The organism is Kitasatospora sp. NRRL B-11411 (genome assembly GCF_000721345.1).
GTDB classification, from domain to species: domain Bacteria; phylum Actinomycetota; class Actinomycetes; order Streptomycetales; family Streptomycetaceae; genus Kitasatospora; species Kitasatospora cineracea.
On record NZ_JOGH01000044.1, the window covers coordinates 1 to 49,602 of the forward strand.

Annotated in this window: 48 protein-coding genes and 1 pseudogene; 32 read left to right on the forward strand and 17 right to left on the reverse strand. The window is 74.0% G+C overall.

The genetic code is table 11. The annotated features are described in order from the left end of the window. Window positions 1-144: 144 nt before the first annotated feature. Entirely contained in the window at window positions 145-822 is a 678-nt protein-coding gene (locus IH44_RS0120595) for a Wzz/FepE/Etk N-terminal domain-containing protein (protein ID WP_035955799.1), read from the forward strand. After that, complete coding sequence (locus IH44_RS0120600) at window positions 819-1,994, forward strand: GNAT family N-acetyltransferase (RefSeq protein WP_051817114.1); 1,176 nt, start codon at window positions 819-821, stop codon at window positions 1,992-1,994. The genes IH44_RS0120595 and IH44_RS0120600 overlap by 4 nt, the downstream gene beginning before the upstream one ends. On the opposite strand, the gene IH44_RS0120605 is transcribed toward IH44_RS0120600, so the two are convergent. Then, complete coding sequence (locus tag IH44_RS0120605) at window positions 1,971-3,053, reverse strand: glycoside hydrolase family 26 protein (protein WP_051817115.1); 1,083 nt, start codon at window positions 3,051-3,053, stop codon at window positions 1,971-1,973. The two genes, IH44_RS0120600 and IH44_RS0120605, sit on opposite strands and share 24 nt — an antisense overlap. Window positions 3,054-3,155: 102 nt before the next feature. Then, the gene (locus IH44_RS0120610; protein WP_030461119.1) at window positions 3,156-4,043 is read right to left on the reverse strand and encodes a neutral zinc metallopeptidase; all 888 of its coding nucleotides are present in this window, start codon (window positions 4,041-4,043) and stop codon (window positions 3,156-3,158) included. A 199-nt stretch (window positions 4,044-4,242) separates the two neighbouring features. Between IH44_RS0120610 and IH44_RS0120615 the strand changes: the two genes are divergently transcribed. The 10 genes from IH44_RS0120615 (at window position 4,243) to IH44_RS0120660 (ending at window position 12,331) form a co-directional block, all read left to right on the forward strand. After that, the gene (locus tag IH44_RS0120615; protein ID WP_030461120.1) at window positions 4,243-5,157 is read left to right on the forward strand and encodes a hypothetical protein; all 915 of its coding nucleotides are present in this window, start codon (window positions 4,243-4,245) and stop codon (window positions 5,155-5,157) included. A gap of 117 nt (window positions 5,158-5,274) precedes the next feature. After that, window positions 5,275-6,873 (forward strand): ABC-F family ATP-binding cassette domain-containing protein, encoded by a 1,599-nt coding sequence (locus IH44_RS0120620; protein ID WP_030461121.1) that lies wholly within the window; start codon window positions 5,275-5,277, stop codon window positions 6,871-6,873. 348 nt (window positions 6,874-7,221) lie between these two features. After that, entirely contained in the window at window positions 7,222-7,455 is a 234-nt protein-coding gene (locus IH44_RS0120625; protein ID WP_030461122.1) for a helix-turn-helix domain-containing protein, read from the forward strand. 241 nt (window positions 7,456-7,696) lie between these two features. Continuing rightward, window positions 7,697-8,497, forward strand: coding sequence for an enoyl-CoA hydratase/isomerase family protein (locus IH44_RS0120630; RefSeq protein ID WP_051817116.1), 801 nt, complete (start codon window positions 7,697-7,699; stop codon window positions 8,495-8,497). Between the two features lie 162 nt (window positions 8,498-8,659). Further along, entirely contained in the window at window positions 8,660-9,136 is a 477-nt protein-coding gene (locus IH44_RS0120635) for an Asp23/Gls24 family envelope stress response protein (protein ID WP_030461124.1), read from the forward strand. 46 nt (window positions 9,137-9,182) lie between these two features. Beyond that, a complete protein-coding gene (locus IH44_RS0120640; RefSeq protein WP_030461125.1) occupies window positions 9,183-9,374 on the forward strand; it encodes a hypothetical protein in 192 nt (63 codons plus the stop codon). After that, window positions 9,374-9,706 (forward strand): hypothetical protein, encoded by a 333-nt coding sequence (locus IH44_RS41230; RefSeq protein WP_035955803.1) that lies wholly within the window; start codon window positions 9,374-9,376, stop codon window positions 9,704-9,706. The genes IH44_RS0120640 and IH44_RS41230 overlap by 1 nt, the downstream gene beginning before the upstream one ends. Beyond that, window positions 9,703-10,359, forward strand: a complete 657-nt coding sequence (locus tag IH44_RS41235; protein ID WP_063759652.1) for a DUF6286 domain-containing protein — start codon at window positions 9,703-9,705, stop codon at window positions 10,357-10,359. The genes IH44_RS41230 and IH44_RS41235 overlap by 4 nt, the downstream gene beginning before the upstream one ends. Further along, window positions 10,356-10,991, forward strand: a complete 636-nt coding sequence (locus IH44_RS41240) for a hypothetical protein (protein WP_035955817.1) — start codon at window positions 10,356-10,358, stop codon at window positions 10,989-10,991. Before IH44_RS41235 ends, IH44_RS41240 begins: the two co-directional genes overlap by 4 nt. Before the next feature lie 116 nt (window positions 10,992-11,107). After that, the gene (locus IH44_RS0120660) at window positions 11,108-12,331 is read left to right on the forward strand and encodes an MFS transporter (protein ID WP_051817119.1); all 1,224 of its coding nucleotides are present in this window, start codon (window positions 11,108-11,110) and stop codon (window positions 12,329-12,331) included. A gap of 96 nt (window positions 12,332-12,427) precedes the next feature. On the opposite strand, the gene IH44_RS0120665 is transcribed toward IH44_RS0120660, so the two are convergent. The 3 genes and pseudogenes from IH44_RS0120665 to IH44_RS48215 all read right to left on the reverse strand — a co-directional run. Then, window positions 12,428-13,183 (reverse strand): SDR family oxidoreductase, encoded by a 756-nt coding sequence (locus tag IH44_RS0120665; RefSeq protein ID WP_030461129.1) that lies wholly within the window; start codon window positions 13,181-13,183, stop codon window positions 12,428-12,430. A gap of 42 nt (window positions 13,184-13,225) precedes the next feature. After that, window positions 13,226-14,257: a right-handed parallel beta-helix repeat-containing protein gene (locus IH44_RS48210; RefSeq protein WP_051817121.1), complete on the reverse strand. Its 1,032-nt coding sequence runs from the start codon at window positions 14,255-14,257 to the stop codon at window positions 13,226-13,228. A 48-nt stretch (window positions 14,258-14,305) separates the two neighbouring features. Continuing rightward, window positions 14,306-14,731 (reverse strand): annotated as a pseudogene (locus tag IH44_RS48215) (carbohydrate binding domain-containing protein); the annotation flags it as partial. A 168-nt stretch (window positions 14,732-14,899) separates the two neighbouring features. Between IH44_RS48215 and IH44_RS0120675 the strand changes: the two are divergent. Next, on the forward strand, window positions 14,900-17,194 hold the full coding sequence (locus IH44_RS0120675; RefSeq protein WP_035955805.1) for a SpoIIE family protein phosphatase: 2,295 nt from the start codon (window positions 14,900-14,902) through the stop codon (window positions 17,192-17,194). 162 nt (window positions 17,195-17,356) lie between these two features. On the opposite strand, the gene IH44_RS0120680 is transcribed toward IH44_RS0120675, so the two are convergent. After that, entirely contained in the window at window positions 17,357-18,154 is a 798-nt protein-coding gene (locus IH44_RS0120680; protein ID WP_030461132.1) for an SURF1 family protein, read from the reverse strand. Window positions 18,155-18,185: 31 nt separating this feature from the next. Next, window positions 18,186-19,175, reverse strand: coding sequence for a DEDDh family exonuclease (locus tag IH44_RS0120685; RefSeq protein ID WP_030461133.1), 990 nt, complete (start codon window positions 19,173-19,175; stop codon window positions 18,186-18,188). 124 nt (window positions 19,176-19,299) lie between these two features. Here IH44_RS0120685 and IH44_RS0120690 point away from each other — a divergent pair, with 124 nt between their 5' ends. The 4 genes from IH44_RS0120690 (at window position 19,300) to moaA (ending at window position 23,628) form a co-directional block, all read left to right on the forward strand. Continuing rightward, window positions 19,300-20,343, forward strand: a complete 1,044-nt coding sequence (locus tag IH44_RS0120690) for a zinc-dependent alcohol dehydrogenase family protein (RefSeq protein WP_030461134.1) — start codon at window positions 19,300-19,302, stop codon at window positions 20,341-20,343. Between the two features lie 212 nt (window positions 20,344-20,555). Continuing rightward, the gene (locus tag IH44_RS0120695; RefSeq protein ID WP_035955807.1) at window positions 20,556-20,933 is read left to right on the forward strand and encodes a DUF485 domain-containing protein; all 378 of its coding nucleotides are present in this window, start codon (window positions 20,556-20,558) and stop codon (window positions 20,931-20,933) included. Then, window positions 20,930-22,537, forward strand: coding sequence for a cation acetate symporter (locus IH44_RS0120700; RefSeq protein ID WP_030461136.1), 1,608 nt, complete (start codon window positions 20,930-20,932; stop codon window positions 22,535-22,537). Before IH44_RS0120695 ends, IH44_RS0120700 begins: the two co-directional genes overlap by 4 nt. A 101-nt stretch (window positions 22,538-22,638) precedes the next feature. Further along, complete coding sequence (moaA, locus tag IH44_RS0120705) at window positions 22,639-23,628, forward strand: GTP 3',8-cyclase MoaA (RefSeq protein WP_030461137.1); 990 nt, start codon at window positions 22,639-22,641, stop codon at window positions 23,626-23,628. Between the two features lie 30 nt (window positions 23,629-23,658). On the opposite strand, the gene IH44_RS0120710 is transcribed toward moaA, so the two are convergent. The 6 genes from IH44_RS0120710 to IH44_RS0120735 all read right to left on the reverse strand — a co-directional run bounded on the left by IH44_RS0120710 (window position 23,659) and on the right by IH44_RS0120735 (window position 29,386). After that, a complete protein-coding gene (locus IH44_RS0120710) occupies window positions 23,659-23,907 on the reverse strand; it encodes a hypothetical protein (RefSeq protein ID WP_030461138.1) in 249 nt (82 codons plus the stop codon). A 236-nt stretch (window positions 23,908-24,143) separates the two neighbouring features. Next, a complete protein-coding gene (locus IH44_RS0120715; RefSeq protein WP_030461139.1) occupies window positions 24,144-24,494 on the reverse strand; it encodes a DUF3099 domain-containing protein in 351 nt (116 codons plus the stop codon). A gap of 130 nt (window positions 24,495-24,624) precedes the next feature. Next, complete coding sequence (locus tag IH44_RS0120720) at window positions 24,625-25,173, reverse strand: RNA 2'-phosphotransferase (RefSeq protein WP_030461140.1); 549 nt, start codon at window positions 25,171-25,173, stop codon at window positions 24,625-24,627. 25 nt (window positions 25,174-25,198) lie between these two features. Further along, a complete protein-coding gene (locus IH44_RS0120725; RefSeq protein ID WP_030461141.1) occupies window positions 25,199-26,593 on the reverse strand; it encodes a metallopeptidase TldD-related protein in 1,395 nt (464 codons plus the stop codon). Continuing rightward, a complete protein-coding gene (locus tag IH44_RS0120730; RefSeq protein WP_030461142.1) occupies window positions 26,593-28,119 on the reverse strand; it encodes a TldD/PmbA family protein in 1,527 nt (508 codons plus the stop codon). Before IH44_RS0120730 ends, IH44_RS0120725 begins: the two co-directional genes overlap by 1 nt. Before the next feature lie 136 nt (window positions 28,120-28,255). Further along, window positions 28,256-29,386 (reverse strand): MBL fold metallo-hydrolase, encoded by a 1,131-nt coding sequence (locus IH44_RS0120735; protein ID WP_030461143.1) that lies wholly within the window; start codon window positions 29,384-29,386, stop codon window positions 28,256-28,258. Between the two features lie 254 nt (window positions 29,387-29,640). Here IH44_RS0120735 and fabG point away from each other — a divergent pair, with 254 nt between their 5' ends. Both fabG and fabI read left to right on the forward strand, forming a co-directional pair. After that, window positions 29,641-30,360, forward strand: a complete 720-nt coding sequence (gene fabG / locus IH44_RS0120740) for a 3-oxoacyl-[acyl-carrier-protein] reductase (RefSeq protein WP_030461144.1) — start codon at window positions 29,641-29,643, stop codon at window positions 30,358-30,360. A gap of 2 nt (window positions 30,361-30,362) precedes the next feature. Then, the gene (gene fabI, locus IH44_RS0120745; RefSeq protein ID WP_030461145.1) at window positions 30,363-31,130 is read left to right on the forward strand and encodes an enoyl-ACP reductase FabI; all 768 of its coding nucleotides are present in this window, start codon (window positions 30,363-30,365) and stop codon (window positions 31,128-31,130) included. Window positions 31,131-31,220: 90 nt separating this feature from the next. On the opposite strand, the gene IH44_RS0120750 is transcribed toward fabI, so the two are convergent. Next, window positions 31,221-31,895, reverse strand: a complete 675-nt coding sequence (locus tag IH44_RS0120750; protein WP_030461146.1) for a FadR/GntR family transcriptional regulator — start codon at window positions 31,893-31,895, stop codon at window positions 31,221-31,223. Window positions 31,896-31,972: 77 nt separating this feature from the next. Between IH44_RS0120750 and IH44_RS0120755 the strand changes: the two genes are divergently transcribed. The 3 genes from IH44_RS0120755 (at window position 31,973) to IH44_RS0120765 (ending at window position 34,045) form a co-directional block, all read left to right on the forward strand. After that, window positions 31,973-33,283, forward strand: a complete 1,311-nt coding sequence (locus IH44_RS0120755) for an MFS transporter (protein WP_030461147.1) — start codon at window positions 31,973-31,975, stop codon at window positions 33,281-33,283. Between the two features lie 10 nt (window positions 33,284-33,293). Further along, window positions 33,294-33,416 (forward strand): SGM_5486 family transporter-associated protein, encoded by a 123-nt coding sequence (locus tag IH44_RS49140; protein WP_255358097.1) that lies wholly within the window; start codon window positions 33,294-33,296, stop codon window positions 33,414-33,416. A 101-nt stretch (window positions 33,417-33,517) separates the two neighbouring features. Then, window positions 33,518-34,045 carry a histidine phosphatase family protein gene (locus IH44_RS0120765; RefSeq protein ID WP_030461148.1) on the forward strand — a complete coding sequence of 176 codons (528 nt, stop codon included), beginning with the start codon at window positions 33,518-33,520 and terminating at the stop codon, window positions 34,043-34,045. Window positions 34,046-34,056: 11 nt separating this feature from the next. Here IH44_RS0120765 and serB read toward each other — a convergent pair whose 3' ends face one another. Next, entirely contained in the window at window positions 34,057-35,319 is a 1,263-nt protein-coding gene (gene serB, locus IH44_RS0120770) for a phosphoserine phosphatase SerB (RefSeq protein WP_030461149.1), read from the reverse strand. 258 nt (window positions 35,320-35,577) lie between these two features. Between serB and IH44_RS0120775 the strand changes: the two genes are divergently transcribed. The 3 genes from IH44_RS0120775 (at window position 35,578) to IH44_RS0120785 (ending at window position 40,205) form a co-directional block, all read left to right on the forward strand. Then, window positions 35,578-38,298 carry an FHA domain-containing protein gene (locus tag IH44_RS0120775; protein WP_232795025.1) on the forward strand — a complete coding sequence of 907 codons (2,721 nt, stop codon included), beginning with the start codon at window positions 35,578-35,580 and terminating at the stop codon, window positions 38,296-38,298. Window positions 38,299-38,428: 130 nt separating this feature from the next. Continuing rightward, window positions 38,429-39,568, forward strand: coding sequence for a GAF domain-containing sensor histidine kinase (locus IH44_RS0120780; RefSeq protein WP_030461151.1), 1,140 nt, complete (start codon window positions 38,429-38,431; stop codon window positions 39,566-39,568). Next, window positions 39,561-40,205 carry a response regulator transcription factor gene (locus IH44_RS0120785; RefSeq protein ID WP_030461152.1) on the forward strand — a complete coding sequence of 215 codons (645 nt, stop codon included), beginning with the start codon at window positions 39,561-39,563 and terminating at the stop codon, window positions 40,203-40,205. The genes IH44_RS0120780 and IH44_RS0120785 overlap by 8 nt, the downstream gene beginning before the upstream one ends. A gap of 20 nt (window positions 40,206-40,225) precedes the next feature. Here the strand turns inward: IH44_RS0120785 and IH44_RS0120790 are convergent, their stop codons facing one another. Then, on the reverse strand, window positions 40,226-41,026 hold the full coding sequence (locus IH44_RS0120790; RefSeq protein WP_030461153.1) for a hypothetical protein: 801 nt from the start codon (window positions 41,024-41,026) through the stop codon (window positions 40,226-40,228). 132 nt (window positions 41,027-41,158) lie between these two features. Here IH44_RS0120790 and IH44_RS0120795 point away from each other — a divergent pair, with 132 nt between their 5' ends. From IH44_RS0120795 to IH44_RS0120820, 6 genes are all read left to right on the forward strand, one after another. Then, window positions 41,159-41,950, forward strand: a complete 792-nt coding sequence (locus IH44_RS0120795; RefSeq protein WP_030461154.1) for an ABC transporter ATP-binding protein — start codon at window positions 41,159-41,161, stop codon at window positions 41,948-41,950. 103 nt (window positions 41,951-42,053) lie between these two features. Then, window positions 42,054-42,488: an NfeD family protein gene (locus IH44_RS0120800; protein WP_030461155.1), complete on the forward strand. Its 435-nt coding sequence runs from the start codon at window positions 42,054-42,056 to the stop codon at window positions 42,486-42,488. Window positions 42,489-42,498: 10 nt separating this feature from the next. Further along, on the forward strand, window positions 42,499-43,524 hold the full coding sequence (locus IH44_RS0120805; protein ID WP_030461156.1) for an SPFH domain-containing protein: 1,026 nt from the start codon (window positions 42,499-42,501) through the stop codon (window positions 43,522-43,524). A 252-nt stretch (window positions 43,525-43,776) separates the two neighbouring features. After that, window positions 43,777-44,544: a sulfite exporter TauE/SafE family protein gene (locus IH44_RS0120810; protein ID WP_030461157.1), complete on the forward strand. Its 768-nt coding sequence runs from the start codon at window positions 43,777-43,779 to the stop codon at window positions 44,542-44,544. 137 nt (window positions 44,545-44,681) lie between these two features. Further along, window positions 44,682-44,978, forward strand: a complete 297-nt coding sequence (locus tag IH44_RS0120815) for a 4a-hydroxytetrahydrobiopterin dehydratase (protein ID WP_030461158.1) — start codon at window positions 44,682-44,684, stop codon at window positions 44,976-44,978. 122 nt (window positions 44,979-45,100) lie between these two features. Then, window positions 45,101-47,029 (forward strand): PQQ-binding-like beta-propeller repeat protein, encoded by a 1,929-nt coding sequence (locus IH44_RS0120820; protein WP_030461159.1) that lies wholly within the window; start codon window positions 45,101-45,103, stop codon window positions 47,027-47,029. Between the two features lie 91 nt (window positions 47,030-47,120). Here IH44_RS0120820 and IH44_RS0120825 read toward each other — a convergent pair whose 3' ends face one another. Further along, window positions 47,121-47,663: an HNH endonuclease gene (locus tag IH44_RS0120825; RefSeq protein ID WP_030461160.1), complete on the reverse strand. Its 543-nt coding sequence runs from the start codon at window positions 47,661-47,663 to the stop codon at window positions 47,121-47,123. A gap of 218 nt (window positions 47,664-47,881) precedes the next feature. Here IH44_RS0120825 and tyrS point away from each other — a divergent pair, with 218 nt between their 5' ends. Further along, a complete protein-coding gene (gene tyrS / locus IH44_RS0120830; protein WP_030461161.1) occupies window positions 47,882-49,147 on the forward strand; it encodes a tyrosine--tRNA ligase in 1,266 nt (421 codons plus the stop codon). Window positions 49,148-49,602 lie beyond the last annotated feature (455 nt).

Genomic DNA, 49,602 nt, shown 5'->3' on the forward strand with positions numbered 1-49,602 from the left:
GCCCGAGCCGGCCCCCCGCCCGCACCCCCCGCCGGACACCGGCCGGCCGCCGCCGGCGCCCCGACGCCTGACCCGCCGGCCCGGCCCGCTGCCGGGCCGCCGCGCACCGATCCGCCCGCCCCTCTCACCCTCCTGGAGCCACCGATGCCCGAACCACGCCGCCGCGCCCGCGCGCTGGCCCGCCGATGGTGGCCGCTGGCCCTCGCCGTCCCGCTCGGCGCGGCGGCCGGTGCCGGCTACGCCCTCGTCTCGCACCCCAGCTACTCGGCCAGCTCCTACGTGGTGGTGGTCCCGAACAACCCCGGCGAGAACTCCACCGCCGTCAACTTCGCCCAGGCGTACGGCCGGCTCACCGGCCAGCCGCAGGTGCTGATCGGAGCCGCCGCCGAGACCGGCCGGACGGTGACCGCGCTGGCCGGGCTGGTCCGCGGCACCACCTCCCCGGACGCCCCGATGATCGAGATCACCGGCACCGGCGCCCGCGGCGAGGAGGCGGTGAAGAACGCCGACGCGGTCGCCAGGTCGCTGATCGCGTTCGGCAACGCCAGCAGCAAGGAGACCGGCGTCCGCCTGGTCCCGCTGGCCCCCGCCGCCGAGCCCGACGCCCCCGCCTCCCCGTCCGCGAGCCTGGACACCGCGGTCGGCGCGGCCGCCGGCGTGCTGGTCGGCGCCCTGGTGCTGCTCACCCGCCGCAAGCCGTCCGCCACCACGGAAGCCCCGCGGACCCCGCAGGCCGCGGAGCCCGAGCCCGCGCTGCCCGCCCAGGCCGAGGCCGCCGAGCCCGCTCCCGGGAAGACCCGCGCCCCGGCGGCCGCCCGGTGAAGCTCCGCCAGCGGCGCGGCCCCCGGGTGCCCGCCCAGCCGGCCCGCTGCGCCGCCGACCGCGAGCAGTGGAGCGCCGAGGTGCTGCGCGCCGACGACGCCCTGGACCGGGTCGCCGACGACTGGGACGACCTGCACCGCCGCTGTGCCACCGCGACCGCCTTCCAGGCCGCGCCGTGGCTGCGCTCCTGGTGGCGCGGCTACGGCCGCCCCGGCGCGCTGGTGCTGGTGCTGGTCCGCCGCGACGGCCGGCTGGTCGGCGCCGCCGCGCTGCGCCGCCGCGGCCCGTTCGGCGGCCTGACCAACCTGGGCGCGGGCCTGGTCGACTTCACCGACGTGCTGCTCGACGACGACTGCGCCGACCGGGCCGCCGCCGAGCTGGCCGCCGCCCTGCCGCTGCACCGCCCCTGGCACAGCCTGGAGCTGCGCGAGGTGCACCCGTCGGCGGCCGTGCAGCGGGTGTACGCGCACTGGCGCGGCCGCCGGCACCGCTACGCGGACTCGCTCTGCCAGTACCTGCCGGCCGTCCCGATGGAGGAGCTGCTGAAGCGGCTGCCCGGCAAGACCGCCCAGCGCAGCCGGGTCAAGCTCCGCAGGATCGCCCAGTCCGGGGTGCTGGTGCACTCCGCGACGGCCGAGGAAGTCCCGTACACGGTGCGCGAGTTGCTGCGGCTGCACCTGCTGCAGTGGCAGGACCGCGGGGTCACCCCGGAGCACCGCACCGCGCGCTTCGCCGCGCACCTGACCGAGTCGACCACCGGCCTGGTGGCGACCGGCCGGGCGGTGATACACCGGTTCGAGCTGGACGGCGAGGTGGTGGCGGTGAACCTGGTGATCCTCTGCGCCCCGTTCGGCGGCCTGTACATGTACGGCGCGCACCCCCGGCTCCGGGAGAAGCTGGACATCGCCGGGCTGCTGTTCGGCGCCGCGCTGGACGCGGTCCGCGCCGCCGGGATCCCGCAGCTCAGCCTGCTGCGCGGCCAGGAGCCGTACAAGCAGCGCTGGCGCCCGGACCAGCTGTCCAACCAGCGCCTGGTGCTCGGCCCCGGCCGGCTGGCCCCCGCGGCGGCCGCCCGCGCGCTGCGGGTCCGGGCCCGGATCGCGGCCGTGCACCTGCTGCGGACCCGGATGCCGAAGCTGAAGGAGGCGCTAGCGCAGCGGCGACTGCGGTGAGGTCTTCACCGGCCCGACGGCCCCGGAGGAGCCCGACATCAGCTGCTTGTACACCGCGGCCGACTTCGGGTTGTCCTTGCAGGCCCAGAAGCCGTGCGGGCAGTAGTCGGTGACGGTCTGGTAGGCGGTGTCGTGGGTGCGCATCCACTCCACCATCCGCCGGACGAACTCCGGGTTGTCGCCGTTGCGGAACAGCCCCCACTCCGGGTAGGACACCGGCTTGCCGCGCTTGGCGGCGAACTCGACCTGGTCCTGCAGCCCGTACGGCTCGGAGACGTACTCGTCGAAGGTGCCGCCGGCCGGCTGGTCGTAGCTGTCCATCCCGATGATGTCGACCACGTCGTCGCCCGGGTAGCAGCGCGTCCAGGGGATGGCGTCCAGCCCGCGGGTGGGGGTGAAGTCGAAGGAGAAGCGCTGGCCGGGCACCGAGCGCATCACGCCGACGATCCGCCGCCAGTACGCCTTCCAGGCCGCCGGGTCGGGCTTGCAGCGCGAGGTGTAGGTGACGCCGTTCATCTCCCAGCCGAGGGTGATGACGGTGTCGCCGCCGCCGAACGCGACCAGCTTCCGGGCCAGGCGCAGGAAGTGCTGGTCGAACTCGCCCTGGTTGCCGCGGGCCAGCAGCCGGGCCACCTCGGCGTCCGGCACGTTGCCCTCGTTCGGGACGAGCATCGGCACGCCCAGCACCAGCCGCCGCCCGGGGTCGGACTGCCGCCACTGCGACCACAGGCCGAGCACCATCGGCTCGCCCTCGATGTCCTGCCAGCCGTTGCCCGCCAGGTAGGTGTGGCCGACCTGCAGGTTGGCGTTGTTCAGCCAGGAGGACATCCGGGCGATGTTCGGGATGTAGGTGTCCCAGGAGCCGACGAACGCGCCGAACGGCACCTCGTGCACCGCCCGCTGCACCACCGGCCGGGGCGCCGCGCCGCGCGGCTGGATGGCGTCGGAGGAGAGCGCGGCGTGGCGCTCGGTCTGGCTGAGCGGGGTGCCGGAGGGCACGCTCGCGGTGGTCACCAGCAGCAGCGCGGCAGCGGCCAGGGTCAGGCGGCCGAGACGCATGGGCTCTCCGTGGGTCCAGGGACAATTCCGGCCCCAGGAGCCTAGCCTGACGGACCGTCATAAATGCCCCATGTCACCCCAACGGGTCAGCCCGGGGGCCGGTCAGCCGAAGGTGTCGCACTTCGCCGGGTCGCCGGTGCGGTAGCCGGTGGTGAACCACTGCTTCCGCTGCGCCGAGGAGCCGTGCGTCCAGGTCTCCGGGTTGCTGCGCCCGGTGGCCCGCTGCTGGATCCGGTCGTCGCCCACCGACTCGGCGGCGTCCAGCGCCAGCGCGATGTCCTGGTCGGTCAGCGAGGTGATCAGCGGGCGCCCGGTGGAGGGCTGCGGGGTGGTGGTGGCGTGGTGCGTCCACACGCCCGCGTAGCAGTCGGCCTGCAGCTCCAGCTTGACCGAGGCGCTGTCCGCGCCCTGCCGGTCGTTGCCGACCTTGCCCATGGTGCCCAGCAGGTCCTGCACGTGGTGCCCGTACTCGTGCGCCACCACGTACGCCTCGGCGAACGGCCCGCCCTTGGCGCCCAGCTGCCGGGTCATGTCGTCGAAGAAGCCCAGGTCGAAGTAGGCCTTGCGGTCGCCGGGGCAGTAGAACGGCCCGACCGCGGAGGTCGCGGTGCCGCAGGCGGTGGCGACCCGGTCGGTGAACAGCACGGTGTCGGCCGGGCTGTAGCTGCGGCCGCGGGCCGCGAAGTCGGCCTGCCAGTACGCCTGGACGCTGTTGACCACGGCCAGGATCCGGCAGTCCTGCCGCCTGTTGGCGTCCGCGCCGGTCTTGCAGGCCGCGCTCAGCTGGGCGGGGCTGGTGGCCTTCCCGACCGGCGGCGCGGCCGGCTGGTCGGCGGCGCCGAACAGCCCCGGGTCGAGGCCGAACAGCAGCGCCACGACCAGCCCGAGGATGCCGATCGCCCCGCCGCCGACCGCCAGCCCGCCGCCGGGGATGCCGCGCCGGTCCTGCACCTGCGAGGCGTCGAGCTCCGCCTCGTCGTCGAACTGCATTCCGTCTCACCTCTGTAACAGTCGGTGGGGCCACCGCACGGGTACCCTAGCGGGCCGCGCCCGTCCGCCCGCCCGGCGGACCCGCAGGTCGGGCCGGGTCGCGTCGGGCCCGGATAAAGGTCTGGACCAGTGACACGCCCGGGTCGGCCGGGCGGTAAACCGGGGGCTCCCGTCAGTACCCGCCGGATAAACTCCGCCCGTGTCCTTCAACCCGCTGCGAAGCCTGTCGCCCCGCTCGGCCCTGCCCGCCGCCGCCGTCCTGCTGGTCCTCGCGGCCGGTGCGGCGGCCCACGCCAACCGGCCCGAGCCGTTCGGCGACCGGGTGGTCCCCGGCGCGTCGGACGCCAGCCCGGTGAGCGCGCAGTCGACCGGCGCGGAGCAGGCCGACCTCCAGGTGGGCCCCGGCGTGGAGGCCTACTCGCGGTCCACCGGCGAGCGCCTGTGGTCCTACCGCCGGGAGGGCGCCACCGCGCTGCACCTGGCCCGGGTCGGCGAGGACGCCGTGGTGCTCTGGGACGACGGCATGATCACCGCGGTCAACACCGCCGACCACTCGGTGCGCTGGCACCGCGGCTTCCCGGACCTCGCCGACTGGCTGCGCGCCGACGGCGAGCCGGGCGCGGACACCCGCACCGAGGAGCAGCGCGAGCAGACCATGCTGCAGCGCGCCGCCGACGCGCTGCACCCGTCCGACGACAAGGTCAACGACGCGTTCGTGACGGTGGTCACCCCCGGCCTGCTGATGGGCTTCCGCGAGCGCGACGGCGACCTGCGCTTCAACTCCCGCCCCCCGGCGGGCTGCGACTTCGACCCGGCGCGCACCGCGCAGACCGACGACGCGGTGCTGGTGCCGCGGCTGTGCCCGCCGGCCGGCGGCTCGGCCGCCCGCCAACTGCCCGGCGGCGTCATGGTGTTCTCGCTCACCGACCACGGCGGCTTCCTCAACACCGGCCCGGACGTGGTGATGCGCCCGCTGGACGGCCACCGGGTGATGGTCGAGGACGGCCCGGTGATCGGCAGCTGGGTGTACGACACCAGGCTCGGCACCCGCGAGGCCGCCTGCGGCACCGCCGCCGTCCCGTTCGCCGCGGCCCGCCCGTCCTGCGAGAAGTGAGCGCCGTCACCGGCCCGGAAGCCGCGTCGGCTGGCGCGAAAAAGAGTTTGCCGATACTCCCGTAAACTTGGGTCCAATGGCTGAGAGCCATACCCACGCCGAGGAGAGACCCCAGCCATGATTTCCGCGAACGCCCTGGAGCTTCGTGCCGGTGCCCGCATCCTGATCGAGTCCGCCAGCTTCCGGATCGCCCCGGGCGACCGGATCGGCCTGGTCGGCCGCAACGGCGCGGGCAAGACCACGCTGACGAAGGTGCTGGCCGGCGAGGGCCTCCCGGCCGGCGGCACGGTCACCTCCTCCGGCGAGGTCGGCTACCTCCCGCAGGACCCGCGCACCGGAGACCTCGACGTCCTCGCCCGGGACCGCATCCTGTCCGCCCGCGGCCTCGACACCGTGCTGAGGAAGATGCGCGAGAACGAGGAGCGGATGGCCAACGGCAAGGGCGCCACCCGCGACAACGCGATGAAGAAGTACGCCCGGCTGGAGACCGAGTTCCTCACCAAGGGCGGCTACGCCGCCGAGGCTGAGGCCGCCACCATCGCCGCCGCGCTCGGCCTGCCCGACCGCATCCTCGGCCAGGAACTGCACACCCTCTCCGGCGGCCAGCGCCGCCGCGTCGAGCTGGCCCGGATCCTCTTCTCGGACGCCGACATCCTGCTGCTCGACGAGCCCACCAACCACCTCGACGCGGACTCCATCGCCTGGCTGCGGGACTTCCTGAAGACCTACAAGGGCGGCTTCATCGTCATCTCGCACGACGTCGAGCTGGTCGAGACGGTCGTCAACAAGGTCTTCTACCTGGACGCCAACCGCTCCGCCATCGACATCTACAACATGGGCTGGAAGCAGTACCAGCAGCAGCGCGAGGACGACGAGAAGCGCCGCAAGCGCGAGCGGGCCAACGCGGAGAAGAAGGCCGCGACGCTCAACTCGCAGGCCGACAAGATGCGCGCCAAGGCCACCAAGACGGTTGCCGCGCAGAACATGGCCCGCCGCGCCGAGAAGCTGCTCTCCGGCCTGGAGCAGGTCCGGGTCTCCGACAAGGTCGCCAAGCTCCGCTTCCCGGACCCGGCCCCGTGCGGCAAGACCCCGCTGACGGCCGAGGGCCTGTCGAAGTCCTACGGCTCGCTGGAGATCTTCACCGACGTGGGCCTGGCGATCGACCGCGGCTCCCGGGTCGTCATCCTCGGCCTCAACGGCGCGGGCAAGACCACCCTGCTGCGGATGCTCGCGGGCGTGGAGCAGCCGGACACCGGCGAGGTCATCCCCGGCCACGGCCTGAAGATCGGCTACTACGCGCAGGAGCACGAGACGCTCGACCCCGAGCGCAGCGTGCTGGAGAACATGCGCTCCTCCGCGCCGGACACCGACCTGGTGCAGATCCGCAAGATCCTCGGCTCCTTCCTGTTCTCCGGCGACGACGTGGACAAGCCCGCCGGGGTGCTCTCCGGCGGCGAGAAGACCCGGCTCGCGCTGGCCTCGCTGGTCGTCTCCAGCGCCAACGTGCTGCTGCTCGACGAGCCCACCAACAACCTCGACCCGGCCAGCCGCGAGGAGATCCTCGGCGCGCTGCGCACCTTCACCGGCGCGGTCGTGCTGGTCACCCACGACGAGGGCGCGGTCGAGGCGCTCCAGCCGGAGCGGATCATCCTGCTCCCCGACGGCGTCGAGGACCTGTGGAGCCCCGCCTACCACGACCTGGTGTCGCTGGCCTGACCCCCGCCCGCCCGGGCCCCCGCCCGGACCGGGCGGGTAGACGCGGGGTCCACCGCCGGTACGAGAAGAACTCGTCCTCCGTCGATCCCGGGAACACCGGGAGGTGCGTCTCCGTTCTCCGTCCGGCCGCGCGCGGTTTGCCCGCTGACGGTCCGGGCTGAGCAGCGGATTCGCTCACCGGGGTGAACGACCGAGGGGCGCGCACACCCTCCGTGAGCGCCCTGGTGCGGAGCGCGCACCACCGCTCGAGCCCGCTTTCCCGCGACGGACCTTGTCGAATGGGTGGCCAGGAGCCTTGCAATGGGTGATCATGGGATTCTGACCGATCACCTCTACGAGGAGGCACGGGTGGCCGAGACTCTGAAAAAGGGCAGCCGGGTAACAGGTGCCGCGCGTGAGAAGCTCGCGGCCGATCTCAAGAAGAAGTACGACTCCGGGGCGAGCATCCGCGCCCTCGCGGAGGAGACGGGCCGGTCCTACGGCTTCGTCCACCGCATGCTCAGCGAGTCCGGGGTCAACCTCCGGGGCCGCGGCGGAGCCACCCGCGGCAAGGGCAAGGCCACTGCCGCTGCCGGTTCCTGACGGTCCGTCACCCCGGGCGGGCGGCACCCGAGCAGCTCCGGCCGCCCCCGGCTCACCACTTCGCTGCTCGCCATGCACGACGCTCCACAACGGATCGGCGGCCGGGTTCTCCCGAGCCGCCGACCGCCGTTTCCGGGCCCGGCGCGGACCGTTCCTGTACGTGGGTCGGCCGCTTTGTTACTCTCCAGTAGCCCGTCGGGGTCGGCGGGCAGCCCCGCCCCGCCGCTGGAAGGTAACCGCCATGACCACCGACATCCCCGACGCCGACCGCACCGCGTGGGAGAAGGCGGGCGTCCGCCTCGACCTGGACGGCGAACTCGCCACCGTCACCCTCTGTGACCCCACCCGCCGCAACGCCCAGACCCCCGCGATGTGGCGGGCCCTCGCCGCCGTCGGCCGGGCGCTGCCCGGCACCGTCCGGGTCGTCCTGCTCCGCGGCGAGGGCAGCTCCTTCTCGGCCGGCCTCGACCGCGCCATGTTCACCCCCGAGGGCATCCCCGGCGAGACCGGCTTCCTCCAGCTCGCCGCCTCCCCGGACGCCGAGCTCGACGCCACCATCGCCTTCTACCAGGAGGCCTTCACCTGGTGGCGCCGCACCGACCTGGTCACCGTCGCCGCCGTCCAGGGCCACGCGGTCGGCGCGGGCTTCCAGCTCGCCCTCGCCTGCGACCTGCGGGTGGTCGCCGAGGACGTCCAGTTCGCCATGAAGGAGACCTCCCTCGGCCTGGTCCCCGACCTCGGCGGCACCAAGCCGCTCACCGAACTCGTCGGCTACGCCCGCGCCCTGGAGATCTGCGCCACCGGCCGCCGGATCGGCGCGGACGAAGCCGTCGCCATCGGCCTCGCCAACCTCGCCGTCCCCGCGGACGACCTCCCCGCCGCCGCCGCCGACCTGGCCGCCGCCCTGCTGGCCGCCCCCCGCAACGCCGTCATCGAGACCAAGTCCCTGCTGCGCGGCGCGATCGACCGCACCTACGACCAGCAGCGCGCCGCCGAGCGCGAGTCCCAGGCCCGCCGCCTCCGCGACCTCGCGGGCCGCTGAGGCGACCGCACGACACGAGCAGGGGCGCGGCCGCCGGGCCGCGCCCCTGCTCGTGTGCCCGGTGCGCCCGTCCGCAGGCACCCGCGCTGCGCCCCGCGTGGCGAAATGTCAGGGTTGGGAGGAAGTGCGGTATAGCTGGTGTCGAACGTCAGGAGAACCGAGATGACGCAGCCTCACACCCCCACCCCCGCGGACCTGCAGAAGAACGCGACGGAGAACCGGCCGAGCGGTGAGCGCGGCCGTACCGCCCTCGCGGTCGGAGTGGTGGAGAAGATCGCCGGCATGGCGGCCCGGGAGGTGTCGGGCATCCACGCGCTGGGCTCGGGGTTCTCCCGGACGTTCGGAGCGATGCGGGACCGGGTGCCGGGCTCGAAGTCCAGCGTCGGGCGCGGGATCAAGGCGGAGGTCGGCGAGAAGCAGACCGCCATCGACATCGCGCTGGTGGTCGAGTACGGGGTGGTGATCCCCACGCTGGCCGGCGAGGTGCGGTCGAACATCATCGAGGCGGTCGAGCGGATGACCGGCCTGGAGGTGGTCGAGGTGAACATCGCCGTCAACGACGTCCACCTGCCCGACGAGCCGGACGAGGACGAGGAGGAGGAGCCCGCCTCCTCCGGCCGGCGCCCCCGCGTGCAGTGAGTCGTGACCGTCCCGAGTGCCGAGCGGAAAGCCGAAGGAGTAGCGGATGAACCTGGCGTTGGTGGGCCTGCTCGCGGGCATGGCCCTCGGCTTCGCCGGCTACTTCGGCGGTTTCGCCGCGTTCCTGCTGGTGGCGGTGCTCGGGGCGGTCGGTTTCGTGGTCGGGCGGCTGATCGAGGGGGACATCGAGCTCGGTGACCTCGGCGACCTGCTGCGCGGCCGGGACCGGCGGCGCTGATGGCCCACCCGGGGGTGGTCGCGCAGCGCGGCGGCGAGCAGGTCGCGGACCGGGTGTACCGGCGGATCGCGGCCCGCGCCGCCGCGGACGCGCTCGCCCCGGCCTGGCGGGACCGGCCCGGCCCGGTCCCCCGCCCGAAGGTCTCGGCGCTGTTCTCGCACGGCCGGGTCCGGCTGACGCTGCACCTGGAACTGCCGTTCCCGTCCGACGTCGGCACGCTGGCCCGGACGGCCCGGGACGCGGCCTGCCGCACCGTCGCCGAGCTGACCGGCACGCCGGTGACCGGGGCGGACGTGATCGTGGACCGGCTGCACCCGGCGGCCGCCGGATGACCGCGCCGGAACCGGGGCCCGGGCCGGAGCCGCGGTCCGTTCCGAGCGCGGAGCCGGCGCACGGGAGCGGGCCGAGCGGGCTGGAGGCCAGGCGGCGGCGGGCCGGGCGGTGGCTGCGCTCCCAGCGGGCGGTGCCGGCCGCGCTGGTGGTGGCCGTGCTGCTGGTGGCGTCCGGTGCGCTGCTGTACGACGTGATCGCGGTGCGGGCCGGCGGGCAGGCCCGGCCCTGGCGGCGGGAGCTGTCGGAGCAGTTGGCGACCCGGCACCTGGACGACCCGTGGGTGCTGGGCATCGCGGGTGGCGCGGTCGCCCTCGGGCTGCTGCTGCTGTGGCTGGCGTTCGCCCGCGGCCTGCGCGGCTGGCTCGCGCTGGAGCCGCGCGGGGCGGCGATCCACCGCAGCGCGGTCGCCGCACTGATCGCCGGGCGCGCCCAGCGGCGCGCCGACGTGCACTCCTGGCAGGTGAAGGTCGGCCGGCGGCGCACCCGGGTCACGCTGACCGGCACCACCGACCCGGCCGGGGCGGAGCGCGAACTGCGGGCCGAACTGGACCGGATCCCGCTGGCCGCGCCGCACCGGCTGGACGTCCGCACCCGGCCGGTGCACGAGCGCCACCACCGCCGGGAACTCGCCGAGTGGGAGCCGCCCCGATGAGCCGACGCGCCGTCAACCGCACCCTGCTGGCCCTGGTCGGGCTGGCCCTGCTGGCGGGCGGGGCCCTGGTGCTGCTCGGCGGGCTCGACGCCTACCGGCACCTCGGGATCACCCCGCCCCACTGGTGGCCGCTCACCTCGCCCGACCAGCCCGTGCTCAGCACGGCCAGCCGCACCCGCTGGACCGACCGCGACTGGTGGTGGCCGGTGGCCATCGCGGTGCCCGCGCTGGTGGTCCTCGGCTGCCTGTGGTGGCTGTTCTCCCAACTGCGCCGGGGCGGCCCGGCCGGGGTCGACCTGCCCTCGCCCGCGGCGCCCGGCGAACCGCACTTCGCCCTGCACGTGCGCAGCCGGGCGGTCGAGGAGGCGATCGAGGCCGAAACGGTGGCGCTCCCGGACGTCGACCGGGTCACCGTCAAGGTCACCGGAGCGGCCCGCCGCCCCGAGGTGCACACCGCCGTCCGGCTCGCCCCCGGCGCCGACACCGCCGCCCTGCTCTCCGCCTACCGCACCGGCCCGGTCGAGCACGCCCGCCACTCGCTGGGCCTGACGTCGCTCCCCGCCCAACTGCGGCTGCGCGGCGGCAAACCCCGCAAGGAACGGCAGCGCCGGAAGACCCCCCGGGTGCGCTGACGACCGCGCTCCGGAACAGGCGCCCCCCACTTCGGGCAACCGGCCGGAACGGGCCGGGGCGCGGCGGTACGGTTACTGACCATCCGCCAATTCGGCGCGGGATCAAGGGGGTTGGAGTGCGGGACGGTCCGCTGCGAATACCGGGGTTCCGGCTGCTGGTGGCCGGACAGTTCGCCTCGATGCTGGGGGACTGCTGCTACGCCGTCGCCCTGCCCTGGCTGGTGCTGGGCGGGCACGGCGGGACGGCCCTGCTCGGCACCGTCCTGGCCTGCTACGGGGTGGCCCGGGTGGCCACCATCCCGCTCGGCGGCGTCCTGGCCGACCGCTGGGGCGGCCGCCGGATCATGCTCGGCGCGGACGCCGTCCGGGCCGCGGCCGTCGCCGGGCTCGCCGCGGTCTCCGCCACCGGGGAACCCGGGACGCTCCAACTCCTGCTGCCCGCCCTGCTGTTGGGCGCCGGCTCCGGGCTGTTCCTGCCCGCTTCGTACACCCTGCTGCCCGGGCTGCTCCCGGCCGACCAGCTCGGGCGGGGCAACGCGCTCTCCACCATGGCCAACCAGTTCGGCGGCGTGCTCGGCCCCTCGCTCGGCGGGCTGCTGGTCGCGCTGTGGGGGGCCACGCCGGCGCTGCTGGTCGACGCCGGGTCCTTCGCGCTGTCGGCGGCGGTGCTGCTCGGACTGCGCCCGGCGCGGGCGGAGCGTGCCGGGGGCCCCGCCCCGGACGGGGAGGGGCCCGGGTTCGCGGAGGTGCTGCGGCGCGGACGGCTGCTGCACGTGGTGATGGTGGTCGCGCTGGTCTGCAACCTCGCCTTCAACGGCACCATGGAGGTCGCCCTGCCGGACTGGGCCCACCGCGACCTCGGGCCCGCCGACTACGGCGCGCTCCTGACCGTCCTGAGCATCGGCTCGCTGCTCGGCTCGGCGATCGCGGTCCGGGCCCGCCCCGCGCAGCGGCCCGCCCGGCTGTTCGCCGCGCTCGCCGCGGTGATGGGCCTCGGCCTGGCGGGCGTGCCGTACGCGGGCGGGGTGGTCGGGGCCGGGGCGTGCATCGCGGTGTACAGCGTGGCCGGCGGCTGGCAGAACATCGTCGTCGTGACGATGCTCCAGACCTGGACGCCGGCCCGGCTGCTGGGACGGGTGATGAGCATGGTGATGCTCGCCGTCACCGGCTCCTTCCCGGTCTCCGTCGCGCTGGCCGGCCTGGCCGTCCACCGCCTCGGCCCGGCCCCGTTCTTCCCCGCCGCCGGTGCGGTCATCGCCCTGGCCGTGGCCCTCGCGCTGGCGCAGCCGGCCTTCCGCGGGCACCGGCACGGGGCGGTGTTTGCGGGCGGGGCGGCCTGAAGCGGGGGACTGCGCGGAGAGGTCGCGGGACGGCGCGTGTGGCCGTCCCGCGAGGTGGTTCGGCGGGGCGGGGCCCGGCCGTGCAGTTCCTGGTTGTTACAGGCTGCGGATGGCTCCGCCGTCGACCGGGAGCATCAGGCCGGTGAGGTAGGAGGCGGCGGGGGAGAGGAGGAAGGCGGCGGTGCGGCCGAACTCCTCGGGGGTGCCGTAGCGGCGCAGCGGGATGCCCTCGGTGGCGGCCTCGCGGGCGGCGGCGGGGTCGGCGGCGAGGGAGTCGAGTTCGCGGACCCGGTCGGTGTCGATCCGGCCGGGGAGCAGGCCGAGGACGCGGATGCCGCGCGGGCCGAGTTCGTCGGCGAGGGTCTTGGCGGCCATGGCGAGGCCGGGGCGCAGGCCGTTGGAGATGCCGAGGCCGCCGATCGGCTGGCGGACCGAGGTGGAGAGCACGAAGGCGATGACGCCCCCGGCGGGGAGACGTTCGGCGGCGGTGCGGGCCAGTCGCAGGGCGCCGAGGAAGACGGAGTCGAACGCGCTGCGCCAGGCGTCGTCGGTGGCGGTGGCGACCGGGCCGGCGGCGGGGCCGCCGACGCTGATCAGGATGCCGTCGAAGCCGTCGAAGCGGCTGCGGGCGGCGTCGACCAGGCGCTGCGGGGTGGCCGGGTCGGCGTTGTCGGCGCCGACGCCGTGGGCGTTCTCGCCGAGGTCGGCCGCGGCGGCGGTGGCGGCCGCCTGGGTGCGGCCGGTGACGATCACTTTGGCGCCTTCGGCGACGAGTTGCCGGGCGGTGGCGTGGCCGAGCCCCCGGGTCGCGCCGGTGACCACGTACACCTTGTCCTTGAGTCCGAGATCCATGCCGACCATTCTCGCCGGTCGGCACGGATCCCGGACGCCGGGTCAGCCCACCGGGATGCCGGGGTTGACCAGGGCGGTGCCTCCGGTGACGGTGTTGTCGGCGGTGACGGTGACCGGGCAGTCGGCGGAGTAGTTGGTGACGTCGATCGCGTACTTGGCGGCGTTGGCGCCGTTCGCGCCGGTCAGGTCGGACCTGTTGCCCCGGAAGACGGTGCCGCAGCCCCAGCCGGGCTGCTGGGTGTGGGTCTGGTAGCCGTCGTTCATGGTGCGCACGCCGGTGTTGTTCTCGATGACGTAGCCGTTGCCCTTCACGTCGACCCAGGAGTCGTCGTAGTTGATGTTCGTCAGGCCGTTGCCGTCGAAGCGGTTGCCGGAGACCAGGCCGCCGGTGGTGCCCTCCTTGAGGTCGATGTTCTCGGCGCCGATGTTCGGGCCGATGGTGTTGCCGACGATCTGCACGTAGTCGCTCTTGTCGGTGAGCGTGTTGGCGGTGCCGACGTAGACGCCCTCGCCCTTGCCGTCGTGGGCGGTGCCGGTGTCGTGCACGGTCGAGTTGCGCAGCACGCCGTGGCTGGAGGAGTTGCGGAAGTGCACGCCCTCCATGGTGGTGTGGTGGACCGTCACGCCGTCGAGCACCACGTAGTCCGAGGAGTCGACCATGATGCCCTTCTGGGCGTTGGTGACGGTGATGCCCTGGACGGTCCAGTAGGGGGCGTTCGCCAGCGAGAGGCCGTAGCCGCCGCCGGTGGAGGTGGTGAGGACGGCGTTCGGCGAGCCGGTCAGGGTGATCCGGGCGGCGGCCGTGCCCGCCGTGGTGATCTTGAAGTTGCCGCTGTAGGTGCCGTCGGCGAGCTGGATGGTGCGGCCGGGGACGGCGGCGCTCAGCGCGGCCTGGAGCTCCTTGGCGGTGGAGACCCGGACGGTGTTCGCGGCGGCCGAGGAGGCCGGGGCGGACGGCGTCGGGGTGGTGGCGGAGGGCGAGGGGGAGGCGGGCGCGGAGGGCGAGGGGGAGGGCGAGGCGGGCGCGGAGGAGGACGGGGGCGGGGTGGACGGGACGGCGCCGAGGGCGGTCAGCGAGACGTCGTCGGCCTGGTAGGGGCTGCCGTACCAGCCGCTGAGGGCGACCGTCACCCGGGTGGTGTCCGGGCCGGTGGTGAAGGTGCGGGTGAGCTGCGTCCAGCCGGCGGCGTTCGCCCAGGTGGAGGTGGACACGCCGGTGCCGGTGGCGGCGAGGGTGACGTAGGAGCCCTTCACCCAGGCGGACAGGGTGTAGCCGGTGTTCGGCTGGACGTCGACGCCCTGGGTGCACGGGGCGAGGTCGCCCGCGCCGGGGGTGGCGCTCAGCGCGGCGGCGCCGGAGTGCGGCCCGGAGGCGGTGAGGGCGGCGGTGCCGGTGCAGCTCCAGGGGGAGAGCGCGCCGGACTCGAAGCCGCCGTTGGCCAGGAGTTCGGTGGCCGCGCCGGCCTGGGCGGGCAGCAGGGCCAGCACGGCGGAGCCCAGGGCCAGGGCGCCGGTCGCGGCGGCGCCGCGGTGGAGGCGGTGCGTCATGGAAGTCGCTCCAGAGTGGGGGAAAGAGCGTTCAGGGCATGTGCACGGCCAATTTGGACTAGACCAATACGGGGCGTCAATGGGTGTGCGCCGACCGGGTGTCGATGGCGCGCGGCCGGGAACCGTCCGAAGATGGGGGAATCGGACCACCCACCCGAGGTGCAGCGCATGGACAGTCGGCGGTTGCCGAACATCGACGGCGTCGCGGCGGCCCTGGTCGACGGCGACGGACGCGTCGTGGGCTGGACCGCCGCCGCCGAGCAGCTGCTCGGCCTGGCCGCCGCCCAGGTCACCGGCCGCCCGGCCGCCGACCTGCTGGCCGACGCCACGGCCGACGCCGCCGCGCTCGGCCGCCGGGCCGGCGAGGTGCGGCTGCGCACCGGCGGCGGCCCCCCGCTGGAGGTCGCCTACCAGGTGCTGCCGCTGGCCGGCGAGCACGGCGAGGTCCGGGCCCTGGTGCTGGCCACCCCCGCCGACACCGTCACCCGGTGGCGCCAGGACGAGGCGTTCACCCGGGAACTGTTCCTCCAGGACCGGCTCGGCCTGGCCTTCTTCGACACCGACCTGCGGCTGCTGCGCACCAACACCCACCTGCTGCCCTACACCGGACTGCCCGACCACCTGGCCGGCCACCGGCTCGGCGACTTCCTGCAGCCCCGGGACGCCGAGGACGCCGAGGCGATCCTGCGCCGGGTGCTCGACACCGGGGAGCCGGTGGTCCGGGCCGAACTGCCGATCCGCACCCTGGACGACCCCGGCCCCGCCGTGATGATGGAGGTGCAGGCCTTCCGGCTGCAGGCCCCCGACGGGGCGCTGATCGGCGTCACCGCGCTGTTCGGCGACGTCACCGAACTGCACCGCTACCGGCGGCGCGCCGACGTGCTGCACCGGGCCACCGCCGCCGTCGGCGGCTCGCTCTCGGTGGCCGGCACCGCCGAGGACCTGGCCGGCGTGCTGGTGCCCGGGCTCGGCGACCGCGCCGAGGTGGACATCGCCGAAGCCGTCTTCACCGGCGACGAACCGGTGCCCGGCGCCGACGGGCTGCTCCCCGTCCGCCGCACCGCCACCGCCGGGCCGCCCGGGCCCGACGACCGCCCGCTCGGGCCGCTCGGACCGATCGCCCGCGAGGAGCTCGGCCGCCCCGCCGCCGCGGCCGCCGGACGGCCCACGATGAGCGCCCCGCTGCACGCCCGCGGCGGCCCGCTCGGCCGGGTCACCGTCCACCGGGGCCCCGACGACGGCCCGTACGCGGGCGAGGACCTGGAACTGCTGCGGGAGATCGCCGCCCGGGCCTCGCTCGCCCTCGACAACGCCCGCCGCTACACCCGCGAGCACCGGGCCGCCGTCGGTCTGCAGCGCTCGCTGCTGCCGCCCGCCGAGACCGCGGTGCCCGCCGCCACCACCGCCAGCGTCTACCGGCCCACCGACACCGCGACCGGCGTCGGCGGGGACTGGTTCGACGTGATCCCGCTCTCCGGCGCCCGGGTCGCCCTGGTGGCCGGCGACGTGGTCGGCCACGGCCTGCAGGCCAGCGCCACCATGGGCCGGCTGCGCACCGCCGTGCGCACCCTGGCCGACCTCGACCTGGAGCCCGACGAGCTGCTGGTGCACCTGGACGACCTGGTCTCCCAGCTGGTCGTCGAGGGCAGCGAGGAGGAGCGCGAGCGCGGCGTCGCCGACCCGTCCGGGGCGACCTGCGTGTACGCCGTCTACGACCCGGTCTCCGGCATCTGCCAGGCCGCCAGCGCCGGGCACCCGCCGCCCGCCCTGGTGCACCCCGACGGGCGGGTCGAGTACCTGCCGGTCAACCCCGGGCCGCCGCTCGGCGTCGGCGGGCTGCCGTTCGAGACCGTCGAGTGCGCGCTGCGCGGCGGCAGCGTGCTGGCGCTGTACACCGACGGGCTGATCGAGGGCGGCACCGGCGGCGACCTGGACGAGGGCATGGCGCAGCTGGCCGTCCGGCTCGGCGAGGCCGACCTGGGCGGGGACCTGGCGGCGGCCGGGCGGGCGATCGTCGCCGAGATGTCCACCGCCGGGCTCAGCGACGACGTCACGCTGCTGCTGGCCCGGCTGCACCCGGTGCCGCCCGCGGACACCGCCGTGTGGACCATCGAGGCCGACCCGTCGGCGGTCGCCGGGGTGCGCGAGGCCGCCACCCGGACGCTGGAGGAGTGGGGGCTGGACGGGCTGGTGTTCACCACCGAGCTGGTGCTGAGCGAGCTGGTCACCAACGCGATCCGGTACGCGGGCGGGCCGGTGATGGTGCGGCTGATCCGCTCCTCGGTGCTGACCTGCGAGGTCTCCGACCCCAGTGCCACCCAGCCGCGGATGCGCCGGGCCCGGCTCACCGACGAGGGCGGCCGCGGCCTGTACCTGGTCGCCCAGCTGACCGAGCGCTGGGGCAGCCGCTACACCCGCAGCGGCAAGACCATCTGGGCCGAGCAGCCGATGGGGCCTGCCTGACGACCCCGCCGGGCGCGCGCCGCCGGGCATCCCGCCTGGCCGCACCGGCAAAACGCCCGAGTACTTCCAGTACGAGGGCGTTTCGCCGGCACGCCCAGCCGGGCGCCCAACAACGCGCGCTGATCCGGCGGGGCCGTCAGGCAGGCCCCGACCCGCCCCCGCTCAGCTGGTAGCGCCGACCAGTTCCCCGGCCTCGGCGGTCCGTTCGGTGGCGTGCTGCTTGGCCTCGCGGCGGGCCATCACCACCAGGCCGATCGGGATCAGCGAGGTGAACAGCCACCACTGGATCGCGTACGCCATGTGCGGGCCGATGTCGGAGTGGCCGGGCTCGGCGAGCAGCTCGGGGGAGGGGTCGGCGGCGGGCCGGGAGGAGGACAGCTCCAGGTAGCCGCCGAGCACGGTGCTGTTCGCGTACTTGGCCTGCTCGGCGGTGTTGATCACCTTGTACATCCGCTCGGGCAGGCCGCCGCGGTTCTTCACGCCCAGCGAGGCGTACGTCTCGTCGGCGCGCAGCCGGCCGGTGACGGTGACCTCGCCGGACGGCGGGGCCGGGACGTCCGGGATGCTGGCGGCGTCCGCGGCGGACTCCACCCAGCCGCGGTTGACCAGCACCGAGCCCCTGCCGTCGGCGAGCACCAGCGGGGTGACCACGAAGTAGCCGATGGTGGAGCCGCCGGGCTCGGTGCGGCCGCGGACGACCACCTCGTGCGCGGTGTCGTAGCTGCCGGTGGCGGTCACGGTGCGCCAGACCTCGCCGGTCGGGACGGACCAGCCGGGGGAGGAGAGCGAGTCGAAGGCGACCGGGGCGCTGCCCAGGTTGCGCGCCACCAGGTCGTTGCGGGCCACCCGTGCCTCGTGCCGGTGGTACTGCCAGAACCCCAGCTTGATCATGGTCGGGACCAGCACCGCGGCCACCAGGACGATGACCGCCCAGCGCAGGGACAGCAGGAATCGGTACACACCCGGCACGCTAACCCTCCTTACCGCCGCGTCAGGCACCGGGGTGCGGCGCGACCTCGCGCAGCAGCTGCAGGAAGGCGTCCTCGCCGACCACCGGGGTGCCGTACTCGCGGGCCTTGCGGGCCTTGCCGCTCCACGAGGTGGGCTCGTTGGTGACCAGCAGGCTGGTGAGCCGGCTGACCGAGGAGGCGATGTGCAGGCCGGCCTCGGTGGCCCGGTCCTCCAGCAGCTCGCGGTCGGTGGCGGTGTCGCCGGTGATCGCCACCCGCATGCCCTGCACCAGCGGGGAGCCGTCCGCCCAGCGGCCCGGGTTCGGGTACGGGCAGGCCGGGCGCTTGCGGCCGGGGCGGTAGGAGGAGCTCCAGGAGCCGCGGGCCGGGGCCGCCGCGGTGGCGGCGGCGTCCTCGCCGAGGTCGGTGACGGCGACGCAGGCGGTCAGCGGCAGCGGGACGCCGCCGCTGCGGGCCAGCTCCAGCGAGGGGCGGAACACCTCGGCCAGCACCCGGGCGTCGTCCAGCGCGTGGTGGGCCTGGCGCTGGTGCACGCCGAAGTGGGCGGCCAGCGAGGAGAGCTTGCCGTTGGGCAGCGGCAGCCGCAGGTCGCGGGCCAGCACCATGGTGCACAGCCGCTGCTCGACCGGGGCGCGCAGGCCGGCCCGGGAGAACTCGCGGGAGATCATGTTCCAGTCGAACAGCGCGTTGTGGGCGACCAGCACCCGGTCGCGCAGCCGCTCGGCGAACTCGGCGGCGACCTCCGGGAAGGTCGGCGCGCCGGCCAGCACCTCGCTGGTCAGGCCGTGGATCCAGACCGGTCCCGGGTCCCGCTCGGGGTTGACCAGGGTGTACCAGTGGTCGGTGATCTCGCCGTCCGGGTCGAGCTGGTAGACGCCCGCCGAGATCACCCGGTCGGAGCGGCCGAGACCGGTGGTCTCCACGTCGACCACGGCGAAGCCGCGCCCGGGGCCCCCGCCGGGGCCGGTGCGCGGTGCCGGGAGCGGCGAGGTCGGGAATGGCGCGTACATAACGCACCACTGTACGGGGAGCGGCGGGCGGCTCCGGACGGAATAGCGGGGGCGGGCGGTGCCTTGGCACTGGAGACGCGGGTGCGGACGCCCGCGGTACCCCGTAGAACGAAGGAACTCCCTCATGCGCGCCACCGTGATCCACGGCCCCCAGGACATCCGGATCGAGGAGGTGCCGGACCCGCGGATCGAGCGGCCGACCGACGTCGTGGTCCGGGTGCTGAACGCCTGCATCTGCGGCAGCGACCTGTGGGCGTACCGGGGGGTCTCCAAGCGCCAGGCCGGGCAGCGGATCGGGCACGAGTTCCTGGGCTTCGTCGAGGAGGCCGGCGCCGAGGTGCGCGGCTTCGCGGTCGGCGACCTGGTGGTGGCCCCGTTCGTCTGGTCGGACGGCGTGTGCGAGTACTGCCGCGAGGGCCTGCAGACCTCCTGCCCGCACGGCGGGTTCTGGGGCACCCCGGGGTCGGACGGCGGGCAGGGCGAGGCGGTCCGGGTGCCGTTCGCGGACGGGACGCTGGTGAAGCTGCCCAAGGAGGCGGCCGGCGACGCGAAGCTGCTGCCCGGGCTGCTGGCGCTGTCCGACGTGATGGCGACCGGGCACCACGCGGCGGTCTCGGCGGGCGTGCGGCCCGGGGCGACGGTCGCGGTGGTCGGCGACGGCGCGGTCGGGCTGTGCGGCGTGCTGGCCGCGCACCGGCTGGGCGCGGGCCGGATCATCGCGCTCGGCCGGCACGCGGGCCGCACCGCGATCGCCCGCTCGTTCGGCGCCACCGACGTGGTGCCGGAGCGCGGCGAGGCGGCGGTCGAGGCGGTCCGGGAGCTGACCGGCGGGCAGGGCGCGCACGCGGTGCTGGAGGCGGTGGGCACCGAGGAGTCGATGCGCACCGCGCTGTCGATCGCCCGGGACGGCGGCGCGGTCGGCTACGTGGGCGTGCCGCACGGCGGCAGCGCGGGCGTGGACATCGGCCAGATGTTCGGCCGGAACGTGCGGCTGGTCGGCGGCGTCGCCCCGGCCCGGGCGTACATCCCCGAGCTGCTGCCGGACGTGCTCTCCGGGGCGATCGACCCGGGCGCGGTGTTCGACCGCACGATCGGGCTGGACGAGGTGCCGGAGGGGTACCGGGCGATGGACGAGCGGACGGCGCTGAAGGTCCGGATCGCGTTCTGAACCGGCCCGCGAACAGGGACAATTGACTGATCATCACACCGGGGTGGCCGCAAAGCGGCCGCCCCGGTGGCGTGTTCTGGTCAGTTTTCGGCCACATCGCGTGGGGAAGCTTCTCGGCACCCGCTCCTCGATCTAGCATGCAGCGCACTCAATGTGACGTCACTCACGTCCATCTGATCGTCCGTCGCACCGAAGACGTCAGGAGACCCCGCGTGGCACCCCCGCCCGAGACAGCCCCCGAATCGTTCCAACGTATCGAGGAGTCACCGGAGTTCCGGCAACTCCGGAGCTCCTTCCGGAACTTCGCCTTCCCGGTCACGGCCGGATTCGTCCTCTGGTACCTGCTGTACGTCCTGCTCAGCTGCTACGCCCCCGGCTTCATGAGCACCAAGGTCGTCGGCAACATCAACATCGCGCTGGTGCTCGGGCTCCTCCAGTTCGCCAGCACCTTTGCCATCGCCGCCTGGTACGCCCGGTTCGCCGACCGGCAACTGGACCCGCGGGCCGCCGTGATCCGCGGCCGGGCCGACGCCACGCTGCCCGCCCAGGGCGCCGACCACACCGCCGTGGCCGAGGAGGCCGCCGAATGACGCAGCTGGCCACCTCCGCGAGCGACCACCGCACCCTGATCATGTCCCTGTTCGGGGTGTTCGTCGTCGCCACCCTCGGCATCACCCTGTGGGCCGGCCGCAACAACCGCGACGCCTCCGACTTCTACGCCGGCGGCCGCAGCTTCACCGGCTTCCAGAACGGACTGGCGATCTCCGGCGACTACATGTCCGCCGCGTCCTTCCTCGGCATCACCGGCGCCATCGCGCTCTCCGGCTACGACGGCTTCCTCTACTCGATCGGCTTCCTGGTCGCCTGGCTGGTCGCCCTGCTGCTGGTCGCCGAACCGCTGCGCAACTCCGGCCGCTACACCATGGCCGACGTGCTGGCCTTCCGGATGCGCCAGCGCCCGGTCCGCACCGCCGCCGGCATCTCCACCATCGTGGTGTCGATCTTCTACCTGCTGGCCCAGATGGTCGGCGCCGGCTCGCTGGTCGCCCTGCTGCTCGGCGCCCAGAGCGACTCCGCCAAGCGCTGGACCATCGTCGCGGTCGGCGCCCTGATGGTGCTGTACGTCGTCATCGGCGGCATGAAGGGCACCACCTGGGTGCAGATCATCAAGGCCGTGCTGCTGATCCTCGGCGCCGGGCTGATGACCGTCCTGGTGCTGGCCAAGTTCCACTTCAACCTGTCCGAACTGCTCGGCTCCGCCGCCAAGGCCAGCGGCAGCGGCGACAAGTTCCTGCAACCCGGCCTCAAGTACGGCACCAACGGCACCACCAAGCTCAACTTCCTCAGCCTCGGCATCGCCCTGGTGCTCGGCACCGCCGCGCTGCCGCACATCCTGGTGCGCTTCTACACCGTGCCCACCGCGCGCACCGCCCGGAAGTCGGTGCTCTGGTCGATCGGCATCATCGGCGTCTTCTACCTGATGACGCTCGCCCTCGGCTTCGGCGCCGCCGCCCTGGTCGGCCGCAAGGCGCTGTCCGCCGACAAGTCCGGCAACACCGCGGCCCCGCTGCTCGCCGAACACCTCGGCGGCGGCGCCGGGACCACCGGCGGCGCGGTGCTGCTCGCGGTGATCTCCGCGGTCGCCTTCGCCACCATCCTGGCCGTGGTCGCCGGACTCACCCTGGCGTCCTCGTCCTCCTTCGCCCACGACCTGTACGCCAACGTGATCCGGCGCGGCAAGGCCACCGAGAAGGAGGAGGTGGCCAGCGCCAAGCTCGCCGCGGTGGCGATCGGCGCGGTCGCCATCCTGCTGTCGATCTTCGCCGACAAGCTGAACGCCGCCGCGCTGGTCGCGCTGGCCTTCGCGGTCGCCGCCTCCGCCAACCTGCCCACCCTGCTGTACTCGCTGTTCTGGAAGCGGTTCAACACCACCGGCGCGGTCGCCTCCACCTACGCCGGCCTGATCACCTCCGTCGCCCTGGTGGTCTTCTCCCCGGTGGTCTCCGGCAACGCCAAGGCGCTCGTCCCGAGCGCCTCCTTCGACTGGTTCCCGCTGGAGAACCCCGGCCTGGTCTCCATCCCGGTCGGCTTCCTGGCCGGCGTGATCGGCACCTACCTCTCCCGGGAGAAGGCCGACCCGGCGAAGTACGCTGAACTGGAAGTCCGCTCGCTCACCGGCCTGGGCGCCCACTGAGCGAACACCTCCCCGGCGGTGTCCGGGAGCGGCGTTAAGCTGGCCCGGCCACCGCACGGTGGCCGGGCCAGCGGGCTTTTTCCAGGAAAGGCGGGCGCCGGATGCTCCTCGACACCTACGGCCGGCAGGCCGTCGACCTGCGGGTATCGCTCACCGACCGGTGCAACCTGCGCTGCACCTACTGCATGCCCGAAGAGGGCCTCAACTGGCTCGGCAAGCCCGAACTGCTCACCGACGAGGAGATCGTCCGGCTGGTCGCCCTCGCGGTCGGCTCGCTGGGCGTCCGGGAGGTGCGCTTCACCGGCGGGGAACCGCTGCTGCGGCCCGGGCTGGTGGCGATCATCGCCGCCTGCGCCGCGCTGGAGCCCCGGCCGGAGATCTCGCTCACCACCAACGGCATCGGCCTGGCCCGGATCGCCCCCGCCCTGCGCGACGCCGGCGTCGACCGGGTCAACGTCTCGCTCGACACCCTCGACCCCGACACCTTCGCCCGGCTCACCCGGCGCAAGCGCCACCAGGACGTGCTCGACGGCCTGGCCGCCGCCGAGGCCGCCGGGCTGCGGCCGGTCAAGCTCAACGCCGTCCTGATGCGCGGCGTCAACGACGGCGAGGCCGCCGACCTGCTGGCCTGGGCGATCGAGCACCGCTACCAGCTGCGCTTCATCGAGCAGATGCCGCTGGACGCGCAGCACGGCTGGGACCGCAGCCGGATGGTCACCGCCGAGGAGATCCTCGAACTGCTGCGCACCCGCTTCGAGTTGACCCCCGAACCGGCCGCCGCCCGCGGCGCCGCCCCCGCCGAGCGCTGGCTGGTCGACGGCGGGCCCGCGACGGTCGGCGTGATCGCCTCCGTCACCCGCCCGTTCTGCCGGGCCTGCGACCGCACCCGGCTCACTGCCGACGGCCAGGTCCGCAACTGCCTGTTCGCCACCGGCGAGACCGACCTGCGCGGCGCGCTGCGCTCCGGCGCGGGCGACGCGGAGCTGGCGAAGCTGTGGCGGGCGGCGATGTGGGGCAAGAAGGCCGGCGCGGGCATCGACCGGCCGGAGTTCCTCCAGCCGGAGCGGCCGATGTCGGCGATCGGCGGCTGAGCGCGGCGCTGCCGGGGCCCGGAGCGGGGCTCAGCCGGAGAAGGGCTCGGTCTCCTTGAGGAAGCCGCGGACGGCCAGGAACTGGCTGAGCGAGTCGCGGTGGGCGTCGCAGGCGAGCCAGGTCTTGCGGCGGTCGGGGGTGTGCAGCTTGGGGTTGTTCCAACGCAGGGACCAGGCGGCGAGGTCGCGGCAGCCCTTGGCGGAGCACTTCGGGGGGCCCTCGGGGCTGTCGGGGCCGCCGGGGGGAGTGCCGAAGAGGGGATGCGCGGGGGTGTCCATGCGGTCGATCCTATGTCCGGTCCGGGTCCGGGCATGACGACGCCGGGCAGCCACGGGGGGAGCTGCCCGGCGTCGGTCTGTCGCTCCGACGGGGGATGCGGAGCGCTAAGGAAGTATGGCACGGCGGAAGGGCCGTCGGTGCGCCTGTCCGATGATTAATTTGAGGATCGTCTGAGCTTTCGGGCGGTCATAGCGGCATATGAACGTCCATACCGGACAGCGGATTTGAGGGATTCTCAGTCCTGTGGCTGATTCTCGGCCCCCGCACCGCGACCCCCGGTGCCGCCCGGGCCGAGCATCAGCGGCGTGTCGGGGGAGAAGGCGAAGGTCGACGGCAGGCCAGGGGCGCGCTCGCGGCCCGCGTTGGCGATCAGGACGGCGAAGTAGGGCAGCAGGATGCCGCCGGCCAGCGCGGCGAAGGCCAGCCAGCGCTGGACGTCCCAGAGGACGACGGCGAGCAGGACGCACGCGGTGCGGATCAGCATCGAGACCACGTAGCGGCGCTGGCGCCCCCGGACGTCCTCGCTCAGGCTGCTGCGGGCCCCGGTGATCCGGAAGACCTGGCCGTCGTCCGCGTTCTTGGGCATGTCGTCCCCATCCGTTCCTCGGGTCGGTGCGGCCCTACGGTCGACCACGGTAACCCCGCTGACGCCGACCGGACCCACCCGGGTCCGGCGCGGCGCCCGGCGGGGCGCGCGGGTCGGGCCCGGGTGGGGGTCAGGGCGTGCGGCGCAGGTACTGGACGGGGACCGGGCCGGTCAGCCAGACGCCGTTCGCGGACACCCGGAACTCGTGCCCGTCCCGGGCCATCGCCGCCGCGTCGACCTCCAGGACGACGGGGCGGCCGTGCCGGGAGCCGACCTTGACGGCCGTCCCGGTGTCGGCGGACAGGTGCACGTCCTGCCGGGACATCGGGCGCAGGCCCTCGGCCAGGATGTACCGCAGGGTGCGCTCGGCGGTGCCGTGGAAGAGCACGTCCGGCGGGGTGGCGGCGGGCAGGCCGAGGTCGACCTCGACGGTGTGGCCCTGGCTGGCGCGGATCGAGCAGCCGTCCTCGGAGTAGGCGAAGCGGCGCTTGTTGTTGGTGGCGACCACGTGGTCCAGCTCGGCGCGGCTCAGCGGGCGGCCGTGCCGGGCCAGCGCGGCGAGCAGGGCGTCGACCTCCACCCAGCCCGCCGCGTCCAGGGTGACCCCGATGGCGCCCGGGTCGTGCCGCAGGATGCGGGAGAGCATCTTCGACGTCTTCACGGTGCGTTTCTCGTCCATCGGGGCCCCTCGGGTTCCGGTCGGCTCAGGAGGCCTGGCTGACCGAGCTCATGTTGAAGTCGGGCACCCGGACCGGCGGCATCGCTGCCCGGGTGAACCAGTCGCCCCACTCGCGGGGCAGGCAGCGTTCGGTGCGGCCCACTTCGGTGATCCGGCCGAGCAGGTCGACCGGGGACTCGTTGAAGCGGAAGTTGTTGACGGCGCCGACCACCTCGCCGTTCTCGACCAGGTAGACGCCGTCCCGGGTGAGGCCGGTGAGCAGCAGGGTGGCCGGGTCGACCTCGCGGATGTACCAGAGGCAGGTGAGCAGCAGGCCGCGCTCGGTGCGGGCGACCATCTCGTCCAGGCCCGGCGCGCCGGGGGCGGAGGTCTCCAGCACCAGGTTGTCGACCGGCGGGGTGAGCGGGAGGCCGGCCAGGCCCGCGGAGTGCCGGGTGGTGAGCAGGTTGGCCAGGCGGCCGTCGCGCAGCCAGTCGGTGGCGGCCAGCGGGGAGCCGTTGTCGAACACCGAGTCGTTCTCGCCCGAGGAGTGCGTGAGCACGAACGGGGCGGCCTGCAGGCCCGGCTCGGCCGGGTCGGAGCGCAGGGTCAGCGGCAGCGGGCTGAGCTGCTCGCCGACCCGGCTGCCCCCTCCCGGCCTGGAGAACACCGAGCGGCCCTCCACCGCGTCCCGCGCGCCGGCCGACCAGGACAGGTAGACCATCAGGTCGGCGACGGCGGAGGGCGGCAGCAGCGTCTCGTAGCGGCCGGCGGGCAGGTCGATCCGCTTGCGGCCCCAGCCGAGGCGGCGGGTCAGGTCGGTGTGCAGGGCGGTGACGTCGACGTCGGTGAAGTCCCGGGTGGCGGCGCCGGCCCAGGCGGAGGCGGACAGGTCGGCGGTCTTGGCGTTCAGCTCGACGGTGCCGGTGGGCTGGTCGTGGCGCAGCCGCAGGCCGGTGGAGCTGCCCAGGTAGGAGGTGGTGCGCTCGTGCCGGGCGAAGCCGTACAGCAGCTCGCCGTTGGCCCGGGCCCGGGCGAAGGCCTCGCCGAGGGCGGGCGCGAAGGCGGTGAACACGCCGATGTCGGTGGTCTCGGGGGCCTCGGTGAAGCGCGGGTCGGCGGCCCGGCCCGCGATCAGCGGCTGGGCGTCCTCGGCGGGCTCGGCGGCCCGGGCGGCGGCCTCGGCGGCGCGCACCAGCTGCTCGACCTCGTCGAGCGTGACGGCCTCCTGGGCGACCACGCCGGAGGCGGTGCCGGTGGCGCCGTCCGCGGTGGCGATCACGGTGAGGCGGCGGCCGCGGGTGACGCCGTTGGTGGTCAGGCCGTTGCCGGCCCAGCGCAGGTTGGCGGTGGACTCCTCGTCGGCGATCACCACGCAGCCGTCCGCGCGGGAGAGTTCGAGGGCGCGTTCCACCAGCTCGTGGGGGTGCGTGAGGGACATCAGTGACCCGCCTCCTGCTGGGTGTTGAGGACGTTGACCTGGCGGAACAGCGCGGACGGGCAGCCGTGGCTGACCGCGGCGACCTGGCCCGGCTGGGCCTTGCCGCAGTTGAAGGCCCCGCCGAGCACGTACGTCTGCGGGCCGCCGACGGCGCTCATCGAGCCCCAGAAGTCGGTGGTGGTGGCCTGGTAGGCGAAGTCCTTGACCTGGCCCGCGAGTTCGCCGTTGCGGATGGCGTAGGCGCGCTGGCCGGTGAACTGGAAGTTGTAGCGCTGCATGTCGATCGACCAGGAGCGGTCGCCGACGATGTACAGGCCGTTCTCCACCTGGGAGACCAGGCCCGCGGTGTCCGGTCCGTCGGCGGCCGGCTGGAGCGAGACGTTGGCCATCCGCTGCACCGGCACGTGCGCCGGGGAGTCGGCGTAGGCGCAGCCGTTGGAGCGCTCGAAGCCCTTGAGCTTCGCCATCGGGCGGTCGAGCTGGTAGCCGACCAGGACGCCGTCGCGGATCAGGTCCCAGGACTGGGTGGCGACGCCCTCGTCGTCCCAGCCGATGGTGGCCAGGCCGTGTTCGGCCGTGCGGTCGCCGGTGACGTGCATCAGCTCGGAGCCGTACTTCAGGCTGCCCAGCCGGTCGAAGGTGGCGAACGAGGTGCCCGCGTAGGCGGCCTCGTAGCCGAGCGCGCGGTCCAGCTCGGTGGCGTGGCCGATCGACTCGTGGATGGTCAGCCACAGGTTGGACGGGTCGATCACCAGGTCGTGGCGGCCCGCGGCGACGCTCGGCGCCCGCATCTTCTCGGCCAGCAGCCCGGGCAGCTCGGCGAGTTCGGCGTCCCAGTCCCAGCCGACCCCGCGCAGGTACTCCCAGCCGCGGCCCGCGGGCGGGGCGATGGTGCGCATCGAGTCGAAGGCGCCGGTGCGCTCGTCCACGCTGGTGGCCTCCAGCCAGGGGTGCAGGCGCACCCGCTGCTGGGTCGTCACGGTGCCCGCGGTGTCCGCGTAGAACTTGTTCTCCTGCACCGTCAGCACCGCGGCCGACACGTGCGAGACGCCGTCGGCGGCCAGCAGCCGGGCGGACCAGTCGGCCAGCAGGCCGGTCTTCTCCGCGTCCGGCACGTCGAACGGGTTCACCTCGTACGCGGAGACCCACTCGGCGGCCGGGTACACCGGCTCCGGGGCCAGCTCGACCCGCTCGGCGGAGCCCGCGGCGCGGCTGATGCCGCCCGACAGCCGGGCCACCGCCACCGCCTGCTCGGCCACCGCGGCCGCCGCCTCCGGCGTCAGGTCGACGCCCGCCGCGAAGCCCCAGGCGCCGTCCAGCAGGACCCGGACGGCGAAGCCCAGCTGCACCGTGTCCGACGAGCCGGCCGGCCGGGCGTCCCGCAGCCGCCAGGACGCCGAACGGACCCGCTCCAGGCGGAAGTCGGCGTGCGACACCCCCAGCTGCCGGGCCCGCGAGAGGGCCGCGTCCGCCAGCGGGCGCAACGGGTAGGAGAGGAACTGAGGATCCAGCGCGGAGGGGGGCATCGGGCTCCCTGGGTCGAGGGTCGGACGCGGCGGGCCGCCCCCGGCCGAGGGCGCACCCGCTCGCATCATCCCCGGCCGCAGGGCGTACGGCCAGCCAATATTCGCCGCGCCGCGCTGACGACCCGTCAGAACGGCGTTACGCCAGGGCCTCCCACCAGCCGTCCAGCTCCGGCGGGTTGGCCACCTCGACCCGCTGCCCCGGCCGCGGCACGGCCAGCGGCACGGCCTGGGCCTTGGCCTCCGCGAGCAGCCGCTCCACCGGCTCCGCCCAGCGGTGCGGCGCCAGGTTGAAGGTGCACCAGTGGATCGGCAGCAGCAGCCCGCCGCGCAGCTCCAGGTGCGCCCGCACCGCCTCCTCCGGGTTCAGGTGGATGTCGGCCCAGGCGTCGTCGTACGCGCCGATCGCCATCAGCGCCGCGTCGAACGGGCCGTGCTGCTCGCCGATCCGGGCGAAGCCCTCGAAGTAGCCGGAGTCGCCGGTGAAGAACACCTTGCGCTCCGGGCCGGCCACCACCCAGGAGCCCCACAGCGTGGTGTTGCGGGCCAGGCTGCGGCCGGAGAAGTGGTGCGCGGCGGTCAGCGTCAGCGTCAACTCGCCGAGCGTGCAGGTCTCGTCCCAGTCCAGCTCGATGATCCGGTGCTCCGGCACGCCCCAGCGGCGCAGGTGGCCGCCGATGCCCAGCGGCACCGCGAACGGCGCCGACTGCAGCTCGACCAGGCGGCGCACGGTGGCCATGTCCAGGTGGTCGTAGTGGTCGTGCGAGATCAGCACCGCGTCCACCTGCGGGAGTTCGGCCAGCTCGACCGGCACCGGGTGCAGCCGCTTCGGGCCGGTCAGCTGCGAGGGCGAGCAGCGGTCCGACCAGATCGGGTCCACCAGCACCCGGCAGCCGTCCAGTTCCAGCAGCGCCGAGGCGTGCCCGAACCACGTCACCGCGACGCCCTCGGACGCCCCGCCGGACACCTCCGGCACCGCCAGCGGCACCGGCGCGGCCGGGACCCGGCCCTCCTTCTCGAACAGCATCCGGCGCAGCGTCGCTGAGTCGGGCCGGCCCGGTGCCCCGGCGGACACCTCGGACGGCGCGTTGTGGAACACCCCGTCGCGGTACTGCGGGGACGCCCGCAGCCGCAGGTCCGACGCGTCCGGACGGCGCCCGAACTGGGCCGGGACCTCGCGCAGCGCCCACGCCGCCGCGCCCGCCAGGGCCAGCGCCGCCAGCGCCGCCAGCCTGCGGCGACCGGTCCGGTCAGGGTGTGCACCACTCATTGCGTCCGCTCCGATCGGCTCGCCCGGAATCGGCGCCCCGGGCTCTCCGGAACACCTTCGGGGCAACGCCCGCGACCTGCGCGGCGTTCCCCGCCCCCTGGATGACTCCATTGTGGAGATGCGACAGTTCTCGTCGGACGCCCCTGTCGGAGGCCGCTTCGTCCGCGCTCGCACCCTACCGATAGCGTCGCAGGTGAACTGCGCGCGCAGCCGCGGACGCACAACGTACGCACATCGAGAGAAGAGGTGGACCCTTGAGCCGCTCGGTACTGGTCACCGGAGGTAACCGGGGCATCGGCCTGGCCATCGCCCAGAGCTTCGCCGAGGCGGGCGACAAGGTCGCCATCACCAGCCGGAGCGGCGAGGTCCCGGCGGAACTCGCCAAGTACGACGTGCTGGCCGTCCGCGCCGACATCACCGACGCCGCGCAGGTCGACGCCGCCTTCACCGAGATCGAGGCCGCCCACGGCCCGGTCGAGGTGCTGGTCGCCAACGCCGGCATCACCAAGGACACCCTGCTGCTGCGGATGTCCGAGGACGACTTCAGCTCCGTCCTGGACACCAACCTCACCGGCACCTTCCGGGTCGTCAAGCGCGCCGCGGCGAAGATGCTGCGGGCCCGCAAGGGCCGGGTCGTGCTGATCTCCTCGGTGGTCGGCCTCAGCGGCTCCGCCGGGCAGGCCAACTACGCCGCCTCCAAGGCCGGCCTGGTCGGCTTCGCCCGCTCGCTGGCCCGCGAGCTCGGCTCCCGCAGCATCACCGTCAACGTGGTGGCGCCCGGCTTCGTCGACACCGACATGACGGCGGTGCTCAGCGAGGAGCGCCGCCAGGAGATCGTCTCCGGCGTCCCGCTGGGCCGCTACGCCGCCCCCGCCGAGATCGCCTCGGCCGTGCGGTTCCTGGCCTCCGACGAGGCCGCGTACATCACCGGAGCCGTCGTTCCCGTCGACGGCGGATTGGGCATGGGTCACTGACCATGACTGGAATTCTCGAAGGCAAGCGCATCCTGATCACCGGTGTGCTGATGGAGTCCTCCATCGCCTTCCACACCGCGAAGCTGGCCCAGGAGCAGGGCGCCGAGATCATCCTCACCGCCTTCCCCCGGCCCAGCCTCACCGAGCGCATCGCCAAGAAGCTGCCCAACCCCGTCAAGGTCCTGGAGCTCGACGTCTCCAACGCGGAGCAGCTGGCCGGCATCGCCGACCAGGTCCGCGAGCACCTGCCCACCCTCGACGGCATCGTCCACTCGATCGGCTTCGCGCCGCAGGACGCCCTCGGCGGCAGCTTCCTGGACACCCCGTGGGAGTCCGTGGCCACCGCGATGCACGTCTCCGCGTACTCGTTCAAGTCGCTCACCACGGCGCTGCTCCCGCTGATGCAGGACGGCGGCTCGGTGGTCGGCCTGACCTTCGACGCGCAGTTCGCCTGGCCGCAGTACGACTGGATGGGCCCGGCGAAGGCCGCCCTGGAGTCGACCAACCGGTACCTGGCCCGCTACCTGGGCTCGCGCGACATCCGCTGCAACCTGGTCTCGGCCGGCCCGATCGGGTCGATGGCCGCGAAGTCGATCCCCGGCTTCCCGGACCTCGCCGCGACCTGGGACTCCCGCTCCCCGCTCAAGTGGGACCTCACCGACCCGGAGCCGGCCGGCCGCGGCGTCGTCGCGCTGCTCAGCGACTGGTTCCCGAAGACCACCGGCGAGATCGTCCACGTGGACGGCGGCCTGCACGCGATCGGGGCGTAAGCGCTCCGCCCCGCGGGGCCCGGTGACCGCACGCGTCGCCGGGCCCCGCGGGCGTTCGGGCGGCGCGGGGCGCGGGAACGCCCGCGGGGGCTAGCGGTTCTCGGCCTTGCAGAAGCCGATCGCCCGGCCCGCCTCGTCGGCGGCCTTCTCCGGGTCGCCGGCCCGGATCGCGTCGAGGATCGCGGCGTGCGGGACCCAGCGGTGCGGGAGCAGGTCGGGGCCGACGTCGTGCCGCAGGTGGGCGCGCAGGACCTCGCCGAGGTCGGCGTAGACGGCGGCCAGGACGTCGTTGTGGGCGGCGGCGACCACGGCCTGGTGGAAGGCGGCGTCGGCCTGGATGAAGTCCTCGGGGACGCCGGCGTGCCAGGCGGCGTCGCGGCGGGCGAGCGCGGCGTCGAGGAGTTCGAGGTCGCGCGCGGTGCGGCGGAGGGCGGCGAAGCCGGCGGCGGAGGTCTCCAGGGTGGAGCGGAGCTCGGCGACCTGGTCCTGGTCGGCGTCGGCGAACCGGCGGTGCAGGACGCCCGCGAGCTCGCTGGTGGCCAGGACGTAGGTGCCGGAGCCCTGGCGGATGTCGAGCAGCCCGTTGTGGGCGAGGGCCCGGACGGCCTCGCGGACGGTGTTGCGGGCCACGCCGAGCTGGTCGACGAGCTCCGCTTCGGTGGGGATGCGGGAACCCACCGGCCACTCGCCGGAGGTGATCTGGGCCCGGAGCTGGGCGATCACCTGGTCGGAGAGCGGGGTGCGGCGGGTGGTCGACAGCGCCAAGGTCGTGCTCCTTCTGTGGTCCACGTCATCAGGATACCGGGGTGCGGTAAGTCATCCCATGATTCTATGATTGCGCCATGTCTACCGCAGCAGACCCCGCCGCCACCGAGACCGGGAGCCGCCCACCCGCCGCCCCGTCCACCGAGAAGACCACCCCCGGGGCCGTCGCCCCCGCCGCCGTGCGCAACGGCGCCGCCGTCCTGCTCGCCGTCGCGGTGGCCGCCGCCGCGGTGAACCTGCGCCCCGTGGTCACCAGCCTCGGCGCGCTGCTCGACCCGGTCCGCGACGGGCTCGGGATGAGCGCCACGACGGCCGGCCTGCTGGCCGCGGTGCCGCCGCTGTGCTTCGCGCTGCTCGGCGTCTGCGCCCCCGGCCTGGCCCGCCGGATGGGGCCGATCGCCGTGGTGACGGCCGCCATGGCCGCGATCGCGGCGGGCGTGCTGGCCCGCTCGTTCACCGGCTCCGCCGTGGTGTTCCTGCTGCTGACCGCGCTGGCGCTGGCCGGGGTGGCACTGGCGAACGTGCTGATCCCGGTGGTGATCAAGCGGTACTTCCCGGACCGGGTGGCGCCGATGATCGGCCTCTACTCGATGTCGCTGTCGGTGGGCACCTCGCTGGCCGCCGCCACCACCGTGCCGCTGACGAACGCGATGGGCGGCGACTGGCGGCTCGGCCTGGGCGTCTGGGGCCTGCTCGCACTGGTCGCGCTGCTGGTCTGGCTGGGGGTGCTGTTCGCCCGCCGGGAGAAGTCCGGCCCGGCGACCGCGACAGCGGCGGCGGGCCCGGCGGCCGCGCACGTCAAGCTGCCGATCCTGCGCAGCCGCACCGCGTGGGCGCTGGCCGCGTTCTTCGGCCTGCAGTCCACCAGCGCGTACAGCGCGATGGGCTGGCTGCCGAAGATCTACCACGACGCCGGGGTCTCGGAGTCCGCGTCCGGCGTGCTGCTGGCCCTGGTGATGGCGGTCAGCGTGCCGGTCTCCTTCCTGCTGCCGAACCTGGCCGCCCGGCGCGGCGACCAGCGGCTGTACGTGGTGGTGCTCGGCCTGGCCGGGATCGCCGGCTTCCTCGGGCTGATGTTCGCGGCCGGCACCGTGCCGTGGCTGTGGGCGGTGCTGGTCGGCCTGTCCATGTGCGCGTTCCCGCTGGCGCTGACCATGCTCGGCCTGCGCGCCCGCACCCCGGGCGGGGTGACCCAGCTGTCGGCGTTCGCGCAGAGCCTGGGCTACCTGATCTCCATCCCGGGCCCGATCCTGATGGGCGCGCTCTACCAGAGCACCGGCCGCTGGTACCTGCCGCTGGGCCTGCTCGCGCTGCTGCTGGTGCCGCAGATGCTGGTCGGCCTGCGCGCGGCCAGGGCCCGGCACATCGAGGACGAGGCCGTCCGTTAGGCTCGGCGCCATGCCAGTACTGGACCCGAACCCGCAGGGCGGGCAGAAGAAGCTGCTGCAGATGCTCGGCCTGATCGCCGCCATCGTCGTGGTCATCGCCGTCGTGGCGACGGTGGCGCAGGCGATGGGCTGAACCGCCGCCCCGGGGCGGCTCCGGAGGCACCGCCACCCGCAGGGGTGGCAGCTTCCCGGACCACGCGACCGGACGGCGGTTTTCTGCGAAGCTCTAGGGGTATGAGCGCCGACACCCCTCGTAGGATCATCGTCCTCCGCCACGCCCGGGCCGACTGGCCCAACCAGGTCAGCGACCACGACCGCCCGCTCGCCGACCGCGGCCGCGGCCAGGCCGTCGACGCGGGCCGCTGGCTGGCGGACTCCGGGGTCAACCCCGACCACGTGCTGTGCTCCACCGCGCTGCGGACCAGGGAGACCTGGAAGCTGGTCGCCCACGAGCTGCCCAAGCGGGCCCGGAAGACGGTCTACGAGGACCGGGTGTACGAGGCCCAGCCCGGCCGGCTGATCGAGGTGATCCAGGAGACCCCCGACGAGCACGCCGACCTGCTGCTGGTCGGCCACAACCCCGGCGTGCTCGGCCTCACCCAGGTGCTGGCCGGCGACGAGGGCGACACCGAGGCGCTCAACCGGCTGCGCCTGAACGGCTTCCCGCCCGCCGCGGTCGCCGTGCTCAGCTTCGGGGGCCCGTGGAAGCTGGTCGAGCCCGGAGTGGCCCGGCTCGACTCGTACTTCATGCCGCAGGACTGATCCGCGTCGGTTCAGTCCTCGGTGGGCGTGCCGTCCAGCTCGTCGGCCGCCTCGACCTCCTCGCGGGTCACCCCGAGCAGGTACAGCACGGTGTCCAGGAACGGCACGTTCACCGCGGTGTCGGCCTGCTCGCGGACCACCGGCTTGGCGTTGAACGCGACGCCGAGACCGGCCGCGTTCAGCATGTCGAGGTCGTTGGCCCCGTCGCCGATCGCCACCGTCTGCTCCAGCGGCACCCCGGCCCGCTCGGCGAACCGGGCCAGCCAGCGGGCCTTGCCGGCCCGGTCGACGATCTCGCCGGTCACCCGGCCGGTGAACTTCCCGTCCGCGATCTCCAGCGTGTTGGCGGCCGCGAAGTCCAGGCCCAGGCGCTCCACCAGGTGGTCGGTGACCTGGGTGAACCCGCCGGAGACGATCGCCACCTGGTAGCCGAGCCGCTTCAGGGTGCGGATCAGCGTCCGGGCGCCCGGGGTCAGCCGGACCTCGGCGCGGACCTTCTCGGTGATCGCCGCGTCCAGCCCGGCCAGCAGCGCCACCCGGGCCCGCAGCGACTCGGCGAAGTCCAGCTCGCCGCGCATCGCCTGCGCGGTCACCGCGGCGACCTGCTCCTCGCAGCCCGCGTGGGCCGCGAACAGCTCGATCACCTCGTCCTGGATCAGCGTGGAGTCCACGTCCATCACCACCAGGCGCTTGGCCCGCCGGTGCAGGCCCGCCCGGACCACCGCGATGTCCACCCGCTGGACCGCGGCCTCCACCGCCAGCACCGCGCGCAGCTCCTCGGTCGGCACCCCCGAGATGGTCAACTCCACGGCCGTCACCGGGTACTTGGCGAGGCGGAAGACCCGGTCGATGTTGCCGCCGGCCTCCGACACCCGGGTCGACAGCGCGGCCACCGCGGCCGCCGTCAGCGGGTGGCCGAGCACCGTCACGTGCGAACGGCCCTCGCCGCGCGAGCGGTTGTCGCCGGTGCCGGAGATGATCTCGGCCTGGAGCTTGTGCTCCTCCGCCCAGCGGTGCACCGTCACCCGCAGCGCGCCCTCGGCACCCGGCGCGGCCGGGGGAGTGACCAGCGCGCACAGCGTTATCCGGCCACGGGTCACCACCTGCTCGATGTCGATCACCTCGACGTCGAAGCCGGCGAGCCGGTCGAACAGGCCCGCGGTGATCCCGGGGCGGTCCTTGCCGAACACCTTGACCAGCAGCGTGCGCTCGGCGTCGGTGCTCACGGGCGGCGCGGCGGAAAGGGCCTGAGCGGCCGGATCAGTTGCGTTCATGGTGCCCCCCACGCTACCCGGCCCGCCCCCGTCCCGATCGCGGGCGTCCGCGAGGTGGGACGCCCGCCGGGCCGCCGCTCGGCACCCGCCCGGCACCCGCCCGGCACCCGCCCGCGGCCCCGCCCGCCGCCCTGCCCGAGCCCCGTGGGAAGCCCCGCCGCGGGCCCCGGCACCGTCCCGACCTGGTTGCCGACCGGTCACAGAAGCCCGGCCCGACTTCCGAGTACACCGGCGGGGCTGGAATGATTCCCCCGTCAGATGCAACATCCTGGGGGACCGGAGAGCGGGGCGGGCGGAGAGTTGCCGCAACTCGTACTAGAAATCGACGGCCGGCAGCGGGTACTCGAACCCGGCCGTGCCTACACCATCGGCCGTGATCCGGCCTCGGACTTCCCGTTCGACGACGCCAGGGTCTCCTGGCGGCACGCCAGCCTGAGCTTCGACGGCGCCACCTGGCAGTTCACCGACCACGGCTCCACCAACGGCACCTTCGTCGCCGGGGCCCGGGTCGCCCAGAGCGCGGTCCACCCCGGCACCGTCGTGCACCTCGGCAACGGCCAGAACGGGCCCCGGCTCGCCTTCACCGCGCCGGCCGCCGCCTCCGCCCCGCAGGGCGGCAGCATCCACGAGGCCGCCACCAGCCGGGCCCCCGGCCCGCAGCAGGGCCAGGCCCCGTACCAGCAGCAGCAGTTCGGCCCCGGGCCGGCCGCCGCGGCGCAGGGCCACCGGCCGCCGCCGGTCGAGCAGCCGATCCCGCAGGGCTGGGACGCACCCACCCCGCGCCCCGGCTTCCCGCAGCAGCAGGTCGCCGCGCCGGCCCCGCAGCAGTTCCAGCCGCCGCAGCCGCAGTTCCAGCAGCAGCCGCCGGTGCAGCAGCAGTTCCCGCCGCAGCAGCCCGCGCAGCCGCAGCCGGTGCACCAGCAGCAGGGCGGGCAGCAGCCGGGCGCCTCGGTCGGCGGGCTCGGCAACCCGACGATGATCCGCAGCCTGGCCGGCGGCCGCACCATCCGGATCGGCCGCGCGCTCGACAACGACATCGTGGTCTCCGACCTCCAGGTCTCCCGCCACCACGCCGAGCTGCGCCAGCTCCCGGACGGCCGCTGGGAGATCGTCGACCTCGGCAGCCACAACGGGATCTTCCTCAACGGCCAGCCCACCCGCCGCCAGCTGATGGGCCCGCAGGACCGGCTCACCGTCGGCCACTCCTCCTTCGTGCTGGTCGGCGACCAGCTCCAGGAGTTCGTCGACGACGGCGCGGTCTCCTTCTCCGCCCACCACCTGACCGTCGAGGTCGAGTTCAAGGGCGGCAAGAAGGTCCTGCTCAACGACGTCAGCTTCTCCGTCCCGGAGAAGTCCCTGGTCGCGGTGATCGGCCCGTCCGGCTCCGGCAAGTCCACCCTGCTGCGCGCCCTCACCGGCTACCGCCCCGCCGACCGCGGCGACGTGCTCTACGACGGCCGCAACCTGTACCGCCAGTTCGCCGAACTGCGCTCCCGGATCGGCCTGGTCCCGCAGTCCGAGATCCTGCACAAGGAACTCACCGTCCGCACCGCCCTCAAGTACGCGGCCCGGCTGCGCTTCCCCGGCGACACCGAGGCCGCCGAGCGCGACCGCCGGATCGACGAGGTGCTGTACGAGCTGCGCCTCGACAAGCGCGCCGACAACCGGATCACCGCGCTCTCCGGCGGCCAGCAGAAGCGCGTCTCGGTCGCCCTGGAGCTGCTCACCAAGCCCTCGCTGATCTTCCTGGACGAGCCCACCTCCGGCCTCGACCCGGGCATGGACCGCGAGGTCATGCAGACCCTGCGCGGCCTCGCCGACGACGGCCGCACCGTCCTGGTGGTCACCCACTCGGTCGCCGAACTCGCGCTCTGCGACCGGCTGCTGGTGATGGCCCCCGGCGGCTCGGTGGCCTACTTCGGCCCGCCCGGCGAGGCCCTGCACTTCTTCGGCTACGAGACCTGGGCCGACGTCTTCCAGGCGTTCGAGAACTACCCGGACCACGACTGGGCCGGCCGCTACCGCAACTCCGTCCACTACCGGCAGTACTCGGCCAACGTGGACGCCGCGGTCTCCCAGGTGCAGCAGCCCAACGCGCTCAACCAGCTGCGCCCGCCCAAGCCGCAGAGCTGGGGCTCCCAGCTGTGGACGCTGATCCGCCGCTACCTGGCGGTGATCGCCTCCGACAAGGGCTTCATCGCGCTGTCCCTGCTGCTCCCCCTGGTGCTCGGCGCGGTCTCCGCCGTCATCCCCAGCAAGTGCGGCCTGGCGCCCTGCGCCAGCGGCCGCAACGACATCGCCCGGCTGATCCTGATGGTCGTCGCGTTCTCCGCCTGCCTGTCCGGCTCGGCGAACTCGGTCCGCGAACTCATCAAGGAACGCGCGATCTACGAACGGGAACGCGCCACCGGCCTGTCCCGCTCCGCCTACCTGACCTCGAAGTTCATCGTGCTCGGCGCGATCAGCTTCCTGCAGGGCGGCATCATCTCGGCGATCGCCTTCAAGGTCCGCAAGCTCCCCGCCGAGGGCCTGCTCCTCAAGCACCTGCCCGCGGTCGAGATGTCCGTCGGCGTGATCCTGCTCAGCTTCACCTCGATGATGGTGGGCCTGGCGATCTCCTCGCTGGTCAAGACCGCCGAGAAGACCATGCCGCTGCTGGTCATGTTCGCCATCGTCCAGATGGTCTTCACCGGCGCCATCTTCCAGCTCTTCGACAAGCCCGGCCTCGAGCAGCTCGGCTGGCTGATGCCCGCCCGCTGGGGCGTCGCCGCCAGCGGCAACACGCTCGACCTCGCCCACGTCTCACCCGTGGTGGTGGTCAAGCCCCCGGAGACGCCCCCGCTGGACTCCATCTGGGACCACTCCGCGGGCATGATGTTCCTCAACTGGACCGTCATGATCGTCATCTCGGTGGGCATCGGACTGGCGGTCCAGCGCTTCCAGAAGCGGCACGAACCCGAGGTCATGCAGAACGGCTGACCCGCGGCGCGCACGGCGAGGGGCCCCTCCGGGGGCCCTTCGGCGTTCCCGGGGCCGCCGGACCGGGGCCCTCCGCCCTAGGTCTCCCGCCCGAGGTGGCAGCCGTGACCGCGGCGGTAGCGTGGGCGGCATGGACAGTCCCGGGTGCGACCCGTCGTTGCAGGCGATCGAGGCGGTCAGCGCCGCGGTGCTGGCGATGTCCCGGCCGCTGGAGGTCCGGGAGGTGCTGCGCCGGATCACCGCCTCCGCCCGCACCCTGCTGGGCGCCGAGTACGCCGCGCTGGGGCTGCCGGACGACCACGGCGGGTTCGCCCAGTTCGTGGTCGACGGGGTGAGCGACGAGCAGTGGCGGGCGATCGGCCCGCTGCCCCGCCAGCACGGCGTGCTGGCCTCGATGCTGCACGACCGCGAACCGACCCGGCTGACGGACGTCCGCACCGCCCCCGCCTTCGGCGGCTGGCCGGACGCCCACCCGGACATGACCGACTTCCTCGGGATGCCGATCATGGACGAGGACGAGATCGCCGGCGCCCTGTTCCTGGCCAACAAGCCCGGCGGCTTCACCGACCACGACGAGGAACTGCTGCGGATCCTGGTCGCGCACGCCGCCCTCGCCCTCGGCAACGCCCGGCTCTACGAGCGCAGCCGCGAACTCACCCTCTCCGGCGAGCGTGCCCGGATCGCCCACGACCTGCACGACGCCGTCTCGCAGAAGCTGTTCTCGCTGCGCCTGACCGCCCGCGCCGCCGCCAAGCAGGTCGACCGCGACCCGGCCCGGGCCCGCGAGAACCTCGCCGAGGTGGCCCGGCTGGCCGCCGAGGCCGCCGACGAACTGCGCGCCGTGGTGGTCGAACTGCGCCCCGCCGCGCTGGAGGAGGACGGCCTGGTGGCCACCCTCGCCTCGCAGGCCCAGGTGCTGGACCGGGCGCACAGCGCCGCGGTGGCCTTCACCGCCACCGGCGTCCGCGCGCTGCCCGCCGCCCAGGAGGCGGCCGTGCTGCGGGTCGCCCAGGAGGCGCTGCACAACGCGCTGCGGCACGCCGGCGCCGGCCGCGTCACGGTCACCCTCACCGGCACCCCGCCGCGCGGCGCGAAGCTGACCGTCCGCGACGACGGCCGCGGCTTCGACCCGGAGTCGGTGCGCCGGGCCGGCCGGCACCTCGGCCTGGTGTCGATGCGCGACCGGGCCGCCGCGGTCGGCGGCCGGCTGTCCCTGGAGTCCGCCCCGGGCCGGGGCACCCTGGTCGAACTGGAGGTCCCCGGTGCCTGACACCGCGTCACCGATCCGCGTGCTGCTGGTGGACGACCACCAGGTGGTCCGGCGCGGCCTGCGCACCTTCCTGGAGGTGCAGGACGACATCGAGGTGGTCGGCGAGGCCGCGGACGGCGAGCAGGCCGTCGAGCGGGCCGCCGACCTCGCCCCCGACGTGGTCCTGATGGACCTCAAGATGCCCAAGGTCGACGGCATCGAGGCGCTGCGCCTGCTGCGCGAACGCGGCAGCACCGCCCGGGTGCTGATCGTCACCAGCTTCACCGAGCACCGCACCATGGTCCCGGCGCTGCGCGCGGGCGCGGCCGGCTACGTGTACAAGGACGTCGACCCGGAGGCGCTGGCCGGGGCGATCCGCTCGGTGCACGCCGGCCACGTGCTGCTCCAGCCCGAACTCGCCGCCGCCCTGCTCGCCGAGGACGTCCCGGCCCCGCCGCAGGGCCGCGGCGGCACCCTCACCGACCGCGAGCGCGAGGTGCTCTCGCACATCGCCGACGGCCGCTCCAACCGGGAGATCGCCCGCTCGCTGCACCTGTCGGAGAAGACCGTCAAGACGCACGTCTCCAACATCCTGATGAAGCTGGACGTCGCCGACCGCACCCAGGCCGCGCTGTGGGCGGTCCGCAACCAGGGCTGAGCGCCCGTCGGCCCCGACGCTCAGCCCCGCCGCTCGTCCACGGCCGCGTTGTGCGCCGCCACCTGGGCCCGCCGGGCGGTGCGCTCCAGCGGGGCCAGGGCGTCCCGCCGGGCGGCCATCTCGGAGGCGGAGACCGCCGCCCCGTGCCCGCCCGCGGCGATGTGCAGCAGCGCGGACACCTGCCGGGCCGACTCCAGCACCCGCACCGCGCGCTGCGGGTAGCCGGGCGCCAGCGCCTCGCGGTGGCCGCGCCGCCGGAAGGACTCCAGCGCCCGCAGCGTCTCCGGCCCGGCCCCGGCCACGTCCAGCCGGGCCAGCACCGCGGTGGCCTGCCGCAGCCCGTCGGCGAGTTCGCGCTCGGCCTCGTCCAGCGAGGGCACGTCGGCGGGCAGCGCGTCGTTCACCGGCAGGCACTGCCACAGCACCCGCACGCCCTGGTCGCCGGCCGGCCCGTACACCTCGACCTCCGGCACCAGCCCGTACGGGACGCCGACCGCCAGGACGGCCTCGCCGGCGCCCAGCGCCAGCGAGTTGAAGGCCGGCGGCCCGGTCAGCCCGAGCGGGTGCCCGGCCACCGGGAGGGCGAGCCGAAAGCCCTTCGCGCCCATGACGCGCAGCCGTCCCAGCGCCCAGGTCAGGCCGTGCAGCGAGTCCGGGGCCTCGCCGGGCAGGCCGGTCACCCGGTGGGCGTCGTCGGTGCCCTGGACGGCGGCGGCCGCGTCGTCGGGGGAGGCGGCGCCGGTCAGCAGCGCGTTCCCCCAGGCGGTGAGCCGCCCCGAACGGGGTTCTTGGTACGGATTGTCGGCAGGAGTGGCGAGCATCGGACCAGCCTACGGACAAGCGCGCCGGGCGGGTGGCGTAGGTTTGGCCTGACACAGGTGGACCGCACCCCGAGGACCTCACGCCCAGGTCCCACGGACGGCCGGATTCTTGCATTTGGGGAAGGCGTAGGCATGAGCGACGTGCTGGAGCTGGTGGACGTTTCCGTGGTCCGGGAGGGGCGCGCGCTCGTCGATCACGTGTCCTGGTCGGTCAAGGAGGGCGAGCGCTGGGTGGTGCTCGGTCCGAACGGAGCGGGCAAGACCACGCTGCTCCAGATCGCCGGCGCCTACCTGTTCCCGAGCTCCGGCGAGGCCGTGGTGCTCGGCGAGAAGCTCGACCAGGTCGACGTGTTCGAGCAGCGCGCCCGGATCGGCCTGGCCAGCGCCGCGATGTACGACAAGCTGCCGGTCGGCCAGACCGTGCTGGAGACGGTGCTGACCGCCGCGTACGGGCAGACCGTGCACGGCAAGGAGACCTACGAGGAGCCGGACGAGGCCCGCGCCCTGGTGCTGCTCGACCTGCTCGGCATGGCCGCCTTCACCGGCCGCAAGTTCGGCACCCTCTCCGAGGGCGAGCGCAAGCGCACCCTGATCGCCCGCGCCCTGATGACCGACCCCGAGCTGCTGCTGCTCGACGAGCCCGCCGCGGGCCTCGACCTCGGCGGCCGCGAGGACCTGATCCGCCGCCTCGCCGCGCTCGCCCAGGACGAGTACGCGCCGTCCATGGTGATGGTCACCCACCACGTCGAGGAGATCGTCCCCGGCATGACCCACGTGCTGATGATCCGTCAGGGCAAGGTGATGACGGCCGGTCCGATCGAGAGCACCCTCACCGCCCGCAACCTGTCGCACTGCTTCGGCCTGCCGCTGACCCTCGAACAGCGCGGCGACCGGTGGACCGCGCAGGGCCTCCCGCTCGGCTGAATCGCGCCGCCGGGGCGAACGGCGGGAACCGGTCGTACACACGGCCGGTTTCCGCCGCCCCACCTGCGGGAAGCTACGCGGGGAGAGACCCGACTTCCCTAGGATGGAGCCCGTGGACAGCTGGATCTGGTGGCTGCTGCTCGCCGTCGCGCTGGGCATTCCGCTGGTGGTCACCGCGATGCCCGAGTTCGCCATGTTCGCGGTCGGCGCCGGCGCCGCCGCGCTGACGGCCGGTCTGGGCGGCGGCACGGTCCCGCAGTTCCTGGTGTTCGTCGGGGTCTCGGCCGCGCTGCTGGTGTTCGTCCGCCCGATCGCCTACCGCCAGCTCAAGAAGGGCCCGGGCTACCGCACGGGCGTGGAGGCGCTGACCGGCGCCACCGCAGTGGTACAGGAAACAGTCGACGGGGGAGAGGGCGGACGGATCAAGCTCAACGGCGAGATCTGGTCGGCCCGCGCGCTCCACCCGGGCTCGGTGTTCGAGCCGGGGCAGCAGGTCGACGTCGTCGAAATCCAGGGCGCCACCGCCCTGGTCGTCTAGGGGAGAAGCGTTGGAACCCGTCCTCATCGTCCTGATCGTCCTGGTCGTGGTGGCCTTCATCGCCCTGATCAAGACGATCCAGGTGATCCCGCAGGCCAGCGCGGCGATCGTGGAGCGCTTCGGCCGCTACACCCGCACCCTGAGCGCCGGCCTGAACATCGTGGTCCCGTTCATCGACACCATCCGCAACCGGATCGACCTGCGCGAGCAGGTCGTCCCGTTCCCGCCGCAGCCCGTCATCACCTCGGACAACCTGGTCGTCAACATCGACACCGTCATCTACTACCAGGTGACCGACCCGCGGGCCGCGACCTACGAGGTGGCCAGCTACATCCAGGCCATCGAGCAGCTCACCGTCACCACCCTGCGCAACATCATCGGCTCGATGGACCTCGAGTCCACCCTGACCTCCCGCGAGGTCATCAACGCCGGCCTGCGCGGCGTCCTGGACGAGGCCACCGGCCGCTGGGGCATCCGGGTCAACCGGGTCGAGCTGAAGGCGATCGAGCCGCCGACCTCCATCCAGGACTCGATGGAGAAGCAGATGCGCGCCGACCGCGACAAGCGCGCCGCGATCCTCACCGCCGAGGGCGCCCGGCAGGCCCAGATCCTGCGCGCCGAGGGCGAGAAGCAGGCCGCCGTCCTCCAGGCCGAGGGCGAGGCGCAGGCCGCCGTCCTCAAGGCCGACGGCGAGGCCGCCGCGATCCGCACCGTCTTCGAGGCCATCCACGAGGGCGACGCCGACCAGAAGCTGCTCGCCTACCAGTACCTGCAGACCCTGCCCGAGCTCGCCAAGGGCGACGCCAACAAGCTGTGGATCATCCCCAGCGAGGTCGGCGACGCGCTCAAGGGCCTCGGCGGCGCCTTCCAGGGCGTCACCGGCGGCGGCGCCACCCCGGCCGCCCCCGCCGTCCCGCCGCCGGCCGCCCGCGTCCCGGTCGACCCGGCCGCCGGTCCGCGCCCGGTGGACACCGAGAACAAGACCGCCCGCCCCCGGGTCGAGCCCACCCGCGAGTACCCCAAGATCGACGAGTAACCCGACGAGCAACCCGCAGCGCCCCGACGGGCCCCGGCCGACCCCGCGTCGACCGGGGCCCGTCCGCGTCCGCGTCTGCGTCTGCGTTCGGGGCCGGGCCGGGGCCGGGGTTGGGGTTGGGGTTGGGGCCGCCCGGCCCGGGTTTCTCGCATCGCGGAACGTATGTCCACCGTCCGGACGACCCTGGCCAAGCCGCGCACCGCTCCGGCATGATCGACCGGCGCATGACAGCAGCCAACGAGGGGGAAGCCAATGACGCTGTGGGAGATGACCGCCGTCCTGCTGGCCGGGATCGCGGCCGGAGCCATCAACACCATCGTCGGCTCCGGCACCCTGATCACCTTCCCCGTCCTGCTCGCCGTCGGCCTGCCCCCCGTCACCGCCAACGTCTCCAACTCGCTGGGCCTGGTGCCCGGTTCACTGGCCGGCGCGATCGGCTACCGGGCCGAACTCGCCGGACAGCGCCACCGCCTGCTCCGCTTCGGCACCGCCTCGCTGCTCGGCGGACTCACCGGCGCCGCCCTGCTGGTCACCCTCCCCGGCAGCGCCTTCGAGGCCGTCGTCCCGGTCCTGATCCTCACCGCCCTCGTCCTGGTCGTCCTGCAGCCCCGGGTGGCCCGCGCGATGGCCGCCCGCCGGGCCGCCGGCACCGCCGCCCCCGCCACCGACGGCGGCTGGCCGCTGCTGTTCTGCATCGGCCTCACCGGCGTCTACGGCGGCTACTTCGGCGCCGCCCAGGGCGTCCTGCTGCTCGCCCTGATGGGCATGCTGCTCCCCGACGACCTGCAGACGATCAACGGGATCAAGAACGTCCTCGCCGTGATCGTCAACGGCGTCGCCGCCCTCTTCTTCCTCTTCACCTCGCACATCGACTGGACCGCCGCCCTGCTGATCGCCGCCGGCGCCACCCTCGGCGGCGTGCTCGGCGCCAAGGTCGGCCGCCGCCTCCCGCCGATCGCGCTGCGCGGCCTGATCGTGCTGGTCGGCCTGGCCGCCGTCACCAAGCTGCTGTTCTTCTGACCGTCCCCGCCGGGCCGCTCGCACGCCGTGCGGACCGCAGGCCGACCTGCGGTCCGCGGACCCGACGGGCCGCCCCGCGCGACGTAGGCTCGGCGGTGACGGCCGCCCCCGCGGCCGCAGCCAGGACGGAGACCGCCATGAGCCGCACCCGCCTCAGCGAGGAGCAGATCGCCAACGCCCTCGCCGACCTCCCGCAGTGGACCCGCACCGGCGAAGCCATCACCCGCACCGCCGAGACCGCGAGCTTCCCCACCGCGATCAAGGTCGTCGACGCCGTCGCCGAACAGGCCGAGGCGCTCGACCACCACCCCGACATCGACATCCGCTGGCGCACCCTCACCTTCCTGCTCACCACCCACAGCTCCGGCGGCCTGACCAGCCTCGACATCACGGTCGCCCACCTGATCGACCGCGCCCTCGACGACGCCGCCTGACCCCGGCCGCCCCCGCAGCACCCCGCCCGACCCCGAACCCCGCGCAAAGCCCCGGCAAAACCCGTTCCCGCGCCGTGAGATGCTGGCCCCTTGCCAGACCGCAGTCGGGACGGACGGAACGCATGGCTCAGGAACCTCCCACGACCCCCGGGTACGACCAGCAGCCCTGGTACCCCCAGCCCCAGCAGCAGGGCTACCCGGAGCAGCAGGCGTACGGGCAGCAGGGCTACGGCTACCAGGAGACCTACCAGGACCCGCAGCAGCAGGGCTACGGCTACCCGGACCAGCAGCAGGCGTACGGGCAGCCGCCCTTCCCGCAGCAGCAGCCGTCCTACGGCTACCAGGAGACCTACCAGGACCCGCAGCAGCCGTCCTACGGCTACGCCGAGCAGCAGCAGGCGTACGCCGACCCGCAGCAGCAGGGCTACGCCGAGCAGCAGAACGGCTACCAGGACCCGTCCGCCCAGCAGCTCTACGCGCCCCCCGCCACCGAGCCGGCCGGCCACCCGGACCCGTACGGGCAGCCGGCCGCCGCGCCCGCCCCGGCCGCCGCCGCCGACTACCCGCAGACCAGCGCCGAGGACCCGTTCGCCCCCGGCGGCACCGGCGTGCCGGCCGGCTCCGCCACCGACCCGGCCGACGGCGACAGCGGCCCCGGAACCGGTCGGGAGCGTCCCGCCGCCGGCGGCTTCGCCGCCAAGGCCCGCGCCGCGGTGCTCTCCGGCGAGGGCGCACCCAGCCGCCGCGGCCTGGCGATCCGGGTCGGCGCGGGCGTCGCCGCGCTGGCCGTACTGGTCACCGCCGGCGTGCTCGCCATGTCCGACGACGGTGACAAGCCCGCGGCCCAGAGCCCCCAGGGCAGTTCGCAGAACATCGCCGTCGCCCACACCAAGTCCTGGACGGTGCCCGCCGACCAGGCCGCCGCCGGGGCCCCGGGCGCCGACGACACCCTGGTCGGCAGCTGGCTGCTGGCCGACAGCGTGGTCCGCGCCGACGGCACGGGCGTGCACGCCTACGCCCTCGCCGACGGCAAGCCCACCTGGACGCTCAAGGCCCCCGCCGACGGCGCCGTCCCCTGCGGCCTGTCCCCGGCCGTCAACGCCGCCGGCCTCGGCGCGGTCGCCTACCGCCCCGCCGCCGACCCGAAGAGCCCCTGCAGCACCGTCGCCGCCGTCGACACCAAGTCCGGTCAGGCGGTCTGGACGAAGACCCTGTCCGACGCCAAGGACAGCTACACCACCCACGTCGCCGTCACCGACGACAAGGTCGTCGCGGTCGGCGACGACAAGGCGTCCGCCTGGGCCGCCGCCGACGGCGCCGAAGCCTGGCAGTACACCGGCCAGGGCAAGTTCTGCACGCTGTCCGGCAACGCCGGCGCCTCCGTCGTGGTGCTGCACAGCCGCTGCGCCGACTCCACGCCCGCCGACCAGGCCGTCGCGCTCAACGTCTCCGACGGCAAGGTCAAGTTCTGGCGGGGCCTGAACAACCAGCCCACCACCGTCACCGTGCTCTCCGCCGAACCCGCCGTGGTGCTCACCACCGGCGAGAAGCCCGCCGACGACCGGGTGTTCGCCTGGGGCGCGGAGGGCGACCCGGCGGCGGAGATCCCGGTGGCCGTCGAGGGCGGCGGCCGGCTGGACGTCGGCCACGGCAGCTTCGACCCCGTCCCCGCCGTGTACTTCCAGGGCAGCACCATGTTCGCCGCGGTCGTCCCCGACGGCGGCGGCAACCCCACCGCGATCACCGCGTACGACCTCGCCACCGGCAAGCCGCAGTGGCGCACCCCCGTCGCCGAGAAGAGCAAGGCCCGCCCGATCGGGGTCGACGCCGGCGGCCTGGTGGCCGCCGCCGACGAACGCGGCGACCAGCCCGCCCACCTCAGCCGCTTCGCCCTGGCCGGCGGCCAGGAGACCCAGGGCGGCGCCTTCCCGCAGGGCACCGGCTCGCTGCTCACGGCCGGCCGGGTGCGCACCGCCTCCGGACACCTGGTGGCCGTCCCCGAGCACGCCTCCAACTACGGCGTGGCCACCGCCTTCAGCAGCAAGGGCTGACCCGCCCCCGCCCCCGCCCCGGCTCCGCTCCGGTCCGTGCAATGACGACGGGCCCGACCTGTCCCCTGATCAGGTCGGGCCCGTCGGCCTCTCACACGCCCGCGGCCGCGGCCGCCTTCCGGTCCTCCGGCCGCTGCGGCAGCCAGGCGGCGAGCTCCCCCAGCTCACCGGCCCGCAGCCCGAGCGCGAGCATCAGCGTCGCCTCCGGCGTCGGCTCGAACGGCCGCCGCAGCAGCCGCATCCCCGCCTGCTCCGGCGTCCGGTCCGCCTTGTGCTGGTTGCACTCCGCGCAGGCCGCCACGGTGTTCAGCCAACTGTCCGCCCCACCGCGCGACTTGGGCGCCAGGTGGTCGACCGTGGTGCCCCGCCGCCCGCAGTACGCGCACCGGAACTGGTCCCGCGCCAGCACCCCCCGCCGCGACCACGGAGCCCGTTGTCGGAACGGCACCCGCACGTACCTGGTCAGCCTGATCACCCGCGGCACCGGCAGCTGCACCCCCGAGCCGCGCACCACCCGCAGCGGATGCGCCTGCTCGACCACCGCCTTGTCCTGCAGGACCAGCACGACGGCACGGCGCAGCGGCACCGTGCTCAACGGTTCGTAGCTCGCGTTCAGGACAAGGGTGTTGCGCATAACGGGCCACCTCCAGTGCTCGCCCCCGCCGCACGGCGGTGGCACCACTGTGAACGCCCGCCTCCCCCCGAACAACGGAATTTCCGCCCCCGCACCCCGACCTGCGCCGGAGCCCCCGCACTCCGAGCGCGTAGGCTCTACCCCGCTGGAACCGTCCAGGCGCACCGCCCGCTCCCGGGCCACCGCGCCGGACCCCCGACCGAAGGAGACGCGGGACCGTGACCGACATCGTCGACGAGCTGCAGTGGCGCGGGCTGATCGCCCTGTCCACTGACGAGGACGCACTGCGCAAGGCGTTCGCGGACGGCCCGGTCACGTTCTATTGCGGCTTCGACCCGACCGCCCCCAGCCTGCACCTCGGCAACCTGGTCCAGATCCTCACCATGCGCCGCATCCAGCAGGCCGGGAACCTCCCGCTCGGCCTGGTCGGCGGCGCCACCGGCCTGATCGGCGACCCCAAGCCCACCGCCGAGCGCGTCCTCAACGACCCCGAGACGGTGGCCGGCTGGGTCGAGCGCCTGCGCGGCCAGGTGGCGCGCTTCCTCGACTTCGAGGGCGAGTACGCCGCCCGCATGGTCAACAACCTGGACTGGACGTCCGGCATGTCGGCCATCTCCCTGCTGCGCGACGTCGGCAAGTACTTCCGCGTCAACAACATGATCGCCAAGGAGGCGGTGGCCCGCCGGCTCAACTCGGACGCGGGCATCAGCTACACCGAGTTCAGCTACCAGATCCTCCAGGGCATGGACTTCCTGGAGCTGAACCGCCGCTACGGCTGCACCCTGCAGACCGGCGGCAGCGACCAGTGGGGCAACCTCACCGCCGGCAGCGACCTGATCCGCAAGGCCGAGGGCCGCTCCGTGCACGCCCTCGCCACCCCGCTGATCACCAAGGCCGACGGCACCAAGTTCGGCAAGACCGAGTCCGGCACCGTCTGGCTCGACCCCGAACTCACCACCCCCTACGCCTTCTACCAGTTCTGGCTGAACGCCGACGACCGCGACATCCCCAAGTTCCTGCGGATCTTCTCCTTCCGCAGCCACGAGGAGATCGAACAGCTCGAACGCGACACCGCCGAACGCCCCGCCGCCCGCCTCGCCCAGCGCGCCCTCGCCGAGGAACTCACCACCCTCGTCCACGGCGCCGACCAGTACGAGCGCGCCGTTGCCGCCTCCAAGGCCCTCTTCGGCCAGGGCGACCTCTCCGACCTCGAACCCGCCACCCTGGCCGCCGCCCTCGCCGAGGTCCCGAAGGCGACGGTCACCGAACTCGGCCAGCTCGTCGACCTGCTGGTCGAAACCGGCCTGGCCCCCAGCCGCTCCGGCGCCCGCCGCACCATCAAGGAAGGCGGCGCCTACCTCAACAACACCAAGGTCACCGACGAGGAAGCCGTCGCCACCGCCGACGACCTCCTGCACGGCCGCTGGCTCGTCCTGCGCCGCGGCAAGCGCAACCTCGCCGCCGTCGAACTCGCCGACGCGTAACGCGACATCCGCATGCGCTCCGCATGCGAGGTCCGCACCGTCAAGTGGCCTGAAACAGGCTGCGGTTGACCTGCGGACATGGTGAACAGGGGCCCGATCCAGCCAGATCGGGCCCCGCCATGTTTGACTCGCCCCTCCCGGTGTCCTAACGTAGGTCGAGTCGCCTGAACCGGCTGAGACCGGGAGGCGGAACCCCCCAAACCCTGATGAGCGACTCGTCGCGCGTCCGTTCGGATTTCCGGATGGAAAAGCGGACCGAATAACTCTGGTAGAGTTCGGGAGCGCCGAAAGGCCAAAGCAAATCGGATCGAATGAAACTCCGGGAAAACGGAGCGGAAAACATCTGATAAGCTGGGAACACGAAAGAACGAAGCGCCCGGAGGGTCCGCAGGAATGCGGTCCGAAGGAAGTGTCCGTTCCTTGAGAACTCAACAGCGTGCCAAAAGTCAACGCCA

What these genes read in the sequence shown, in the direction of transcription:
- IH44_RS0120620 (WP_030461121.1), top strand. Translation starts at nt 5,275, where the DNA reads ATGATTTCCGCGAACGCCCTGGAGCTTCGTGCCGGTGCCCGCATCCTG.
- IH44_RS0120795 (WP_030461154.1), top strand. Translation starts at nt 41,159, where the DNA reads ATGAGCGACGTGCTGGAGCTGGTGGACGTTTCCGTGGTCCGGGAGGGG.
- IH44_RS0120825 (WP_030461160.1), bottom strand. Translation starts at nt 47,663, where the DNA reads ATGCGCAACACCCTTGTCCTGAACGCGAGCTACGAACCGTTGAGCACG.
- IH44_RS0120780 (WP_030461151.1), top strand. Translation starts at nt 38,429, where the DNA reads ATGGACAGTCCCGGGTGCGACCCGTCGTTGCAGGCGATCGAGGCGGTC.
- IH44_RS0120665 (WP_030461129.1), bottom strand. Translation starts at nt 13,183, where the DNA reads ATGGATCTCGGACTCAAGGACAAGGTGTACGTGGTCACCGGCGCGACC.
- IH44_RS0120715 (WP_030461139.1), bottom strand. Translation starts at nt 24,494, where the DNA reads ATGCCCAAGAACGCGGACGACGGCCAGGTCTTCCGGATCACCGGGGCC.
- IH44_RS0120640 (WP_030461125.1), top strand. Translation starts at nt 9,183, where the DNA reads ATGAACCTGGCGTTGGTGGGCCTGCTCGCGGGCATGGCCCTCGGCTTC.
- IH44_RS0120735 (WP_030461143.1), bottom strand. Translation starts at nt 29,386, where the DNA reads ATGAGTGGTGCACACCCTGACCGGACCGGTCGCCGCAGGCTGGCGGCG.
- IH44_RS0120765 (WP_030461148.1), top strand. Translation starts at nt 33,518, where the DNA reads ATGAGCGCCGACACCCCTCGTAGGATCATCGTCCTCCGCCACGCCCGG.
- IH44_RS0120815 (WP_030461158.1), top strand. Translation starts at nt 44,682, where the DNA reads ATGAGCCGCACCCGCCTCAGCGAGGAGCAGATCGCCAACGCCCTCGCC.
- IH44_RS0120685 (WP_030461133.1), bottom strand. Translation starts at nt 19,175, where the DNA reads ATGTACGCGCCATTCCCGACCTCGCCGCTCCCGGCACCGCGCACCGGC.
- IH44_RS0120710 (WP_030461138.1), bottom strand. Translation starts at nt 23,907, where the DNA reads ATGGACACCCCCGCGCATCCCCTCTTCGGCACTCCCCCCGGCGGCCCC.
- IH44_RS0120690 (WP_030461134.1), top strand. Translation starts at nt 19,300, where the DNA reads ATGCGCGCCACCGTGATCCACGGCCCCCAGGACATCCGGATCGAGGAG.
- IH44_RS0120755 (WP_030461147.1), top strand. Translation starts at nt 31,973, where the DNA reads ATGTCTACCGCAGCAGACCCCGCCGCCACCGAGACCGGGAGCCGCCCA.
- IH44_RS0120720 (WP_030461140.1), bottom strand. Translation starts at nt 25,173, where the DNA reads ATGGACGAGAAACGCACCGTGAAGACGTCGAAGATGCTCTCCCGCATC.
- IH44_RS0120725 (WP_030461141.1), bottom strand. Translation starts at nt 26,593, where the DNA reads ATGTCCCTCACGCACCCCCACGAGCTGGTGGAACGCGCCCTCGAACTC.
- moaA (WP_030461137.1), top strand. Translation starts at nt 22,639, where the DNA reads ATGCTCCTCGACACCTACGGCCGGCAGGCCGTCGACCTGCGGGTATCG.
- serB (WP_030461149.1), bottom strand. Translation starts at nt 35,319, where the DNA reads ATGAACGCAACTGATCCGGCCGCTCAGGCCCTTTCCGCCGCGCCGCCC.
- IH44_RS0120810 (WP_030461157.1), top strand. Translation starts at nt 43,777, where the DNA reads ATGACGCTGTGGGAGATGACCGCCGTCCTGCTGGCCGGGATCGCGGCC.
- IH44_RS49140 (WP_255358097.1), top strand. Translation starts at nt 33,294, where the DNA reads ATGCCAGTACTGGACCCGAACCCGCAGGGCGGGCAGAAGAAGCTGCTG.
- IH44_RS0120635 (WP_030461124.1), top strand. Translation starts at nt 8,660, where the DNA reads ATGACGCAGCCTCACACCCCCACCCCCGCGGACCTGCAGAAGAACGCG.
- IH44_RS0120730 (WP_030461142.1), bottom strand. Translation starts at nt 28,119, where the DNA reads ATGCCCCCCTCCGCGCTGGATCCTCAGTTCCTCTCCTACCCGTTGCGC.
- IH44_RS0120675 (WP_035955805.1), top strand. Translation starts at nt 14,900, where the DNA reads ATGGACAGTCGGCGGTTGCCGAACATCGACGGCGTCGCGGCGGCCCTG.
- IH44_RS41230 (WP_035955803.1), top strand. Translation starts at nt 9,374, where the DNA reads ATGGCCCACCCGGGGGTGGTCGCGCAGCGCGGCGGCGAGCAGGTCGCG.
- fabI (WP_030461145.1), top strand. Translation starts at nt 30,363, where the DNA reads ATGACTGGAATTCTCGAAGGCAAGCGCATCCTGATCACCGGTGTGCTG.
- IH44_RS0120790 (WP_030461153.1), bottom strand. Translation starts at nt 41,026, where the DNA reads ATGCTCGCCACTCCTGCCGACAATCCGTACCAAGAACCCCGTTCGGGG.
- IH44_RS0120630 (WP_051817116.1), top strand. Translation starts at nt 7,697, where the DNA reads ATGACCACCGACATCCCCGACGCCGACCGCACCGCGTGGGAGAAGGCG.
- IH44_RS41235 (WP_063759652.1), top strand. Translation starts at nt 9,703, where the DNA reads ATGACCGCGCCGGAACCGGGGCCCGGGCCGGAGCCGCGGTCCGTTCCG.
- IH44_RS41240 (WP_035955817.1), top strand. Translation starts at nt 10,356, where the DNA reads ATGAGCCGACGCGCCGTCAACCGCACCCTGCTGGCCCTGGTCGGGCTG.
- IH44_RS0120610 (WP_030461119.1), bottom strand. Translation starts at nt 4,043, where the DNA reads ATGCAGTTCGACGACGAGGCGGAGCTCGACGCCTCGCAGGTGCAGGAC.
- IH44_RS0120700 (WP_030461136.1), top strand. Translation starts at nt 20,930, where the DNA reads ATGACGCAGCTGGCCACCTCCGCGAGCGACCACCGCACCCTGATCATG.
- IH44_RS0120775 (WP_232795025.1), top strand. Translation starts at nt 35,578, where the DNA reads ATGCAACATCCTGGGGGACCGGAGAGCGGGGCGGGCGGAGAGTTGCCG.
- IH44_RS0120595 (WP_035955799.1), top strand. Translation starts at nt 145, where the DNA reads ATGCCCGAACCACGCCGCCGCGCCCGCGCGCTGGCCCGCCGATGGTGG.
- IH44_RS0120800 (WP_030461155.1), top strand. Translation starts at nt 42,054, where the DNA reads ATGGAGCCCGTGGACAGCTGGATCTGGTGGCTGCTGCTCGCCGTCGCG.
- IH44_RS0120605 (WP_051817115.1), bottom strand. Translation starts at nt 3,053, where the DNA reads ATGCGTCTCGGCCGCCTGACCCTGGCCGCTGCCGCGCTGCTGCTGGTG.
- IH44_RS0120820 (WP_030461159.1), top strand. Translation starts at nt 45,101, where the DNA reads ATGGCTCAGGAACCTCCCACGACCCCCGGGTACGACCAGCAGCCCTGG.